We start from the raw sequence: 56907 nt of genomic DNA, 5'->3' as shown, positions 1-56907 counted from the left end.
AAAAAGTCATCGAGATTTAATTATCATTGGGTTTTCTTAAATTAATATAAATTTTTACTCTCCTATTCAGAATTTCTCAAATTAATAGAATATGAGTTATGATAAATACTATTATTATTTATTTAAAATCAATGCTTTAGATTTTATTAAAAAGCCCAGTCTTACTGATCGGGCTTTTTTAATGATTTATCATATTTCGCACGGACTATCTGCTTATTGTTCCGTGTCTGGGATTAAGCAAATGAAAAAGGTGCTTATTTTCCTAAAATCATTTCCAGTACAAACTTGGAACCAATAAAACCAATCGCCAGCAGCATAAAACCAATCAAGGTAAAGCGAATGGCTTTTTGACCACGCCAGCCAAGTTTGTAATGACCAATCAGCAGCGAGCCATAAACAAACCAGGAAATAATACTAAAGGCAGTTTTATGCGCTAAGTGCTGGGCGAAGAAGTCCTCAATGGTGAAGAAACCAAAACCGAGCGCCAAAGTCAGTAGCATAAAACCAGTAATGATTAAATCAAACAGCAAAGATTCCATGGCTTGGAATGATGGGAGTAGGTTGACCCAAATTCTTTTTTGCTTGTTTTTTAATTCACGATTTTGGAACCACAGAATCACCGCTTGTATGGTGGCCATCAGTAGAACCGCATAGGCCGATAAAGACAAAATAATATGAATGTCCAAGCCTAAAGAGTGTGCTTCAATCACCTGATTTGATTTACTTAAGGCAAAACCTAAAATCAGGCCGATCGCAGCAACAGGAACACCCAGTAAATTGAGCGCCAAAATGGGGCGGTAAGTACTAAAGATTAAACTCAACAATAACATCAGACCCGATGTAAATGACAGTAACAGAAATACGTCATAATTTACACCTAAGGGTGTCACCATATCGTTATATAAAACAACAGTATGTAGCAATACCCCTAAACCGAGTACAAGCCCTATAAACCAATGGTTCGGATCACGCTTTGACATTAAGTGAATAAACAAATACCAGAAAGATGTGGTATAAGAAATTAATGCTAAGATCGTGTAAACCAAGGGGAGACTGATCATGTCAAACCTTTTTCAGGATGTTGAATATTCATTTATATAAATTCTACGTGAACTACAGTATCCTATAGCATCTTATGCATAAATTTTCTATTTTAAGAAAGATTTTTTTGCAACTGGCAATTTTAAGCGGATTTTGCAATGTTTGATACCTTAACAGAACGACTCACGCAGAGTTTAAGAAATGTTACTGGCTCAGGGCAGCTAACCGAAGACAATATTAAAGATACGTTACGTGAAGTACGTATGGCACTTCTTGAAGCCGATGTTGCGTTACCTGTAACTCGTGAATTCATCGCGAAAGTTAAGGAAGAGGCATTGGGCCAAGAAGTGATGACTCAGTTATCACCGGGCCAAGCATTCGTAAAAATCGTCCATGACGAACTGACAAAAATGATGGGCGAGGCCAATGAAAGCCTCGACCTCGCAGCAAAACCACCCGTGGTGATACTGCTTGCAGGTTTGCAAGGTGCGGGTAAAACCACCACTGCTGCAAAACTTGCACGTTTCTTACAAGAACGCCAAAAGAAAAAAGTAGCCATGGTTTCTGCTGACGTTTACCGTCCAGCAGCAATCAAACAGCTACAAACGGTTGCAGGCGAAGTAGGCGCAATTTTCTTTGAATCGAGCGCTGACGAAAACCCAATTACCATTGCCAATCGTGCCATTGAGCAAGCAAAAATCCAGTTTGCTGATGTCCTGATTGTCGATACCGCAGGTCGTTTACATGTCGATGACGACATGATGGACGAAATTAAAGCGCTTCACGCAGCCATTAAGCCAACTGAAACCCTATTTGTGGTTGATGCCATGACCGGTCAGGATGCGGCGAATACTGCAAAAGCCTTTAATGATGCATTGCCTTTAACCGGTGTGATCCTGACCAAAACGGATGGCGATGCACGCGGTGGTGCGGCACTTTCGGTTCGCGCCATTACGGGTAAACCAATCAAATTCCTGGGTATGGGTGAAAAACTCGATGCCCTAGAGCCATTCCATCCTGAGCGTATTGCACAACGTATCTTGGGTATGGGTGACGTGCTTTCTTTGGTCGAAGAAGTTGAACGCAAGATCGACAAAGAAAAAGCCGAAAAAATGGCGAAAAAATTGCAAAAAGGCGGTAGCTTCAACTTTGAAGATATGCTGATGCAATTTGAGCAAATGAATAAAATGGGCGGCATGATGGGCTTCTTGGACAAGTTGCCTGGCATGAGCAATTCAGGGATTCAAGATGCGATTGCGCAAGCGAACCCTGAAAAGCAAGTGAAAAAAATGGAAGCGATTATCCAGTCGATGACCATTAAAGAACGCCGTAATCCAGACCTGATGAACCCGAGCCGTAAAAAACGTATTGCAGCGGGTTGTGGTATGGAAGTTGTTGAAGTCAATAAACTGATTAAACAACATGCGCAAATGGCGAAAATGATGAAGAAATTTGCCAATCCGTCAGGCATGGCAAAAATGATGAAATCATTGAGTGGTATGCAAAATAAATTCGGCGGTGGTGGCGGTATGGGACCATTGTTCGGTGGAAACGACAAGAAGTAAGATTATATTTTTTCGTAAAAAAAGGCGCTCTATGCGCCTTTTTTGTTTTTATCAGATCATTTAGGAATTTTAAAACTTAGAAATAATTTTTTGTGAAGTTGTAGGTTAAATAAAATTAAAATGAGAAATACAAAACAACTCTACCTATTGTTATGAAATGAGATAAAAATGAAACCATAATAAAATTGTCCATAACAAGAAGAAAAGATATGTCAGCATTACAAAATCAAAAGAAAGTTTATATCGTGCATGGTGATCAGGAATCACAGAATGATCACTGGTTTCCATGGCTCAGCCAACAGGTTCAACATTCAGGTCATCTTGCAAGACGTCTGATACTACCCGATGCAAACGCGCCTAATTTTCAAATATGGCAACAATCGTTGCAGATGCAAATGCCAAAATTAGATCCAGAAAGTATTATTGTTGCGCATAGTCTGGGCTGTCTTGCGAGCTTGCATTTTTTAACTCAGGCACTCAGCCAGACTCAAATTAAAGGGCTGATTTTGGTTGCCGGTTTTAAAGATAAATTAACTGCATTGCCCGAATTGGACGGTTTTATTCGGCAGGCAAAATTAGACATGGCCATTTTGCAAAAATAGATTGCGACCCGGTTTTTACTGTTTTCCTGCAATGATCCTTATGTGTCTCCACCTAAAGCTGTCCTGTTAGGGCACTTTATTAATGCCCAAATGCAAGAGGTGAAGCATGCGGGGCATTTTATGCGAAGCGATGGTTTTGAAGAATTTAAACAAGTTTGGGATATTCTGAAACCTTTGCTATAGCTAAATTTCAAATAAATTGGCACAGTAATCTTTAAACAATAGATCAATATCTTTAACCCTGTCAGTGACATTTTATTGATTCAGAAGGATGTATGGAACTGCCAGAGGTCTGGCAGACAATTCAACCTTATCTCATTTCAGCATAATACTGAATATAGCGCTGTAGACCTTTCAACAATAAATCGGTTTCTATAATCGGATGGTATTGTTGTAAAAAATTGGCGAATAAAGGCGCGTCACCGCCTGTTAAAATCAGTTGTCGAGGTGATTGCTCTAGCACCTTTTCAATGCTACTCACCAGCCCTAATAAAATGCCATGATGTACCGCATCTATGGTATTGCGTCCCGGTGTCAATGCATCAAAGGCTGCATCAGGAATCTTAATGCCCTTGGTGTTTTGAATCAGGGAATCTCGCTGTAAATACAGGTTCGGTAAAATATAACCGCCCAAATGCTGTAAGCCATCCACAAGATCAATGGTCAAAGCCGTCCCGCAGCTAATCACACAATAATTTTGCTCTGGATCACGTGCGACAGCCAAAACCTGTAACCAGCGATCAATACCGAGTTGGCTGGTATTATCATAACCACAACTTAAACCGGCATATTCAGCCTGCACTTGAGCAAACACCACTCGAATACCAAGACTTTTTAAGATGTATTGAATACGGTCGTTGTTTTTCTTGTCTTGTACCGAAGAGACACCCACATTATTCAGGTTCAAACTTTTAAAGTGCTGAATCAGACCTAAAAGTAGATCGGCAGGCGACTGTAGATGCATTTCTGCAGTATGTTCGATGACTTGATTATTATCGGTAATCCAATATTTTAGACGGGTATTCCCAATATCTAACCATAAATTCTTCATTGCATTTCTCTAAAGAGAGGTTTCTAAGCGGCGTAAGCGCCCTTGATAAAATTGTTTTAAGCCTTCGCTGGTTTCAATGTTGACCGCACCATCATCCTGAATCCCTAAAAAGGTACCTGAACATAGCCCCGAATGATGCTCAAATTCAACCGCCTGATTTTTGAAAGCCGCATAGTGATTGAAACGGGCAGCAAGGTTATAACAATGATGATCAAACCATTCACTGGCCTGTTGAATCGCCATATATAACTCTGCAACAAGCTGAATACGAGAAATATGGGTCAAGCCCAATTCACTGAGTGAAGTTGCATGTTGGTCAATATTTTCTTTGGGAATGGGTTCAAGATTGATCCCTACACCGACAATCACCTGATGCGGGGAAAGCGGTTCAACCAGAATTCCGCCCCATTTGCCCTGGGTGCTATAAAGATCATTCGGCCATTTCACTTGTAAATCCAAGTTCTTCAGACTCGGCATTTGTAAAATATTTAATGCAATTTCAAGGGCAAGCCGACCATCAATGGGTGTTCGCGTATTCAGCAATGTGCTTAAATAGATGTTCCCTTCAGGGGAGACCCATTGTCGTTGACGTTGTCCACGACCTTGAGTTTGTCTGGTACTACAGACTAAAACGTTCTGAACGCCTTTGAGTGCAATTTCCCGTACATCATCATTGGTTGAAGTCGTGACTGGTTTCAGTATTAAAACTTCAGGGAGCTGATGAGCTTCGTCGAGGATTTTTTGCAGTTGTCGAGTCTCTAAATCCATTTAAATCTAAGCAACAGTGGAATGTGAATAATGGAGTTAATCATATATTTATTGATTGGTGCAATGGCTGGTTTTGCCGCTGGACTGTTTGGTGTCGGTGGCGGCCTGATTATTGTGCCAATTTTATATATTGTGTTCACGCAGCTGCAGTATGATCCTTCAGTCATTATGCATTTGGCCGTCGGTACCTCATTGGCGACCATTATTGTGACCTCAATAAGCTCTGTCTCAGCGCATCATAAACGCGGTGCGGTAATGTGGAATGTATTCCGTAATTTAGCTCCAGGTCTGGCTTTAGGCTCATTTTTAGGTGCTGGTATTGCTGACTATATGTCGGGTCAAGGCTTACAGTTACTGATTGGATTCTTTGCGGTCTGGGTCGCATATGGCATGTTTAACGGTGCAAGTAAACCCGTTGATCCGTCGCATCATTTACCGTCTAAAGGCATGCAACTGCTTGCAGGTGGAGGCATCGGGATTGCATCGGCTATTTTCGGCATCGGTGGGGGCAGTCTTACCGTCCCGTATTTAATCCGTCATGGTGTGGTGATCCAAAAAGCGGTAGCAACCTCTGCAGCAGGTGGCTTACCCATTGCGATTGCCGGGGCACTAGGTTTTATGTGGTTTGGCTCGAATACCTCGGTTGAAGTACCGCATAGTATTGGTTATGTGCATATTTATGCCTTTATCGGCATTAGTGTAATGAGCTTCATTACTGCAAAACTTGGGGCAAAAGTGGCGCATAAGTTGTCTCCAGCGATGCTGAAAAGATGTTTTGCCTGCCTTTTAACTACGGTAGGTATATATTTTATCTATCAGGGTTTTTCGACTTATTTCTAATTTTTTAAAATAAGTGATCAAAACAGATTTTAAAGGTGCGCTACGGTTAAACTGTTCGCATCTTTTTATATTTAAATATAAAAATAAAATGATTATTGATGTAATGTAAGGTTAATCAATAGATAAGATTGAATGTTTAATCCAGTTGAGCCATGTTAAAAAAATTAAATTGGCCTTAAAGACTTAATAATTGTCTGACAATGTCATTTTTTAAATTGATTAAACGCAGTAAAAATAACAGGGTCAATCTAGACGTGTGAAAATTTTTCGATTGCATCTTATAAAAACAAGATAGGACGAGTATGCAACAACAGGAAAAAGACAGTTTGTCCGAACAAATTGCGAAGCATATTAGTGAGCAAATTATTCGTGGTGAATTGGTTGAAGGTGAACGCATTCAAGAGTTGCGGATTTCGGCTGAACTCGATGTCAGTCGTGGCTCCGTGCGTGAAGCATTATTGCTGTTGGAACGCACGCAACTGATTGAAATTTACCCGCGCCGTGGTGCAGTTGTGTCAGAAATGTCTGCGCAACAAGTTCGTGCTTTATTTGATATGAGCGCGTTGCTATTGGGACAAATTGTGCATCGGGTGGCGGAAACCTGGCGCAGCCATGAAGCTGAAAGAATTCAGGCATTATTGCAGCAATTGCATGAAGAGACACGTCAGGGACATACTGAAAAATTCTATGATTTAATCTTTCAAGGTATGGCGCGTCAGCACGAAATGGTAAGCAATCCTTATTTGATGAAGTTCTATCGAGAGCTGTTACCCTCAATGCGCCGCAGCTATTTTTTAACCTTAAATATCTCTCGTCGCGAGCTAGAGGAATCATTTGAACTGTTTAAATTGGTGACTGATGCAGTTTTGATCCGAAAATCACAACAAGCTACTTTATTTATGGATGATTTTTGTCGACACTTGCGCAACCTTGTGTTGGAATCTCTAACACGGATGAAACAAATCGAACTTGCATGGGCAAGACGTTCACGACGTTGATCAGGACATTATGCGTTTAAGCAGCTTAAAACTTTCCGGCTTTAAATCTTTTGCCGATAGTACGACTTTACATTTCAAGGCGAATCGTACCGCTGTTGTTGGGCCAAATGGTTGTGGTAAATCTAATGTGATTGATGCCATCCGTTGGGTGATGGGGGAATCAAGTGCACGCCAACTGCGTGGTGGCAGCATGCAAGATGTCATTTTTACCGGTACGGCTAAACGTAAACCTGTAGGCGTAGCCAGTGTTGAACTGCGTTTTGACAATACCTATGGCAAGCTCGGTGGTGCATACAATGCCTATAATGAATTGGCGGTGCGTCGTCAGGTCAACCGTGATGGCAAGTCTGAATATTTCTTAAATGGTACCAAGTGCCGTCGTCGTGATATCACCGATATTTTCTTGGGCACTGGTCTTGGGCCACGTTCATACGCGATTATTGAACAGGGCATGATTAACCGTCTGGTCGATGCCAAACCTGAAGAAATGCGGGTGTATATTGAAGAAGCTGCGGGTGTTTCGCGTTATCAGGCACGTCGTCGTGAAACCTTGTTGCATCTCGATCACACCACACAAAATTTATCGCGGCTTGAAGATATTGCTTCAGAGCTGAAGTCACAGCTGAAAACCCTGAAACGTCAGTCTGAAAGCGCGATTCAATATAAAGAACTGGAAACCCAGATTCGCACCATCAAAGTTGAAGTGTTGTCTTTTCAATGTGAACAAAGTAGCCGCTTGCAGCAAGAATATACCCTGCAAATGAATGAGTTGGGCGATACTTTTAAGCTGGTTCGTTCGGAATTAAGCACTCTGGAACATGATTTAACGGCGACCAGTGAACTGTTCCAGCGCCTGATTCAGCAGTCCACACCACTGCAAAATGAGTGGCAACAGGCTGAGAAAAAACTGTCTGAATTGAAAATGACCCTGGAACAGAAACAGTCTTTGTTCCAGAAAAATAGTTCGACTTTAACTCAGCTCGAACAACAAAAGCTACAAACCAAAGAACGACTACAATTAATTGAATTGCAAATCGAAACTTTGCAATCGCAACATGAACAGCAGGCAGAGCAATTACAACAGCAAGAAAGTCAGAACCAAGACCAGAGCCAAAGTTTTGCTGATTTAAAGGCACAGCAGCAGCAAGTGCAGCAACAGTTTGAACTGGTCAAAACCCAAGTTGAGAAGCAGCAACAGCAAAAAATGCAGATGCTGGCGCAAAGTGAGCAGTTGGCGAAAAATATTGCCCGGATCGAACAGCAAAAGCAGACTCTGCAACAGCAAACAGCACAGCTTCAACACCAAGATCAGCAAGATGATATTGCACAGCTTGAAAGTGAAAAATCTCAGCTTGGTCAGCAGATTGAGCAATTAGAACAAGCGACTCAAACCCAGAAACAAACATTAGAGTCAGTGCAAGCGCAGTATGCACAGCAGAAAAATGATGTTTCAAGTTTGAAATCTGCGATTCAGGTGTTGCAATCAGAACAGAAAAATCTCAATCAGTTGCTGATTAAGAATAGTCCGAAAGTTCAGAATAATGCTGTGCAGTTGATGCAAGTATTGAAGCTGAAAGATCAGGCCAAAGCACATGCCAATCTGATTGAAAAGTTTTTGGCAAAATGGCTTTCTGCACAGGTATTAGATGCGGATGCTGATTTCGCTGAAAGTATTGCCCGTCAGTTGAAAAGCAATAGTTCGCAAGATCACATTCAATTGGCTGGGTTGCCTTGTTTGGCTGACTGGATTGAGTCGCCACAACATTCCATTTGGCAGCAGGTTGCGGTTGCGGACAGTCTCAAACAGGCCTTGTCTTTACAATCACAATTAAGCACCGGTCAGTCCATCTTAAGTCTGGATGGCTATCATGTGGGTGCGGATTGGGTGATTGGTTTATTTTATGATGAGGCAAGCCAAGCCGGGCAAGGGGCACTCAGCCATCGTATCCGTTTAGATGAAATTGAAACGGCACTTGCACAGCAGTTGCCGCAGCTTGAAGCTGCGGAACAACAATTGCCGGAAATCTTCCAACAGATTCAAACGCTGCAAAAAAACATTCAAGATCAGCAAGACCAGTTAAAGCAACAGCAAAAGGCCTTGCAACAGCTTGATGTCAATATTGCGAAAGTACAAAGTACGGCTCAGGCATTTTCAGTACAGAAACAACAATTGCAAAATCAGTTACAGCAACTCGATGCGCAGCTTGAAGAAGATGCCATGCAAAAAGATGATCTGGAAATTGATTTGCATGCCTTGAATTTAAAACTTGAGCAGGCTTTACCGAATTATAAGACTCTGCAATTTCAGGTTGAAGAACTCACCGAACAGCTGGAAAATAACCAGCACACGTGGCAGCAAGCGCAACAGGAATTGGAGCTGCTACGTCGTCAGGCTACACAAACTGGGCAACAAGTTGAATTGCTGGAAAAAGATGCTTCCTTCTCAAAAGCACAATATCAGCAGATTATTGCGCAAATGGAACAGGCGAAAAAATTTGTCGATCCGGTCCAGCTAGAACTGCCAGCACTTGAATCACAATTTAATCAACAATCACAAGTCACAGAGAAGTTGCAAAAGACCTGGAATGAATGGCAAGTTGAACTGAATAATATTCAAGAAAAACAGCAACAGTTGACCGAACAACGTCATCAGCATCAACAGCAGGACGAGAAATTACGCGGTCAACTGGAAGAAAAGCGTCTGGCCTGGCAAGTGGCCAAATCGGATTTTCAACATTATTCAGAACAACTGAATGCATTGAATAGTGAAGTCATTAGCGGTTTAAATATTGACCTGGTTTCACATCAACAACAACTGGAAAAAGCCCAACAACGCTTTGAAAAATTGGGTGCAGTTAATTTGGCTGCTTCTGAAGAATACGAAGAAGTATCCAAGCGCTTTGAAGAGCTGAGCCATCAAATTGAAGACTTGGAAAAAACGGTTGATCAATTACAAGGGGCCATGAAAAGTATTGATCAGGAAACCCGCAAGTTGTTTATGACCACCTTTGATCAGGTCAATCTCGAGCTACAGGATTTGTTCCCTAAAGTATTTAATGGTGGAGAAGCGAGTTTAAGTCTTGAAGATGACTGGCAATCGGGTGTAAAACTAATGGCTCGACCACCGGGTAAACGTAATAGCTCTTTGGCACTCTTGTCTGGTGGTGAAAAAGCGTTAACAGCATTGGCATTGGTGTTTGCAATCTTCCGTTTAAATCCGGCACCGTTCTGTGTTCTGGATGAGGTAGATGCCCCTTTGGATGATGCAAACGTGGGACGGTTTTGTAATTTGGTAAAAGAACTTTCTGAACAAGTTCAATTCATTTACATTACCCATAATAAAGTTGCAATGACGATGGCAACCGATTTGTTAGGTGTTACCATGCCAGAACCTGGTACATCAAAATTAGTCACTGTCGATTTGGAACAGGCAAAAGAATACGGTTTAGTCGCGGAGTCATAGTATGGAAATCACCACCGTCGTTGGTATTATTATCGCCGTTATCATTATGTTATTCGGTTTAAGAATACTTTTTAAAAAACCTGCTAATGCAGCACCTTCATTAGATTCAGAACTTCATGTAGACACAGATAGCCAGCAACCCGTGATTCCTCGCCATGTCCGTGATCAATTACAAAGTGCCAATGAGCCATCAAGTATAGAACGTGTTGAACCCAAGTTAGCGGAATCGGCTGTTGAGCTGGCTCAAGATGCAAAAAAAGCAGAAACAAAATCTGAAAATGCTGAAGTTAAAGCGCCAGTAGTCGCTGCAGCAGAAACAACCAATCAAGTTGAATCAAAAACAGATGCTGTAAAAGAGCAAACGATTCAAGCTGAACAAACGGTAACAAAAGATTCAGCAGAACATAGCGTAAATGCGAATATCGAAAAAGCTGAAATTTCAGAGTTTGAAGATGAAAGCAGTATTTTGGATGAACATTTGCATGAACAGCAACGCGTTGATGAAGAAAGTGCCTTATCAACTGCGGTTGAGTTTATTGCGTTAAATGTTTACCCGGAACGCCGCGTACTTTCAGGTGAAAAAACTTTAAAAGTATTGCTTAAGTATGGTCTACGTTTTGGTGAAATGGCGTGTTTCCATCGCTACAATCAAGACGACAGCAAATTACTGTTTTCAGTCTTGCAAATTACCGATGAAGGTGCAGCCGGTTTTGACCTTGAAACCTTGTCCACTGAACAAGTGAAAGGTTTGGCATTCTTCCTGGCCTTGCCACATAGTGATGTGCAAAATGCCTTTGATACCATGGACAGTCTTTCACGTCTGATTGCGCGTGAAATTGATGGCACCGTCTATGATCAGAACAATCAGGAATTCACACCTCAGTTGCGTGAGCAATGGCGTCATCATGCAATCGACTATCGTGCAGGACAAACTGTAGAAGTTTAGTTTGAAACTGACGGACTCGATTTCTATAATAGCGAGTAGATAAAATATTTTTAAGGGCGGAAATCAACCGCCCTTTTTTATGGTGAGTGTATGACCCAGGATTCAACTATCAAAGCGCAAATGCGTCAATTGATTCAAATTTTAGCCAAGCATAACCACGCCTATTATGTGATGGATCAACCAAGCATTGAAGATAGTGAATATGATCAACTCTTTCATCAGCTCAAGGCTTTAGAAGAGCAATATCCAGAATGTGTACAAGCCGATACCCCGACCAATAAAGTCGGTGGCAAAGCACTCTCTAAATTTGCAAGCGTGACCCATAAGGTACCAATGCTGTCATTGGGGAATGTATTTAACCAAGAAGACCTGTTTGCTTTTGCGCGCCGTGTAGAAGAGCGTTTGCCGAATCAAAAAATTCAATACGATGTCGAATTGAAGTTCGATGGCTTGGCGATTTCCCTATGGTATGAAAATGGGGTGCTGGTTCGTGGGGTGACACGAGGAGATGGCGAAACGGGCGAAGATATTACCCATAATGTCAAAACCATTCGTAACTTGCCAAAAGTGCTTTCGTCTGCTCAAGGTCCAGTTCCAGCGCTATTAGAAGTGCGTGGTGAAGTGCTCATCCCTAAAGCGGGCTTTGAAAAACTCAATGCTGAAAATGAAGCCAAAGGTGAAAAAACCTTTGCTAATCCGCGTAATGCAGCTGCAGGCAGTCTGCGTCAGCTAGATCCAGGAATTGCGGCATCACGACCTTTGGCATTTTATGCCTATGGTATTGCGCAGTGCGAACCCCATCATGGTCAGACCACCATGTTTGCCAGCCTGGAATGGCTCACTCAATTTGGTTTTGCGGTAGGTGAATGTCATTTTATTTGTGACAGCATTCAGGAAGTGCAGCAATGCTATGAAGAAATTAATGCGAAACGTGCGAATTTGAGTGTTGAAATTGATGGCCTGGTTATTAAAGTGGACAGCTTAAAGCAGCAAAAACAATTGGGTTTCTTAAGTCGTGAACCACGTTGGGCAACGGCGTATAAGTTCCCCGCAGTTGCTGCTTTAACTACGGTTGAAAATATTGACTGGCAAGTGGGTCGTACAGGAATTTTAACACCGGTTGCACGTTTAAATCCTGTGGCTGTAGGGGGGGTAACAGTATCCAATGTCACCTTGCATAATATTGGAGAAATCCACCGTTTAGATGTGCGTATTGGCGATACCGTCAGTGTCTACCGCAGTGGCGATGTGATTCCGAAGGTGGAAAAAGTCTGGCCAGAATTCCGCCCAGTGGAGGCCCAAGAGATCCATCTTCCAGCGCAATGTCCAGTCTGTGATTCGCCAGTAGTGATGCCAGAAGGTGAAGCTTTGGCGCGCTGTTCAGGCGGTTTGTACTGTGCGGCACAGCGTATAGAAGCGATTCGCCATTTTGTTTCACGTAAAGCGCTAGATATTGAAGGCTTGGGTGATCGTTGGGTGGAATCTTTATTACACCTCGATTTGTTGAAAAATGTCGCTGATATTTATTGCTTGCATGAACATCGGGAACAGTTGCTGACGATTGAAAAAATGGGTGAAAAGTCGGTACAGAACCTGTTTGATGCTATTGAAAATAGCAAGAAAACCACACTGGCTTCCTTCATTTATGCCTTGGGTATTCGCGGTGTGGGGGAAACCACGGCACGTATGCTTGCCAATACCTTTCAGACTTTTGATGCCCTTAAAGCTGCGGATCTTGAAGCCTTAAAGAAAACGCCAGATGTCGGTGATATTACCGCTGAATGGATTATCGATTTTTTCCAAGCTGAACATAACTTGGAAGTGGTAAATCGTTTGCTTGAAGCCGGTATTCACTGGGATGCACCGATTGCACCTACACGTCAGCCTCTTAATGGTGAGAGCTGGGTGGTTACTGGTACGCTCAGCAGTATGGGACGTGATGAAGCGACACAGTTACTCCAAGCCTTAGGCGCGCGTGTTAGCGGTAGCGTTTCGAGTAAAACCAAATGCGTGGTTGCAGGTGAAAAAGCTGGGTCGAAACTCGAAAAAGCCGAAAAGCTGGGAGTACAAGTAATGAATGAAACCGACTTTTTAAACTTGATGGCTGAATACGGACAAGTACAAGGTTAATAAGCTTAAAGTTTGAATCAGCGCAGTTAAAACCACATGTTAGATGCATGTGGTTTTTTTAGACGTTAAGGAATGTATTTTTTCACCACCCCGTCATCCAGTAACTGCTGGAAATGCTCAATCAGACTGGTTTCAATGTTGCGGTATTGTATGCCGAGTTCTTGCTGACTTTTATGGGCATTAAAGTAGATTGGATAACCCATATTCAGTTCAACAAATGACTTGGAGAAACCTGCCAAAGGACCAAGCAGTTTGAAAGCCGCTTTCGGGAGTTTATTACGTGGGAAGGGGAACTTAGGACCAAAGTTCTGACGTAAAATTTTCCCCATTTCCAATAAGCTCAAAGTGCCACCACTAATAATATAGCGCCCTTCGGCATCAGGATTAAATGCAGCTTGAACGTGTGCCTCTGCAACATCACGGACATCGACGATCCCATTCCACATAGGCGGTACACCGAGCAAGGTCATGCCGTTAGCAAATTGTTGTAGAACTTCCACACTGCCTGACTGGGTATTTGCGGTTAATGATGGACCGAGAACCAGCGCCGGGTTAATGCACACCAAGTCCCAACGTTGTTGTGCTTTTTGCATCTCCCATGCTTTACGTTCCGCGATGACTTTGGAGTAGGGATAGGGTTGATGTGTTTCTGAACTGGTGGTATTCCAATGCGATTCATCAAATTCATTCTTTGCGGTGTGTTGAATATCAATGGCATCGCCATAAGTTGCAGCAATACTCGAGGTCACGATCACACGTTTCACTGACTCGGTTTTATTGACACTGTTCAGCACATTTTCAGTGCCTAAAATAGCAGGTTCAATAATGTCTTTTAGCGCATCTTTAAAGTTGCTCACCACAAAAGGAGATGCCATATGCAACACGGTTTCACAGCCTTGCATGGCTTCATCAAATGAATGGGGTTCAAGTAGATTGGCTTTAAAAAGTTTAAGTGTGCCCGTGGTTTCTGCTGCAATTTTATCTAAATGTGCAAAGCTTGGCTTTTTGTTGAGATCACGAACAGTGGCATGTACGGTATGACCTTGCTCCAGTAAATTTTTAATCACCCAACTGGCAATGTAGCCTGTCGCACCTGTCACAAGAATAGGTGCGGTATGTTGTGGATTTGTCATAGCTAAACCATTGTTGTTTTTTAAATTTGCGTCTATCTTAGAGTGAAATCGCAGGGTTGTCTTTGACCGATTGATGCTTAGTTCAGCTAAAATTTGTATGTGGCAGCATTCTATTTGTTATTACTCACAGCTGAACTTGTATTTAATTCGTTTAGATGAGATGCAATTGTGACCGAATGATGTGCTAAGACATGCATCACAAGGTTAAAGTCATTTATTCGTTGAGGGAATAAGAACCATTTGTAACCGTTACAAATCTTAAAAATATACTTTTATAGTTTAAATCAGCCTTGGTGAAATTGCTTCAATTACGCAAAGGCTTATTTTTTATATGGAAAGTTTGGTTAAATACACTGCAAATGCGTATGTTTCTCATTTTAATTTTATAAAAATCATAAACTTACATAATTTTTCTTTTGCATTGATGGTGGCTTTTGTCCATAATGTTAGAAAAAGGGTATGGAGTAATTGAAATGCGTGGCAATCCAGAAGTCGTAGACTATCTAAATATGTTGATCGGTGGCGAACTGGCTGCTCGTGATCAATACCTTATTCATTCTCGTATGTATGAAGATTGGGGTTTAACGAAGATTTTTGAACGTATTGACCATGAAATGCAAGAAGAAGCATCGCATGCCGATTCGCTTATTCGCCGTGTATTGTTTTTAGAAGGTACACCGAATATGAACCGTGATGACATCGAAACCGGTGAAGATGTTGTAACGTGTTTAAAAGCAGATTTAAAACTCGAATATCATGTACGTGAAAAATTGGCGCAAGGTGTAAAACTTTGCGAAGAAAAAGGCGATTACGTGACCCGCGAGATGCTTCGTCAGCAAATGTCTGATACTGAAGAAGATCATACCTACTGGCTGGAAAAACAAATTCGTTTGATTGAATTGATTGGTTTGCAAAACTATATTCAATCGCAAATGTAAGATTGCAGATTTAGATCGAGAAAGCCTGACAAGAGTTGGGCTTTTTTATGTCTTAAATTTTATCATTTGAACCCGGTTTATCATTTGAATCGAATCATACGGTCTAGATTTTGAATAATCGAAGATCTATTTTGAAAACTTTTGAATATCTGCCAAGACCTGAGCCGCATGCGATTGTGTATCTACACTGTTGTAGTGATAAACAATGGTTCCTTTGGGGTCAATCAAAAAGCTTTCTCGCTTGGCAATTTTGGTAATGCCGAGGTTACGGACAATCCCGAATTGATCTGCCAGTTGATGATGATTGTCTGCCAAGATGGGAAAAGGTAAACCTAACTTTTTTGAAAATTTTTGATGAGATTTAACATCGTCTAAACTCAAGCCCAACACTACAGCATTATTTTTTAAAAATTGTGGGTAGAGTGCCTTAAACTGATTGGCTTCTTGAGTGCAACCCGGTGAATTGTCTTTGGGATAAAAATATAAAACGATCCATTTACCTTTATATTGGCTTAAAGAATGCCATTTGCTGTTTTGATCCTGTAATTTAAACGCAGGTGCAGATTTTCCGACCCATTGTTTTTGAGAAGTTTCAGACTTTGAAAAAATGGAACTTTCAGCAGATGCAAATTGAGTAAGACTTAAGCTTACACTTATACAGAGCAAAGTGATTTTGCATATTTTAGAAGCATTCATAATATTCTGCATCTTCTTTTTGTTAGGATCTCTCCAAATACTAACAAAATAATATTCATCAAACGTAGATTATTTTTGATGGATTTTGTGCAGTTTAAAATCAATAAAATTTTATATACTGCAGTCAGTCACAGCATAGATTTAAGGATTAACATTGCAGCAACGTATTTTACTCATCACTGGCTGGGGCGGGGGCACCAAACTCCTTAGTCCTTTAAAACAGGCCTTGCAACAACAAGGTGGTCAAGTTGAATTGATCAATATCTTTAATGCCTTTGATGAGCAGATATTGCAACAACACGTTGAACTGGCTAAACAGTTTGATGTCATTGTGGGTTGGTCTTTAGGTGGGCAGTTGGCTGCTTTGCTGGTGGATCAAATTGAACAGCAATATGCAGCAAGAAAAGTCCTGATCACACTCGCTTCTAATCCTTGTTTTGTTGCTAATGACGCATGGCAAACAGCAATGGCTCACCTTAGCTTTCAGCAGTTTAAACAGTCCTTTGAACAGGATGCAATTGCGACATTAAAGAAATTTGGCTATATGGTTTGTCAGGGTGTGAAAAGTACCAAGGCAGATTTCATCACATTGCAAAGTTTAATTCAGCCACAGCAAATTCAGCTATTAAAGCAAGGTTTAAATTTACTGGAGCAATTAAATGTTGCAGATATATTAAAAAACTATCAGGGGCAGAAATATTATTTGCTTGCACAGCAGGATGCTTTAGTTAGTTGCAAAGTTATCGAAAATCTTCAAAATTTAAATACAAAGTTTTTAGATGTTGATCTAATTTCTGGCTCCCATGGTTTCCCTGTCTTCCATGCGGAAGAAACAAGTGACAAAATCTTCCAGTATTTAAAGAAAATAAAACAAACATCTTGAGAAATGGCTTATATCGCAATTCCTTTTTATTCGGTGTCAGTTTAAGATCTAAAAATTAGGATTTTTATGTACTGTTAGAGGTAAGGATGACCGAGTTAACTGATCTAGAATTTGATCTTGAACATATCTGGCATCCTTATACTTCCATGACCAATCCATTGCCGACTTTTAAAGTCAAAAAGGCCTATGGTGCAATCATCGAACTGGAAGATGGGCGTCAACTGATTGACGGCATGTCATCTTGGTGGTGCGCCATTCATGGTTATAACCATCCTGAACTGAACAAGGCAGTAACTGATCAATTACAAAATATGTCGCACATCATGTTTGGTGGATTTACCCATGATCCAGCGATTGAGCTCGGCAAACTTCTGTTAAAAATTACCCCTCCGAGCCTGGATAAAATCTTTTATGCAGACTCAGGGTCGGTGGCTGTTGAAGTAGCGTTAAAGATGGCGGTACAGTTTTGGACTTCACAGGGAAAAAGTCAGAAGACCAATTTTGTGACGCCACGTTCTGGCTATCATGGTGATACTTGGAATGCGATGTCGGTCTGCGATCCCGTGACAGGGATGCATCAAATTTTTGGTTCCAGTCTACCGAATCGTTTATTTGTTCCGGCACCGCAAGTCGGTTTTTATGATGAATGGAATCAAGCAGATATTGCTGAATTAGAACAAGTCTTAAACCAGCATCACCACACTATTGCCGGTTTAATTCTGGAACCCATCGTGCAAGGTGCAGGCGGGATGCGGTTTTATCATCCTGAATATTTACGCCAAGCCAAATTGCTCTGTGAAAAATACCAGGTGCTGTTGATTTTTGATGAAATTGCCACCGGTTTTGGGCGTACCGGCAAGCTGTTTGCGTGGGAACATGCCCAGGTTGAACCTGACATCATGTGCATCGGCAAAGGTTTGACCGGGGGCTATATGACGCTTTCGGCAACCTTAACCAGCAAGCATGTGGCGGAAACCATCAGTCAGGGCGAGGCAGGGGTGTTTATGCATGGTCCAACCTTTATGGCAAATCCACTGGCATGTGCTGTTGCGTTGAAAAGCACAGAAGTTTTATTGGCACAGGATTGGCAAGCGAATATTCAGCGTATCGAAAAACAGTTAGTACAACATTTACAACCCTTGTCAGAGCTGGATTATGTACAGGATGTGCGGGTACTGGGTGCAATTGGCGTAGTTGAACTGAGCTTTAATGTTGATATGAAAACCTTGCAACAACAGTTTGTTCAACGCGGGGTCTGGATACGTCCATTTGGCAAATTGGTCTATGTGATGCCACCCTATGTGATTAGTGAGCAACAACTCAATACCTTGTTGCAACAACTGGTTGAGGTGGTTGAGCGGATGCAAGAGGTTTCAGTATGAACATGTTGAATGACACGCTGCTAAATGACTATGCAATGAAGCTGGATGAATTAAAGCAGCAGGGTAATCTGCGTCAATTTACTTCAAATGTTCAGCAAGGTCGGATGATCGAAATTAATAGTCAGACGATGCTCAACCTTTCATCCAATGATTATTTGGGTTTGGCATCAGATTTAACTTTGCGTGAACAGTTTTTTGATGAAACCCCAAATGAACTGCGGATCATGAGTTCATCATCTTCACGTTTGCTGACCGGGAATTTTCCTGAATATGAACAACTGGAAGTCAGCTTAAGTCAGGCTTTTCAGGGGCGTGCTGCATTGTTATTTAACAGCGGCTATCACATGAATATCGGGATTTTACCTGCCTTAAGTGACAGTAAAACCTTAATTCTTGCAGATAAACTGGTGCATGCCAGCATGATTGATGGCATCCGTTTATCCACTGCCAAATATGTGCGTTATCGACATAACGACCTGAATCATCTGACTCAACTTTTGCAAAAGTACCATGCCGATGAATCATTTGATCGCATTATTGTGGTGACTGAATCCATTTTTAGTATGGATGGTGATGAGACCGATTTGGCTGAACTGGTTCGGGTTAAAAAGCAATTTGCTAAAGTCATGCTGTATGTCGATGAAGCGCATGCCATTGGCGTTCGAGGTGAGCAGGGCTTGGGTTGTGCTGAACAATATGGCGTGATTGATGATATTGATTTACTGGTAGGAACTTTCGGTAAAGCACTGGCATCGGTCGGCGGTTATCTGATTTGCCATCCGATCATTCGTGAATATCTGATTAATAGCATGCGACCGCTGATTTTTAGTACCGCACAACCACCGATCTGTATGGCATGGACTGATTTTATTTTCCAAAAAGTTTTAACTTTAAAAAATGAGCGACAGCATTTAAACAATATTAGTCGTAATCTACAGCAAGCCATTATACGTAAAGGTTTTGATTGTCCTTCAACATCGCATATTGTGCCAGTGGTTATCGGTGCGTCGCAAAAGACCGTGGCTAAAGCAATGCAGCTACAGCAGGTTGGTTTTTATATCATGCCGGTTCGTCCGCCAACTGTACCCAAGCATAGTTCAAGATTGCGTATTTCACTGACCACGCAAGTGAGCCAAACTGATCTCGATCAGCTTGTGGCATTGTTGTGAGTTTGCATGGTGAATATTGATAAATCACAAGTCGCGCAGCGCTTTGAAAAAGCCGCGCAAAGTTATACAGAACATGCGGTGGTACAAAAACAGATTTGCCAGAATTTAATTGGGTTGATGCAAGAACACTTATGCAAAAACAGTTTAGATCGTGTTTTTGAAATCGGTTGTGGTTCGGGGAATTTAAGCCATTTGCTGATGCAGCATTTTGCAGTTAAACAACTGTTTTTAAATGACCTGTATCCTGAAGTTCAGCAGCATTTTTCTGAATCTAAAAAAATAGAATGGCTGATCGGAGATATTGAACAACTGGATTTTCCACAATGCCTTGACCTGATTGCATCCAGTTCAGCTTTGCAATGGATCTTTGATTTAGAGGCGATTTTTAAAAAATGTTCTGATGCTTTAACACAGCAAGGCTATTTGTGTTTTTCGACCTTTGGTCAGCAGAATCTAAAAGAAATTAAGGCATTGACTGGACAGGGTTTGGATTATCTAAGCATTGAATCTATTCAGCAAAAGTTGATGCAGCAGGATTTTGAAATCCTGCATCTTTCAGAAAATATTGAAACTTTAACTTTTCAACAGCCTAAACAAGTACTGCAACATTTAAAAGCTACCGGTGTGACTGCAACAGCATCGCAGCATCGTTGGAGCAAACAGTCTTTACAGCAATTTTATCAAGATTATCAGCAATTTTCAGAGCTTGATCAGCATGGTCAGCGCCATTATCAGCTGAGTTACCATCCTATCTATTGCATTGCACGGAGCAAGCCATGACCGCAGCGGTTTATTTTATTAGTGGTATTGATACCGGAATTGGCAAGACCTATACCACCGGTTATCTGGCAAAGTTATGGAACGCGCAGGGCAAGAAAACCATTACCCAAAAGTTGGTACAAACTGGCAATACCGATATTTCTGAAGATATCGAACAGCATCGTAAAATGATGCAGATGGGCTGGTTTCCTGAAGATGAAACTAAACTGACCATGCCTGAGATTTTTACTTATCCAGCTTCGCCACATTTAGCGACCAAAATTGATGGTCGTGAAATTGATTTTCAAAAAATTGCAGATGCGACTCAGCAATTGGCTAATAAATATGAGGTGGTTTTACTGGAAGGTGCGGGCGGTTTGATGGTGCCTTTAACCACAGAATTGCTGACGATTGATTATCTGGCTGAAAAGAAATTTCCTGTGATTTTGGTCAGTTCAGGTCGTTTAGGCAGTATTAATCATACGTTGCTGAGCTTGGAAGCTTTAAAAAGTCGTGGTTTGGAACTTTATGCTTTGGCGTATAACTTGAATGATGAATCGCAAGATCAGCTTATCTCTAAAGACACTTCGGATTATTTAAAAGCGTATTTGGCAAAACATTTTCCAGATGCACAGTGGATGGATATTCCTGTGCTTTAAAACTTTCTCTCCTTTTGAAAAACGATAAGAAAAGCCACTCAAATGAGTGGCTTTTCTTTTAAAGGTATTTAAGCATTAAAATTTCTTAAAGCCTTTATTCAAACCAAAGGGTTTGCGTTGTGCAAATTTATCTGTACCACGGTTTTGGTTTTCAAACGTATTGCCATTACGCTCAGTAGGCGCACGGTTGCCACGATCATCACCACGTTGTTCTGAACGATCATTGCGATTGTTAAAACGGTTGTCGGTATTGCCTTCTGTACGAACAGGACGATTGTTGAAGCGGTTGTCAGAACGGCCATTTTCGGGGCTGGCTTGACGTTGGTCACGACGCTGTTCCGGTTGAGCTTCACCTTCATTATCACGACGTTGCTGACGTAAATAACCACCACGACGGGCAGCCATTGGTTTTTCTTGCATACGTTCGTTACGACGTTTTGCCATACCAAACAAGCCAGTACCTTGACGCGGTTTTAACTCAACAGATTTGGTCAAGTTGTCGATATCGCCTTTATCAAGCTCCATCCAGCGACCCGTACGAAGTTCGCGCGGTAAAATCACAGTACCGTAACGGGTACGAAGCAAGCGGCTAACTTTAAGACCTTGAGATTCAAAAATACGACGAACTTCGCGGTTACGACCTTCTTTTACCACCACTTGATACCAGCGGTTAATCCCTTCACCGCCAATTTCAGAGAATGATTCAAATTTTGCTGGACCGTCATCCAGAACAACACCATTGATCATATTGTTTTTAAGTTGTGGTGTTACTTCACCCATCACACGCACAGCATATTCACGTTCAATTTCGTTTGAAGGGTGCATTAGGCGATTCGCCAATTCACCATCGTTCGTGAACAATAACAGACCAGTCGAGTTAATATCCAGACGACCCACCATCACCCAGCGATCACCTGGAATTGCTGGAAGCTGTTCGAATACGGTCGGACGTGATTCAGGGTCATTGCGTGAACAAATTTCACCTTCTGGTTTGTAGTAAATCAGAACACGACGACGAATTTCGTCTTCAATCTGGAATTGGACTTTACGACCATCGATGCGAAGCTCATCACCTGGTTCAATACGTTCACCCACTTGGGCAACACGTCCATTGATACTTACACGACCAGCGGCAATGACTTCTTCCATATAACGGCGAGAACCCAAACCAACGCGTGCAAGCACCTTTTGTAATTTTTCACTCATGACAGCATAACCTTAGAAATTATCATCAACAGTTCACCTATCTATGACTTCGGTGCGTGAGCATCGAGGACCATAAAAGCTTCCTTGGCATCCTGCAGGGGAGGCAATTGACCCAGTGAAGACAGGCCAAATGCATTTAAAAATTGTGGCGTTGTAACTAACAACGCGGGTCTTCCAGGGAGTTCTCTGAATCCGGACTCTTTAATCCAGTTCCAGTCAAACAAAGATCTGAGTATTTGACTATTGTTTGAAACCCCACGAATCTGTTCAATATCTGCTCGCGTTACTGGTTGATGGTAAGCAATCACAGCAATGGTTTCGAGCAGGGTTGGGGATAAGCGAGTTGGTCGCTCTGGCCAAACCTGAGTAATGATATTGCGATATTTAGCACGAACCTGAAAACGGAAACCTTGTGCGGTTTCCACCAGTTCGATCGATCTGCCATGTTGTAGCATGGCAAGCTGTTGTAAGAATTGACGCAATTCTGGTTTGGTATATTGATTTTGGAACGCTTCTTTTAAACGTGCAAGTGAAACAGCTGCTTCACTGGCAAAAATAATCGCTTCCAGTTGCATCAAAACTTCATGTTGGTTATCAGCAACAGATAGGGGTGTCGCTTGATCATTTATCATGCTTGTACTCCTTGAATCGCCAGTGGCGCTTCAATACCTGTCGCAATAATATTCACTTTTTGTTGGCGTGTAAGTTCTAAAATGGCCATAAAGGTGACCACCATACCCATACGTCCTTGACTCGGTTTCAGCAAGGCCTCGAAATGCAGGATTTCACCTGACTGTAAGCGGCTTTCAATAAAAGCAATGCGTTCTTCTAGCAGTACGGGTTCTTGTTGAATTTGATGGGTAACCGGTTCTGGTCGATTGAACACGCAAAATAAGGCATCACGTAAAAGAGCAATATCATAGCCTTCGTTATTTTGTGCAATATGACCCAAACTTACATTTGTTGGGAAGGTATCGCGTTCTAGAACTGGCATTTGACCCAAACGTTCAGCTGCCTGTTTTACACGTAAATAAGTTTCTAGACGGTCAATCAGTTGTTGTTTTGGATCTTTTTCAATAACAATGGATGTACTTGCTTTTGGTAGTAGTAAACGTGATTTGAGATCGGCCAATAAAGCCGCCATCACCATATAATCTGCTGTTAATTCAATATTGAGTGACTTCATTGCATCCATATACGATAAATACTGGGCTGCAATCGGGGCAATATCAAGTTGTAATAAGTCAAAACCGCTTTTTTGAATCAGGTAAATCAGGAAGTCGAGTGGTCCTTCGAAATGCTCTAAAAGAATTTCAAATGCAGCAGGAGGAATATACAAATCCTCTGGAATTGATTCTTGCCACTCATCCATAACGCGGATGGGTGAAGCTTGCTCCATAGGATTATGGATCGGTTGATTCATTACAGTTATAGGCCACGCGAATTTTCAAAGGCATGAAGATGCTATTTCAGATCAGCGGTCAGTATAGGTGCTGGGTGATGAGAAAAAGCACATAATTAATCTGCGTAGTCTAAAGGAAAATGGACTCCAAATAAATTACAAAAGCTAACAAATGACAAAAAAACCTAAAATAAATAGGGAATTTTTATCTAACTGAAAACAACGTACATGATGTCATTGTTAGATATATATTTTTTACTGGCGAAAAGGAGATTTTTTGCGCAATATAAAATCAAGAAAACACGTTGTGATCAGCGATGAAAAATTATCAGAAAGTACAAGAAAATGAATATGGTCAAATCATCGGAATGCCAGTATCTAATCCCTTGGCCGTGCATCTTTTGGCAGAAAATCTATATGGAAACAGGGTCACATTACATGATTTGTCTGTAACCACACTGAGTGAGGAGCATTTTAAGCAAATTTGGCACTGTGTAAAAACCGAAGTAGATCGCAGTTGTTGGACCTATTTACCTTATTCCGGTTTTGAAACTGAAGATGAATTACGAAGTGCTTTAAAGAATCATTTTGGTTTTAAGGGAACAACGCATTATTTAATTGAAGTGAACCAGATTATGGTGGGGTGGGTGGGCTTAATTAATCAATGTCCTGCGGATCATGTCATAGAAATTGGAAATGTTTATTTTTCTCATAAAATAAAGCAGTCTACAGCATCAACTGAAGTGATTTATTTATTATTGAAAGCGTGTTTTGAGCAAGGTTTCCGTCGTGTGGAATGGAAATGTGATGAATTGAATCAACCTTCAAAACGTGCAGCTTTACGTTTTGGATTTCAGTATGAAGGAACCTTTCGTCAACATCGTATAGCTAAAGGTCGAAACCGCAATACCGCATGGTTTTCAATTTTAGATGAGGAATGGCCTGAATTAGAAAAGGCATATCTGGCTTGGCTAAAAGCAGATAATTTTGATATTGATGGTAAGCAGAAAAAGAAATTAAAAGATATCATCGCGTTAACTGTTAACAGCTAAAATTGATTCTAAATGCACAGTATTGTTCAGCACTTATCTACTTTTTCTAGATGATGAGGGTTGCTGGAAAGATTAAATGTTAAATAGCCAAATTTAAAAGTTATGCAATTTTTTATGTGCGCTGATCAAGCGCAAATTCTACGATATGCTGACAGACCGTGCGCAAACATAAATTTTGGCTTTCAAACTGAGCCCATAATTCATCGACTAAATAAATATCGAGGAAATACGCATACACTTTATTTTCAATGTGAATAGTGGAGGTAGCCTTATCCTTTATATAGATGACTTGGGCTTCAGATTCCAGTGTCCAAGGGTGCTCGACATAGATGGTTTTATCTTCGGAGAACTGATCGATATTGAGTAATACATGAAATAAGTCCATTTCATCTTTCTCAATATCTTTATTTATTTTTTTTCATGGAAGTTTAAAAAAGCGCTTATTCAAAAGCGCTTACATCTCCAACACCACGACGAATCACTTCCGGATGCTCACCGGATAAATCCACAATACTGGTGGTGTTTAAAATCCCTAGACCTCCATCAATAAACACATCAATGCGTTTTTCCAACTCCATTTCAATATCATAAGGATCATCTAAAGGCTCTGTATGATTGGGGAGAATCAGCGTACTGGTTAAAAGGGGTTCACCCAATTCCTTTAGGAGCATTCGACAAATCGGGTTACTCGGAATACGCAGTCCAATGGTTTTCTTTTTAGGATGCATCAAGCGTTTAGGCACTTCGCTGGTCGCAGGTAAAATGAAGGTGGTCACTGAGGGAGTATTATTTTTAAGCAGCCGATACATGGCATTATCTACTTTGGCATAAGTAGCAATATCAGATAAATCGGAACAGAGAATCGCATATTGGTGCTTGGGCCCTAGGCCACGGATTTGTGAAATACGCTCCATGGCATTTTTATTTCCGATTTGGCAACCAATTGCATACGCAGCATCGGTCGGGTAGACCACCACATCACCGGCACGAATACGCTCTACCGCCTGACTGATCAAACGCGGTTGAGGATTATCAGGATGTATTCTTAAATGAAGCATATTTATTCTCTCCCGATTTATTTTTAGATATTATCTGTTGAGTTTACAAAGTCTTGCAATCAGGCTTTGATGAGTTTGTGTAATTCAGTCTAACATTTCACGTTGAAACTCATCACTTTGTAATGTTTTGCCACTTCGCGTGCAGGCACAGATACACTGAATAAAGTGTGCTGCATCGCGAGGAAGTTTGGCTTCGCCATTAAAATATTGCTGAACTTGAGCATAAACATTGTCTTTAAAAGTTGCACCATCACCGCCATCGCCCGTTAAGTTATCCAAAGATACGCGGAATTTTCGAGCAAATGCTTTAGAGAATAACCATTCAATGGCTTGCGGTTTAATTTCAACCTGTTCAAATAATGCCTGTTGCTCAGCAGTTCGACCATCCGGTGCATACCAGTAACCTAAATCTGCCAATAAGCGTCTTTTGTCGCCAGCAATGCTCCAGTGGCTGATCTCATGCAACGCGCTATTAAAGAAACCATGCGCAAACTGGATGCGGGCAGGGCTATCTTGAGTCGCTGGAAAATATTCAGGTTCAAAATCACCACGAACAAGCGTCACATTTAGGTGGGAAAACCAGTGATTAAAGTGTAGTATAAGCCAATCTACTTGTTGAACTTCTGTTTGCAAATTAGCCCAAGGTGAGAGTTGCACATGGTCTACATACACAGCAGAATTTGAGGTTGAATGAGTGGTTAACCGTAATGAAGTGGTGACTTCAGGTTGCGGCTGCAACTGATGCATGACTTGTATTACCCAAATGATCTGTCTAAATAAGTACAAAATTGTATCTTAATCTTTGACAGAGTACCGATGAATTTGTAGAATTGCCGCCTTAATTATGTCAGCAAATACCTTTCCGGCACAGATTGAGCCGTTTAAATGGGCTGAACAGGGCTTTACATGGTCAGGTACCCTGCCATTGTCTCGCTTTGTTCGCATTTCCCGTGAAGCTGTTGGATCAATTGATAATCAATTGATTAACATAGACTGTAAGCTATCAATGGATGCGTATCATCGTATCGTATGGTTAGATGGTCATGTTGAAACGAAAGTTCCAATGGAATGTCAACGTTGTCTGAATACCGTTGAAATTCCTCTCGTTTCAGACTTTCATTTAGCGCTTGTGGATGATGAATCACTGATAGAGCGCTTGGATGAGGATGCTGATTTCATCGTCTTAGGTGAAAGTGAAGCAACGACTAAAGGTAGCTTTGATGCACCTGCGTCGGCTGATTTACTCGCGCTGATAGAAGATGAATTGTTATTGTTGATGCCGTTGTCTCCCAAGCATGATGTTTGTGTGCATAAGCATCAACCCGCCGATGAAGACATTGTCGAAGAAAAACGGGATAATCCGTTTGATGTTTTGGCAAGTTTGAAGGGTAAACTTAACTAATTTTTGTGTTATACTGTAAAGTATAAGACAACTGAATTTGTTCTGATCCATTTTTTCGATCTTTGTAAGGAGCCATCATGGCCGTTCAGCAAAACCGTAAAAGTCGCTCTCGCCGTGACATGCGCCGTTCACATGACGCTTTAACCGAGAATGCATTAACTGTAGACCAAACATCTGGTGAGGTTCACCGTCGTCACCACGTGACTAAAGATGGTATCTACCGTGGTCGTCAATTATTCGCTAAAGCAGCTGCTGAATAATTGGTGATGTATTAAGCGTCAAGCTTAGTAGAAAAAATGGGAGCGAAAGCTCCCTTTTTTTGTTGCCGATTTTTGTTGTATTTGGCAATTACCAAAATAAAAATTAAGTGTTAAATTTCGCTTCGTAAACGAGCTTAGACTCATGAAAGGATTTTTATATGTCTGCTAAACGACTCGATCAAGCAGCTCAAGCGACAAAAACTGCATTTGTTTTTCCTGGTCAAGGTTCACAAAAAGTTGGCATGTTGGCTGAACTTGCAGAACAGTTTAGTGGTGTGCAAGAAACTTTTGCTGAAGCTTCAGAAGCGATTGGTTTTGATTTATGGCACATTGCTCAAAGTGGTGAAGGGTTAAACCAAACAGAATTTACACAGCCTGTATTACTGACTGCAAGTATCGCGTTATGGCGTGTGTGGTTGGAATTGGGCGGTGTTGCACCAAAATATCTCGCCGGTCACTCATTAGGTGAATACAGCGCATTGGTTGCTGCAGGGGCGATGAGCCTTGGCGATGCAGTGAAACTTGTGAATTTGCGTGGCAAGCTCATGCAAGATGCTGTTCCTCAAGGACAGGGTGCAATGGCGGCTATTTTAGGTCTTGATGATGCCAAAGTGATTGAGCTTTGTGAGCAAGTCAATGCACAAGCGAACGGTTCAGTAGAAGCCGCAAATTATAATGCACAAGGTCAAGTGGTTATTGCCGGTGATAAAGAAGCTGTAGAAGCTGTAATGGCTGCAGCAAAAGAACAATCAGGTAAAGCGATTGCATTGCCGGTCTCTGTTCCATCGCATTGTTCACTGATGAAACCAGCTGCGGAAAAGTTTGCAGCAGCTTTGGAACAAACTGCCATTGAGCTACCAGGTCTTCCTGTAATACAAAATGTCAACGCGGAAATCGCAACTGATGTGGCAGGAGTTCGTCAGGCATTGACTGCACAATTGTATCAATCTGTGCAATGGACCAAAACCATGCAATACCTGCAAGATCAAGGGGTGGAGTATGTGGTTGAGTGTGGTCCGGGTAATGTCCTTGCCAATCTTGCTAAGCGTTTACCAAAAATCGAAAAAGCATTCCCACTGGACAGTAACAGTCGTCTTGAGGAAGCATTAAATGCCATTTTAGTGGCTGAAGGGAAAATTGCATGACACAAGAACGTAAAGTCGCCTTGGTAACAGGTGCGAGCAGAGGGATTGGAGCAGCCATCGCTCAGCAACTCATTCAAGACGGTTATTTTGTCGTTGGTACGGCAACTTCCGAAGCAGGCGCAGAAAAATTATCTGCAAACTTTGCTGAAAATGGCGCAGGTCTAGTACTTGATGTACGTGATGCGACTGCCATTGATGCTTTAGTTACAGAGATTGAACAAAAATATGGTCCTGTTCTTGCACTTGTGAACAATGCTGGAATTACCAAAGATAATTTGTTACTACGTATGTCTGAAGATGATTGGGACGATATCCTGAATATTCATCTGAAAGCCGTATACCGTCTATCTAAGCGTGTTTTAAAAGGCATGACCAAAGCACGTTTTGGACGCATTATTAACATCAGTTCTGTCGTTGCTCACTTTGCAAATCCGGGACAAGCCAACTATTCTGCCGCTAAAGCAGGTATAGAAGCGTTTGGTCGTAGCCTTGCAAAAGAAATGGGTAGTCGCCAAATCACTGTGAATGCTGTTGCACCAGGTTTTATTGCAACAGAAATGACAGAACAGTTAAGTGAAGAAATTCGCAAGAAAATGAGTGAACAAGTGGCATTGAACCGTTTAGGGGATCCACAAGATATCGCAAATGCAGTGAGCTTTCTGGCTAGCGAGAAAGCGAGTTACATTACTGGTACTGTTTTACATGTAAATGGTGGTCTGTACATGAGCTAATTAGCTGATGTATAAACTTTCAAAAAATTAGATATTCAATTAAACTAACGGCATTAAAAACGCCACAAGCAATGAGGAGAATTCCTGTGAGCGATATCGAACTACGTATCAAACAAGCGGTTGCAGAACAACTTGGTCTTAAAGCTGAAGAGATTAAAAACGAAGCATCTTTTATGGATGACTTAGGTGCTGACTCTTTAGACTTAGTTGAGCTTGTTATGTCTTTCGAAAATGATTTTGACATCACTATCCCTGATGAAGATTCTAACGAAATCACAACTGTTCAATCAGCTATTGACTATGTTTCTAAGAAACTAGGTTAATTGTTGTTTCAGCTTTGCTGAAAATGAAAGCCACCTTTTAGGTGGCTTTTTTAATGAAAAATCAAAACTGTTTTAAACAACTTTCATTACAGATCGTTACGTTAGGTTCACCAAAGACAACCTTTCTTTTATATAAATTTTAGGTATAAAAATAGGGCACTATTTTTTAAATAGCCTGAATAACAATATGGAGAAATAAAATGGGTCTTTTTGATTTTGTAAAAGGTATTGGTAAAAAAAATACAGCACCAGCAGAACCACAGCCAGCTCCGGCCACATCAACCACTCCAGCAGAACTTTCTGCACAAGAAATCGCAAACAAGCTTCTGGGACATATAAAAGCATTAGGCTTGCCTGTAACAGGACTATCTGTAAGTTATAACGGAAACAGCGATCTGGCGACCATTAAAGGGCAAGTACAAAGTCAGGCAGACCGTGAAAAAATTGTTTTGGCCGTAGGCAATGTCGATCATGTCGCGAAAGTGGATGATCAGATGACAGTGGCAACTCCCGCACCAGAAAGTAAATTCTATACGGTTAAATCTGGCGATAGTCTGTCTAAAATTTCAAAAGAATATTATGGCGATGCCAATCAATATAACAAAATATTTGAGGCTAACCGCCCATTGTTAAAAGATGCAGATGATATTTTTCCTGGTCAAGTGTTACGAATTCCCGCTTAAGTTGGACTATATGGAAAAGGCGCTTTGAGCGCCTTTTTTATCGAAGTTTGTGTTGTAGTTTAAGTCTGGCAAGTTGTTTTCTATCTAAAAAATTTTTAGGGTCTAAATAATAGTGTTGCACCAAAGCCTTAATCAGCTGTCTGCGGTTATCTTTATTAAACATATTCAGATCAATATGTGCCATTTTATATTGTTTGCGAAACTCCGGTTTTAAAATAAAGCCGATACTACTCGTTTTCCATTTTTGCTCCTGGCTTAAGATTTGTGTTTTGGGTAGCTTAATGGCACGATATTTTAAGAGATGAGAGCAGTACAGCTGGGTCTTTAACAGCCTATCGCGCTGCACCAGATTCCTGAGCTTTATTCCAAAACTCTGTATAGAAATGGTTTGACTGGTGACTACAAATCTAATGTTTAAAGCCATAAATGCCAGCATCACGATGAACATGACCATTAACCAGCCCGACATAGATTGATGCAATAAATACTGACTCAGGCTACTGAAATCTTGAACTCGAGAGAAGGTACTGAGTGAGTGCTGCGCTAAAACAATAAATATGGCAGGAATAAAGATCAGCCCGATTAAATAGCGGGGCAGATAACGACATTGAAATAGTGGATATTCAGTTGCTATGTCCATGAATCATCACCTTTCAAGAAAAGTATAGATAGGGCATGAATGCTATTTTTATCGCCATGGCTGTTCCATGGTGGGACAGGTATTACCAAGGAGAGTTATGAATTTGCCTCCGGTTATTAATAATATTTGAATTTTTTAATGCTTTTTTAGCATCCTGTTTTCTTTTAACACTCTATCTATTTTAAGTTTTTGAGTTTATAAGGATTTATCTATTTTGTTATAGATTTGAATAGGAAGGTAAATGCTGTTATTGATTGTTTAAATAGCTACTCTTTACGGTTTTCTATGATATTTCAATCTCTATATTTAAGGGCAATATGAATTTGATGGGTTATATCGCTACTTAGACTAAATTTATGAAAATTTTCAGGCACAAATTTTGCTGGTTGTTATTCAAAATATTTGAATGAACGGTAAAAAATGAGCTATCAAATTCATCCTTGTAAAGAAAATTCAGCAGCAGATTTTATAATTTTGTCATCCGGTCTGGGCGGACATGCCAGTTTCTGGAAACCTCAAATTGAAGCATTCACTCAATATTTTCATGTTTTAACGTATGATCAGGAAGGCTGTCATGCCGATTCCTCCATTTTGCCAGATCAGTATACAATTACCGATATGGCAGCACAGTTGCTGGACATTCTAAAACGGGAAAAAATTCAGTGCTTTCATTTTATGGGACATGCAATTGGCGGATTTATTGGAGCTGAATTAGCGGTAGTAATGTCATCGGAAATGCGCTTATTGAGTTTAACCTCTATCAATTCCTGGGATGAAATCGATCCGCATACCCAAAAATGCTTTGAAGCTCGGCTTCATTTATTAAAGTCAGCAGGTGCCGAAGCGTATGTCCGAGCACAGGGACTATTTCTATATCCACCGGCATGGATTTCAACACATCATCAACATTTAACAACTTTAGAAAATATTCAACTCGAGGATTTTCCACCTTCAGAAAATGTACTCAAGCGAATTCAGGCAGCACAGCAATTTAAAATCAATGATCAGCATAGGCAGGCATTAGAGTACAGCCAGCTACATTTCATTGCCAATCAGGATGATTTTTTGGTTCCTGTACACAAGTCGAGTAATTTAAAGCAGCGACTTGGTCATGGACAACTGAGCATTTTGGCTTCAGGTGCACATGCTTCCACAGTCACAGAGCCTGAAGTGCTCAATAAAACCATGCTGCAATTTTTTCAAAAGCATTTTTTAAAAGTAGCTTCACTGTCGAATTAAGCAGGCCTATTTATAGCAATAACCGGTAAATTTTTTACTAAACCGTGATTTTAAGATCACGGTTTTTTTATTGATTTTTACCTAAAAAAGTCCAGTATTGCTAAAAAATGAGTGTGTGATTTTTTATCAAATAATGCATTTTTTTGGAGCCAAAACAACTATAACGGTGCACTGCTTTAAAATTTAATTTTACTATTTGATAAAATAAATAAATTATAAATATTTGATAAATAATGATTAAAAAAATTGGCATAGAATATGCTAAATATTTCTTATAAAAATTCAAGTTGATTGATTGAAGCGAACTTATAACCAAATGGTAAAAAGAGGGATTGAAAATGAAAATAGGCGTCTTTTGTCCAATCGGAAATAATGGCTGGTTGCTGTCTGAAAATGCACCGCAATATAAACCAAGTTTTGAAATGAACAAGCAAATTGTACAGCGTGCAGAATATTATGGATTTGACTTTGCACTTTCGATGATCAAGTTGCGTGGTTTTGGTGGAAAAACTGAATTTTGGGATCATAACCTTGAAACATTTACTTTAATGGCAGGTCTTGCTGCGGTCACCAGTAAAATTAAAATTTATGCCACTGCGGCAACTTTGGTGATGCCGCCTGCGATTGTGGCCCGTATGGCATCCACCATTGACTCCATTTCAAATGGACGTTTCGGTCTGAATGTGGTGACTGGCTGGCAAGCTCCTGAATATAAGCAGATGGGTATGTGGCCGGGCGATGAATACTTCGCGAAACGTTATGACTATTTGTCTGAATATGTCGAAATTTTACGTGAGCTTTGGGCAACCGGAAAATCGGACTTTAAAGGTGAGCATTTCCAAATGGATGATTGTCGGGTCAGTCCGTTACCACAAGCAGACATGAAAATCATCTGCGCAGGACAATCCGATACAGGGCTGGAGTTCTCGGCCAAATATGCAGATTACAACTTTGTTTTTGGTAAAGGCTTAAATACTCCGAAGGCTTATGCAGACATCAATGATCGCTTAAAGGCACATACCGATAAAACCGGACGCGATGTTCAAACCTATGTGCTGTTTATGGTGATTGCTGCAGAAACTGATGAAGAAGCTTTTGCAAAATGGCAAAGCTATAACGATGGGGCAGATGTTGAAGCGATTAACTGGTTGATGAACCAGGGTAGTAAAGATACCAAATCTGGTGCCGATACCAACATTCGTCAAATGGCATCCAGTGTATCTCCAGTCAATATCAACATGGGGACCATTGTCGGTTCTTTTGAAAATGTTGCAAAAATGCTGGATGAAATTGGTGAAATCGACGGAACTGAAGGCATTCTTTTAACTTTCGATGATTTTATTCAGGGTGTAGAGGATTTCGGTCAAAAAATTCAACCGTTAATGAAATGTCGTGAGCATATTGTCATTGAAGCTGATGCAACTCAAATCTCAACTTTGGAGAAATCAGCATGAATACAAATGAATCCTTGGAGAATGTAGTTTGTGCAGGTTTTACCCAGACAGCAGGTACTGGAAAAGTTCTAAAGGCAGAACCTGAAGCAATTCAGCTTGCGCCCGAGCAAACTGCACTGATTGTAATCGACATGCAGAATGCCTATACCTCTAAAGGTGGTTATTTAGACTTGGCGGGTTTTGATGTTTCAAAAACTAAACCGGTGGTGGAGAACATCAAAAAAGCAGTCGATGCCGCGCATGCATCAAACATTCAGGTGATCTATTTTAAAAATGGCTGGGATGATCAGTATGTAGAAGCAGGGGGAGTTAATTCTCCCAATTTCCATAAATCCAATGCCTTAAAAACCATGCGTAAGCATCCTGAACTGCAAGGCAAATTACTCGCTAAAGGCGGCTGGGACTTTGAACTGATTGACGAACTCAAACCTTTAGTGCAAGACATCGTGATTGAAAAACCACGTTATAGCGGTTTCTTTAATACGGCTTTAGATAGCATGCTACGTAGCAAAGGTATTCGGAATCTGGTGTTTGTTGGTATAGCCACCAATGTCTGTGTCGAGTCGACCTTAAGAGATGGATTTTTCCTGGAATATTTTGGCGTAGCACTGGATGACGCCTGTTATCAGGCAGGACCGGTGGAGGCGCATGCAGCCAGTCTGTACAACATTAAAACCTTCTTTGGCTGGGTATCTGATACGCAGAACTTTATCGAAACATTTCACTCCAAATCACACATCTTAGAAAAATCAGCTTAAGCCTTTATAGGGGAAAACACATGCCTAAAGAAATTATTTTACCCGCAGGAACAGGAAAACCATTGGCACCGTACGTACCTGCAACCAAAGCGGACAATATTGTGTACGTTTCAGGTACTTTGGCTTTTGACGAAAATAACAATGTCGTGCATGTCGGGGATGCGGCTGCGCAAACCCGTCACATTCTGGAAACCATTAAAAAAGTGATTGAAACAGCAGGCGGCAGCATGGATGACGTGACCTTTAATCATGTCTTTGTCAAAGACTGGGCCGATTATGCTGCGATCAATACTGTCTATGCCGAGTATTTCCCGGGCGATAAACCGGCACGCTATTGCGTACAAACCGGCTTGGTGAAACCGGATGCTTTAGTTGAAATTGCATCTATTGCCCATGTTTAAATGAAGAAAATTTTCAAGAAAAACAGATCTAACCATATATCAATAAAGGACAAAACTGAAATTCAGTTTGAACGATCAAGAGTCGAATTTCAGTGATGGAGGTGGTGATGAACAGCAAAATCATGACAGTTCAATCTGCAAAAGATTTACTACAGCATGCACAAAATTTCCAAATGACTGCTAATGAAGCACATACAGAAATTGCCCCGTCTACTTTTAGACAAGGGATGTCCAATTTAGGTGCAGCCGTCAATGTGATTACCACAGATGGTGCAGCGGGTCAGGCAGGTTTTACCGCTTCCGCTGTATGTAGTGTTACCGATTCACCGCCAACCTTGCTGGTGTGTTTAAACCGTTCGGCATCGGTATTTGAAACCTTTAAATGTAACCAGGTACTATGTGTAAATACTCTTGCTGCACATCACACTGAATTATCAAATGTTTTTGGTGGGAAAACGCCAATGTCGGAACGATTCTTGCGTGGAAAATGGTCAACACTGATCACACAAGCACCCGTTTTAGATGATGCATTGGTGTCGTTTGATTGTGAAATAGTGCAAATCATGTCGGTCGGCAGTCACGATATACTGATTTGTCAGGTCAAAGCCATGAGACAAAATGAAGCTAAGAATGCATTGATGTATTTCAACCGTGCTTATTGTGAGCCGAAACCCATGAACTAATCCAATATTCCTAATTTAGGGGGAGGGGAAACCCATGCAAAAAAAAGAATCGTGGTTTCCGAAATTTAAGCCTTACCAAGGCAATTTAGATACAACACCAGTCCAAATGGATGAATATTTACCTGCGGGGAAAAGTATAGTTTTAGGCTTGCAACATGCTTTTGCCATGTTTGGGGCGACGGTGCTTGCACCTTTGTTGATGGGTTTCGATCCGAACTTAACCATTTTAATTACCGGGATTGGGACCATTTTATTTTTCCTGATTACCGGCGGCCGCATGCCGAGTTATCTGGGATCGAGCTTTGCTTTTATTGGTGCAGTTGCTGCAGCAACCGGTTATGCCGGTGCAGGGTCTAACCCCAATATTGCCTTGGCGCTAGGCGGAACCATTGTTTGTGGTCTGATTTATGCGGGTATTGGTTTGATTGTCATGAAAACCGGTACCAGCTGGATTGAAAAGCTGATGCCACCGATTGTTACGGGTGCCATTGTGATGATTATCGGGTTGAATCTTGCACCCGTGACCATTAAAAGTGTGTCTGCAAGTTCATTCGATACGTGGATGGCGGTCGTTACCATTATCTGTATTAGCGTAGTGGCCGTGTTTACCCGTGGAATGGTGCGCCGTTTATTGCTTTTACTCGGTATTGTTGCTGCCTATTTTTTTTATTTCCTGATGACCAATGTCATGGGTTTGGGTACACCCATTAATTTTAGCGTCATTTCTGAAGCAGCCTGGATTGGTTTACCGACTTTGCATAGCCCTGTTTTTAATGCTAATGCCATTTTATTGATTGCACCGGTTGCGCTGATTTTGGTGGCAGAAAACTTGGGTCACTTTAAGGCAGTTTCGGGCATGACTGGCAAAAATCTTGATCCATATATGGGGCGTGCATTCTTTGCAGATGGGATATGTACTTCAATGTCTGCATCGGTCGGTGGTACAGGGATGACCACTTATGCTGAAAATATTGGCGTAATGGCAGTCACTAAAGTCTATTCAACTACGGTGTTTGTAATTGCCGGAGTATTTGCGATTTTACTCGGTCTTTCACCAAAATTTGGTGCCGTGATCAGTACCATTCCAGTGGCTTTATTGGGCGGTGCATCGATCATGGTGTTTGGTTTAATCACTGTAGCCGGTGCAAAAATCTGGATTGATAACAAAGTCGATTTCACTAAAAACAGCACTTTAATTATTGCTGCTGTCAGCCTGATTATGGGTGCAGGTAACTTCAGTTTAAAAATTGGGATCTTCGATTTAGGCGGTATTGGAACCGCAACTCTAGCGGCGATTGTGCTGAACCTATTTTTGAATCGTGGTGAAGAAAAAACCAGTTCCAGCAGTGAAAATACAGAAACCTCGGCTACCCCTGTAGCTAATCCATAGGAGTTCATTTTGAGTCAGACAATTGCATTTATTGGACTCGGGACAATGGGATGGCATATGGCCTCCCATCTTCCTAAACTTGGACATGAAGTTTGGGTCTGGAACAGAACTCAGTCTAAAGCAGATCATCATTCGATTAGCTTTAAAACGCAATCTGTCGATGATATAGAAAAGGCCGTACAAGCAGATTATATATTTTCATGTTTACCGACCAGTGCGGATGTAGAGCAATTGATTGCAACACATCCACCCAAGTCAGGCAGTATCTGGATTGATTGCACCAGTGGTGTTCCACAATCCGCACAACAGTTAAATCAAGCCTTAAAAAAAATAGGGGTTGAATATCTGGATGCACCGGTTTCAGGTCAAACCATCGGCGCTGAAAAAGGTACTTTAACCGTAATGATTGGTGGCGATGCAGATGCTTTTGATAAAGCCAAACCGATCATTGCTGCATTTTCAGGTCTCATTGAATATGTCGGCGAAAGTGGTTCTGGCTTTGCGGTGAAAGCGATTAATAATACCTTGATGGCCACCCATTTGTGAGCTTTGGCAGAAGGTCTAACGGTATTGAAATCTAAGGGTGTGGATTTATCGGCGGCTTTGAGCTGTATTAATCATTCTAGTGGTAAAAGCAGCATGTCTGAAAATATTATGGCGCAGCGGGTACTCAGTCGAAGTTTTGATAAAACCTTTGCGCTAGATCTATTGCAAAAAGATATTGGTATTGCAGTCGATTTGATTCAGGAGGAATCGTTGAATCTTCCAAGTATGCATTTGATTCAGGAGCAATTTGCTTTAATTGAAAAAGAATCCGCGCGTCAACTGGATTTTTCTGCTGCTGTACAGGGTTTGGAAAAAATCAATCAAATCGAGTTGCGATAAATATATAGCGCCTCAGATTAAATTATTCATTAAAAACCCGGATTGAAAAGTCCGGGTTTTTGTTTGAAGTGCTTTTATAATGAAGTTGTTTAGTTGGACTATCTTATAAAATAGTTCAGGAGCGTTTATAAGTACTGGCATATTGAGTCTTGTTCGAATCCATTGGATTGTTGATATTTGTTTTAAAATTAAATAATTAAACCTATAATTTAAAAGCGAATATAAATAAAACTAAGGGTATTTATGAAAGGGCAGATATTGGATTTTTCCATTCAGAGCAATTCGGGAGTGATCAGTGGTGATGATCAAAACCGTTATCAGTTTTCTGGAGCGAGTTGGCGTGGGCAAGTTCCACCTGCACGGGGGCAGAAAGTTGATTTTACCGTCGATGGAACAGGTCAGGCCAATGATATTTATATCCTCAGTTCAGCTTTAGTATTTCCAACTCAAGTGGGCGATAAAAACAGGATTATTGCAGCAATCTTGGCTTTTTTCCTCGGCGGCTTCGGTATTCATAAATTTTATTTGGGGCAAATCGGCTGGGGAATTGTTTATCTGATTTTCTGCTGGACCTTTATTCCTGCTTTGGTCGCTTTCATCGAGTTCATTATTTATTTGTGTACATCGGATGAGGATTTTGCTCGTAAGTATGGTTGATTAAAGAAATAAAAAAAGGGCATAAGCCCTTTTTTTTGTCTGCTTTATTTAGCAGGTTGTCCCCATTGGTTGTTTTCTCGCTTGGTGTCTGAAGCCCACCAGATAATCAGTGGGATAATTCCAATAATAGTCAGAATAAGAAGTTGCCACCAACCTGATCGATTTGTGTCATGTAAACGACGAGCACCTGCTGCTAAAGTCGGTATTAATAATGCGAGGTTAAGAACACCGTTAAATAATGGTTCAGTATCGAGTACGGCATCTATAATTTGAGTAATAACACCTAAAATAATGCATGCTAAATAAAAGAACCAGAATTCTTTACGGCGTGCACGTCCCTCAAATACGACATAGTTTTTTAGGCATTTTACAAACCAATCAATCATGTTGAATTGTTCTTCAGCTTTATTCTGATCAGAAAGTTTGTCTAATTGATTGGAAATATTTTGCACTGGATTGCTGTGACCTAATGCTGTAAAGATTTGAATGGCACTGCCAGCATTATCGACATCAAAATCCACCCGATCGCCACGAGCAGGTGGACGTTGTCCACGCCATTCTGCGCCGGTAAAATTGTAGCGGTTTTGGTCATCGCCACTGATAATGCCTGTGTTGGTCTGGATTGAAAAATCCAAAATACTTCCTTTCATTTTAGCCTCTGTGATTTTATGGGTATTAAGTTGTAAATTTAGTGTTGTTATTCACTTTCATAATAGCAGAACAGTTTGAAATTTAAACTAATTATTTATTCTTAAGTTGCTGTATTTCTATTGTTTTTTATATGAATTTTATCTTCTGATAAAAAATCCCGCTACATGAGCGGGATTTTTACATCTTTAAATTACCAGCTTAACGCGCCACCAGTTTGGTAGTCTGTTACGCGAGTTTCAAAGAAGTTTTTCTCTTTACGCAAGTCCATCATTTCTGACATCCACTGGAATGGGTTGTTCACACCAGCGAATTGTTCAGGCAAGCCAAGTTGCGCTAAACGACGGTTTGCAATGAACTTCAAGTATTCTTCCATCATTGCAGCATTCATGCCGAGTACACCGCGTGGCATCGTGTCACGTGCGTATTCAATTTCAAGCATCGTACCTTCAAGAATCATTTGAATGATTTCTTCTTGGAATTCAGCTGTCCAAAGACCCGGGTTTTCATTCTTGATTTGGTTAATCATGTCGATACCAAAGTTCAAGTGCATAGATTCATCACGCAGGATGTACTGGAATTGCTCAGCAACACCATTCATCTTGTTACGGCGACCCATAGACAGGATTTGGCTGAAACCACAGTAGAAGAAGATGCCTTCAAGTACACAGTAGAACGCGATCAAGTTGCGAAGCAAGATTTGGTCGTTTTCAGGTGTACCCGTTTTGAAAGTAGGATCACTTAAAGATTGGGTATATTTCAAGCCCCAAGCCGCTTTACGCGCTACTGACGGTACTTCACGGTACATGTTGAAGACTTCGCCTTCATCCATACCCAAAGATTCGATACAGTATTGGTAAGCATGTGTATGAATTGCTTCTTCAAATGCTTGACGCAAAATGTACTGACGGCATTCAGGGTTGGTAATATGACGGTAAATCGCCAATACCAAATTGTTTGCAACCAATGAATCGGCAGTCGAGAAGAAACCAAGTGAACGCATAACAATAGTTCGCTCATCTTCGGTTAAGCCGTTTTCAGACTTCCAAAGTGCGATGTCATGGTTCATGTTCACTTCTTGCGGCATCCAGTGGTTGGCACAACCGTCTAGATATTTTTGCCAAGCCCATTCGTATTTGAATGGAACAAGCTGGTTCAAGTCAGCACGACAGTTGATCATGGCTTTATCGTCAACTTGTACGCGCTGTGCGCCCATTTCAAGCTCTTCCAAGCCTGGCGCAACATCAAGTGTTTCTAAGGCAGCAGATGCTCTTGCCAATGAATCGGCTGAATGTTTTGTTCGACCTTGACTGGTTCTAGCGGGTTGTGCAGCACCCAAATCCGGCGCTGATGGTTGTGCATCAGATACCACTTGTGTATGAGTCGCTTTTTGCGGCTCGACGGGCGCAGACTTGTGTTCAGGTGCAGCCGGTTTCTGTGAATCATCTTCGAAATCGTCCCAACTTAGGATAGACATATCAATTCTCTCTTCGATGCTTATATCTGTTATCTGACATCTCACAAACGAAGATGTCTACTATACGCTTAAATTGTGTAAGCAAAATTAAGTTTTGCCGATCACTGTTCTAATCTTGTTCGATAGGACAGATATCCTCACGACTTATTTTGCTTGCTCGCTTTATGTGCCTTGAGCCAGAAATAGCCAATCGGGACATAAAAAGTCAGAACAAAGGAAACGACCAGTGCAACAAGTCCTAACATGTAGTTGTGAGTCATATGGAGCATGGTCTTTTCCTATAATTATTTAAAATGTAAATCCTAGCCGAAACTAAGATTTACATTCACAAAATCATTTTTTAGATGATTTTGTAGGTTTAACGGTTTCAGTCACTGTCGTTTTAGGATGCTTTTGTGCATACTTTTCAGTAACAAAGCGACCAGTACCAGCATCACGGGAAACTTTTTTAGTAGCCATAGAGTTATCTCCATATCAAATCAAAATGACTCATACTGGCTCGAGAAAGAATTCAGTGCTACAATTCATCTCGCATTTGCTAATGCCAGCCTCGTCGTGACCATTTTGGTATCACTTCGAGATTGAAAAGCCCTTTAGTTAGTTTTGACGGACGCTATAGGGCTTTTTTATTGCCTAAATTTTGGAATCCCCCTAAATCCCCATTTTGCAAAGGGGGACTTGCATCCCGCCATTTGCTTCGAGGAATCCCCCTCCTTTTAGGAGGGGTTAGGGGAGGTCATGCAAGCTTACTGACATTCTATTGATGTTTAAAATGTATACATTGAAAAAAATCCTTTATTTACATTTAGATAATTGATTATCTGAAACAAAAATAGTGAAAAAATGTATACATTTTTCATGCCAATAAGTAAAGACACTATCTTTAAGTAAGAAGAATCTTTTACTAACAAGTTTCAGTATCTTTTTTGGACCAACATAGTGGATCCATTACATGCATTATATAGATCACATCATATGGTGTATAGGGTCTTGAAAAAAACTATATATTGTGGTTGGTCGATGAATTACACTTTGAGAAAACAATTAAATAACTTGGGCAATGTAGATTTTTAAACAACTTTCATATAGTAAGAAAGACACGGTGCTCAAATTGTGTCATCTCAAATAATGTATATGAATTGAAAAAACAATAAAAAATGAAAATATTGTAAAAATAACGATGGAAGAAATAGTCATAAATTATTGTGTTCAAAAATTCTCTTTTAGTGAGAGATGAAAATTCTCATAATAAATGTTGGAAAATACAAGAAAACACATAGTATTGAGAAAATTATAATTTTTGGAGGGGATCGAGTATGTGGAGCGATAATGAAACAACACGAGATTATTTAAATTTTGGAGTAGTCGCTAAAACAGTAGCAGAAATTGTCGACCAATCTCAGTCAAGACCTATATCAATTGGAGTCTCTGGGGCATGGGGGGTTGGCAAATCTTCCATGATAAAATTAATCCAAAATGAATTGATCGCAAAGAAATCAGGTATTACTCAAACCCCTTCTAAGTATATTTTTGTTGAGTTTAATGCTTGGTTATATCAAGGATATGACGATGCTAGAGCAGCATTAATTGATGTTGTTGCTGCAAAGATTGCAGAAGAAGCTGCTGAGAGGGAAGGCTTAACAGATAAAGTAAGTGAACTTTTTGAAAGGGTAAAGTGGTTTCGATTGATGGCTATGACTGCTGTGACAGCGGCCTCTGTTTATACAGGAATACCCCTAAATGGATTTGTTGGAAAAGCTTATAAGTTTTTCACTGATACAGATGATGAATCAAAACCAGAAGCTCTTAATCCAGAAGAAATACAGGAAGAAAGTAAAAAATATATTAAACCGCAAAAAGATAAATCTCCTCCAAAACAGATTCAAGCTTTAAGAGATTCTTTTGCAGAAATTTTATCTGCAATGGGAGTAACCTTAGTTGTACTCATTGATGATCTAGACCGTTGTTTACCAGAAACAACCATCTCTAAACTACTAGGTTTTAAACTGTAAGTTCCGGGTAAGTCCAATACTCGTATTGCATCACCAGAAGGTAATTTAAAAGAACCTTCTTTTCTTTCTACGGTAACCCCAGCATAGTTGGCAACTTTTTGTCGCGTACCAGTAAGCGTATTAAATAAAGAGGTTTTTCCGCAATTTGGATTACCGACTAATGCAATGTTCTTAATCTTCATTGGATACTAACTCTACAAAAATTCTTTCAGCTTCATTCTTTCTTAATGCGAATCTTGAAGTTTCAATTTGAACTAAAACAGGATCTCCGCCAAAAACACCTTTAGCGAGTACTTGTAGAGTTTCACCCTCTCTAAAACCTAATAGTTGGAGCCGTTCCAATACGGGATCAGTGGTATGACTGTATTGATTACCTTTTTTGAGATCTCTAATTTTGACGATCTGATTTTGTTTAACTTGAAATAGATTCATTTTCGATACTCTTACTTCAAAGCCAAAATCTTTCGAGCACCATTAAGCACGAATAAAGAAACCAGGATGCCAATGATTAAGTCTGGGTAAGCTGATCCCGTCCACGCCACGAGTACACCGGCAAATATAACGCCCATATTTACGACAACGTCATTCGCCGAGAAAATCCAACTGGCTTTCATATGTGCGCCATCTTCTCGATGACCAGAAATAAGATATAAGCATGTCACGTTAGCTATAAGTGCGAGCAGGCCAATAACAATCATGAGCGTTGATTCTGGCTCGCTTCCAAACATGAATCGTCTAATGACATCAATAATCACGATGACAGCAAGTAATAACTGAATCCAACCTGCGAAATGGGCTGCTTTCACTTGATATTTCGCAGCTTTTCCGACGGCATATAGCGCAATACCATAAACGGCTGCATCGGCAAACATATCTAGAGAATCAGCAATCAATCCTGTAGACGCAGCAATAATTCCGCTGATGAATTCTATAAAGAAAAGTAGAGCATTAATGCCTAATAACAGTTTAAGTACTTTAGCTTGTCTCACAGGATCAGGTTCATTAGGTATATCGCCTGAAGAAAGCTGTGTTTCATCAAGTTTCGCCCCAAAACCCAGTCCTTCAAGTTTGGCCGTAATTTGCTGACTCCCTTCATTATGGAAGACTTTCAGTTTTCGATTGGGAAGATCAAAAGTAAGACCTTTAACTGCTTCAATATCTGCAAGAGCCATACGGACCATTTGCTCTTCAGCAGAGCAATCCATTTTAGGAATGGTATAGGTACTTGTTTGCTTAGCCTGTTGATTGCTTATATAAGTTTCAGTCTTCACAAGCTTTGCACCAAAACCCAAAGCTTCAAGTTTGGTAGTTATATTTTCATCTTTTTGATTATGTAGAACCTTTAAAGACCGGTTAGGTAAATCAAAGATGAGTTTTTGAACACCATCAATTGAAGATAGCGCCATACGAACCATCTGTTCTTCCGCAGAACAATCCATTTTGGGAACTAAGTATTCACTCATGTAGTGCGAATCTTTTAAAACGTCTTCAGTGCTTAAATTTTCTTTGGGATCAGAACCACAACAGGATTGAGCGGTATCTTCACAACTGTTTGAAGTGTTACAGCAAGGAGATGAAGATTTTTCTTCTTCCTCTTCACCACAACAGCTAAGCGTATTATTACAATTCTTTGAATTGTTTGCTTCTGCAATTGATGGATGATTTTCTTGTTGAGATTTCTTATCTTTGCATGGTGTTTCTTTACTACATCCACAACCACTCATAATTATACCCATTAAAAAAATTTATAAACTTTGAATATTAGAATCCCTATAGTTACTATAGAGTCAAGATTTTTTGGAAATACCAACTCAATGCATTTAAAAATTGGTGAACTCTCTAAAAAAACCTCATGTTCAGTATTAACAATTAGGTTTTATGAAAAGGAAGGTTTAATTCCGGAACCGGAAAGAACGGAAGGAAATTACCGCCTTTACGATGTAGGCTATGTTGAGCGAATTAAGTTTATTTTAAATTGCCGAACTTTAAATATGAGTTTGAATGAAATTCGTCAATTACTCACCTATAAAGATAATCCCAAGAAAAATTGTTCAGATGTGAATGAATTAATTGACTTACATGTCAGTGCTATCAGGGAAAATATAATCAAGCAACAAAAGCTTATTGAACAATTATCTGATTTAAGAGGTACTTGTGATGGTTTATGTACAATTGACCAATGTGGAGTTCTAAAAAATCTAGCTTGATTATCTAGACCTATGCTTTTTTCAAAAACTCTGTATATCTTTACTTAAGGCTGCAAAAAGTTTAAGGTTACTCAAATTCTGTGATCAGATCTTTGATAGATCTGGACAGCTTCTTATTGGTGTTTTAAATACAGATTTGTGTATGAAGAGAAAAACATTTCTAATCCAGATATTGGTACTCTTATTCACATTCCAGAATATTTGGAGTGTGGCAGAGGCTGCTTGTCTGCATGAAATGCCAAACATACCCAATTCAATACTCTCTAATCCAATCGATTTAGACGAAAAGAGTGATAGTCCTAGTCAAGCACTTTATTCCCTAGAAAACTATAAAGAAATCTATGACTATTGTCAGAAGGTTTGTTTTAACGAAAAGTGCAGTCATTTCTCAAATACAATCGTGATTCAGATTGACCCACCCGATGATCTGAAGCTTAAAGCTAATTTTGAGACCGGCATTACCCCAACTTATTTGGGAATAACTTTTTATAAATCCCCTTATCTGAATCAATTAACCCCGCCTCCCGATTTGCCCCTACTATTGGTGGGGTAGTCTTATAAAAGCCCACCACTCCTAATTTCATTATGCGTGGGGCATTTTCATGTCAAAAAACAAATTACATCAGGATACCTCCATCCTGAATTTATCCTGGTCAGCCTTAGGTAGCGGTATCTTGCTATCTGCAATGATCAGCTTCAGTACTTCCGTAGTCGCCAGTACTCAAGATTTAACGCTGCAGCAAGCTATTGAGCAGGTTAACCAATATCAAGCGTCCCAAAATTTCTGGGAAACGCAAAATAGTATTAATGCCACGAATCTTCAGCAAAGTAAGCTGTTTAAAAATCCTGAATTGTCAGTTGAACAAACGGGCTTTGGTTCAAATAATGAAAAAGAGCTTGCCATCGGTATATCACAACCTTTGGATATTTTTGGTGAGCGAAGAGCAAACCAAAAATTAGCCAGTCTCTCAATAGATAAAACAGCGCTGAAACAGAAGATTTATCAAGCACAAATTGAGCTTGCAGTGAAATATGTATGGTCGCAACTGGCCATTGCCGAACTTGAAAAAAACATTGTCAATGAACAACTTCGGGTGAGCCAAGAAAACCTTCAAGCAATCGAAAAGCGCTTTAATGCAGGCAGTATTGCCCAAGTAGATGTGAATCGCGCACGTTTAAGTCATGCTGAAAATATCCGTCTTTTTAGACAGGCCGACTTACAGGTACAAGTGGCAACCCAACAATTATCAAATTTATGGGGAACCTCTGATAAGTCATTGAAGGTAAACCTCTCTTCGCAAAAGCTTTGGCCAAAATCGACTCATGGGCAGGTTCAAGAATATTTAGCTGATAACTACATTGAGAAATATCGGGTTTTACAGCTGTTAGAGTCTCAAGCAACGGTTGATCAGCTGAAAGCAAAGTCACGTCCTAATCCCACCTTAAACCTGGGTGTTAACCGCACCCAATCCTTGGAAAACTCCACACAAAATCAACTGGTGGTTGGAGTCAGTGTACCGCTCAATATTTTCGATCGTCAGCAAAATGGCATAAAAATCGCGCAAGAAAAAATGAACTTATTAGAGCGTCAGAAAGACTTTTATCTAAAGCAAAATGCGCTGCAAATAGGCACGATCTTAACCGAGTTGCAGGGTTTAGAGCTTCAATTCAAAGTCGTTGACGAGACTCAAATTCCTTTGGCGACTCAAGTTCAAAGTAAAACTTTACAAGGTTTTCTGGCAGGAAAGTTTGCTTTAACCGATGTTCAGCAAGCCACGCTTCAATTACAAGACATCCGTCTACGTAAAGTCCAGTTGTTACGGGAGGGCTGGCAAAAGGCCATCGAAGCAGAAAGTTTAAGCTTAGGCATTAGCCCAAGTGAAGTCATGTCGAAAGATGCTATTGCACAAATCAATCAAAATTTATGGCAAGACATACAGGCCATGCCTGTCATTGGTGGGGGAAATTAACATGTTCGATCTTAAAAACAGCTTAAAAAAACAGAGCGGAAAAATCTCTCAACCCCTACTGATTAGTTTGGTCATCGGCGCTACCGTACTCCTCAGTATTTTCTTGATCTTAACGGGTAAGAATAAATCTGAAACATCAGATGAACATGCCGAGGAAGAAGGGGGAGAAGAACATGGTGGTGAAACCGAAGAGCATGCAGAAGGTGTGAGCCTGACTGCCAAGCAACTGGTGGAACAGGGCATACAATTATCAGCGGTCGATCAAGGCCCGGTGGTTAAATTAAGTTCTTATCCTGCCAAACTGAATGTGAATACTGACCAGCAAGCGCACGTCTCACCGAGTTTTAGTGGTCATGTAGAAAATGTCTATGTAGAACTCGGTCAAAAAGTTCAGAAAGGACAGCCTTTGGCTGCGTTGCTTGTTCCTGATCTAGTTGATCAGCAGGCCAATCTTAAAATTGAACAAACCAACCTTGAACTGGCGAAACAAGACTATGATCGTGAGCGTCAGCTTTGGTCACAGGGCATTTCAGCAAAACAGGACTATCAACGTGCTTATAACAGCTATAAACGGGCACAAATTCAGGTTCAAGCGGCCCAATCACGTTTAAGTGCATTTGGTGCAGTGAATGCCAGTAACGGACGCTATATTTTGAAAGCTCCCATTTCTGGCGTGATCAGTAAAAAGGATTTGGTTCTCGGGGAAAATGTTCAGTTAGCCGATCAACTCTTTACGATAGACCGGTTAGATCAACTCTGGCTTGAGTTTATTGTTCCAAATTCTGAAATTATGGGCTTAGCCCCGAATCAAAAGATCGAATTTAAATCCTTGCAAACGGAAAAGGTCTATCAGGCTGTTATTCAGACTTTAAATACTGAAGCGGATATTCAAACAGGCCGTCTTCAGGTGCGAGCAAAAGTTGAATCGAATGCAACCGAATTACGTCCAAACTTGATGGTAAACGTACAGTTGCAACAACGCAGTGAAAGTACCGCATTACGGGTACTTAAGTCCGCAGTTCAGAATGTCGATGGAAAAGATGTGGTTTTTGTCGCCACTCAGCATGGACAGAAAGTTGAATTCAGTCCGCAACCGGTGAAATTAGGGCAATCGTCTGGGGATAGCCAGTGGATTGAAGTGGTAAATGGGCTTAATCAGGGACAAAAATATGCCGCTCAAGGCAGTTTCTTACTGAAATCTGAGATGGAAAAAGGAGAGGCTTCACATGAGCACTAAAAGCCCTCACATTCCAGACCACGAATCGGTAAAACCTGAAGGGCTGTTTGATCGGCTGATCCAATTTTCTATCCATAACGCCATTTGGATTATGCTGTTTATTGCAGCCTGGATTGCTATTGGTATTTATAGTTATCAAAAGTTACCGATTGATGCTGTACCGGATATTACCAATACTCAGGTGCAGATTAACACTTCAGCCAATGGCTTTACGGCTTTGGAAATGGAACAGCGGATTACCTATCCAATCGAGAATGCCATGTCAGGCATGCCGAAAATGGAACAAACCCGTTCGATTTCACGCTACGGCTTATCGCAAGTGACCATCATTTTTGAAGATGGCACGGATATTTACTGGGCCAGACAGCTTATCAACCAGCGCTTGCAAGAAGCAATGGGAGAAATGCCTGAAGATGTGCAACCTAACATGTCGCCTATTTCGACAGGTTTAGGTGAAATCTATCAATGGGTGATTAAAGCCGAACCAAATGCTAAAAAGCCGGATGGAACCCCTTATTCGGCGATGGATTTACGTGAAATTCAGGATTGGATTGTAAGACCGCAATTACAGCGCGTAAAAGGCGTTGCGGAGATCAACAGTATCGGTGGCTTTAATAAAACCTATGTGGTTGCCCCTGATCTGAACCGATTGCAACAATTGCAAATTCCTTTGTCTGATTTACAAACTGCCTTAACAGAGAATAATGAAAACCGTGGTGCTGGCTATATTGAGAAAAATGGACAACAGCTAACGGTTCGTGTTCCCGGCACTTTAAACACGATTGAAGATATCCAGAACATCAGTATTGCCAATAAAAACGGCTATCCGATTCGGGTGGCAGATGTCGCCAATGTCTCAATTGGTCATGACTTAAGAACAGGGGCTGCAACCTATAATGGTGAAGAAACGGTATTGGGTATTGCCATGATGATGATGGGAGAAAATAGCCGTACCGTTGCTCAAGCCATTGATGAAAAGGTGCAATCGATCCAGCAATCGCTACCTAAAGGTGTGGTGATTGAGACTGTGTATGACCGTACGCATTTGGTTGATCGGGCGATCAAAACCGTTCAGAAAAATTTGATTGAGGGTGCAATCCTCGTCATTGTTATTTTATTTCTCTTTCTAGGTAATTTCCGTGCTGCGCTGATCACGGCTTGCGTTATTCCACTGTCAATGCTGTTTACCTTGACGGGAATGGCAGAGCAGAAGATTAGTGCAAATCTGATGAGTTTAGGGGCACTGGACTTCGGTATTATTATTGATGGTGCAGTGGTTATTGTAGAAAACTGTATCCGTCGGCTAGCAGAAGCTCAGAAGCTGAAAGGTGGTTTACTTAGCCGTTCTGAAAGATTTAAAGAAGTCTTCTTGGCTGCAAAACAGGCGCGTCGTCCTCTCATCTTTGGACAGTTAATTATTTTGGTGGTTTATCTACCTATCTTTACCCTGACGGGTGTAGAAGCCAAACTTTTCCATCCTATGGCAATGACGGTTGTACTGGCCTTAATTGGGGCCATGATTTTATCTGTCACTTTTGTGCCAGCCGCAGTTGCCCTATTTGTCACTGGAGAAGTCAAGGAAACCGAAAGTCGCTGGATGCATTGGCTTAAAACCAAATATGAACTGCTTTTAGATAAAGCCTATGAGCTTCGTTTATTTGTGACTATTGTGGCTGCCTGTATTTTAGTGCTTACGGGTGTGCTAGCTACTCAAACAGGTAGCGAGTTTGCACCTCAACTGGGTGAAGGTGATTTTGCTGTTCAGCAAATGCGTTCCCCAAGTACAGGGTTAGAACAGTCACTGAGAATGCAGGAAAATACTGAAAAGTTACTGTTGAAAGAATTTCCTGAAATTAAAGCAATCTTTGCCCGTACCGGTACAGCAGAAGTGGCCACAGATGTCATGCCACCCAACATTTCAGATGGCGTGGTACTGTTAAAACCTCATGATGAATGGCCTGATCCAAAACAAACGATTGATGAGCTTCGCCAAAGAATGATTACTTTCTTAGCGACATTGCCGGGAAATAACAGTGAGTTCTCGCAACCCATTGAACTGCGCTTTAACGAGTTAATTTCAGGGGTGCGAAGTGATGTGGGGGTCAAATTATTTGGCGATGATATGGAAATTCTGAATCGTGAAGCGAATAAGATTTCTCAGAAAATTAACTCAATTTCAGGCGCGACAGCCGTTAATGTAGAGCAAACCAGCGGCTTACCCTTGTTGAATGTAGAAGTTGATAAGTCCAGAGCAGCACAATACGGCTTGTCGGTAAGAGCAATTCAGGATCTGGTGGCGACAAGTGTCGGTGGTCAGAATGTTGGAACCATTTTACAGGGAGACAAGCGTTTTGATTTTGTGATTCGTCTAGATGACTCGCAACGTAGTCCTGAACAGTTAGCAGTACTCCCTATTCAATTGCCGAATGGAGGTTTAGTTCAACTGCAAGATGTTGCACGCGTTGAAAATATCCTGGGTATTAATCAGGTCAGCCGTGAAAATGGTAAACGTCGAGTGGTTATTACTGCAAATGTAGAAGGACGTGATTTAGGCTCATTCGTAACAGAGCTTCAGAGCACGTTATCCAAACAGGAATTACCAAGCGGTTATTGGATAGATTATGGCGGTCAATTTCAAAATCTGATGTCTGCAAAAGCGCGTATGCAATTGGTGGTTCCGCTCGCATTGTTGACGATCTTTATTTTATTGATGGCTGTATTCCATAATATCAAAGAAAGCTTACTGGTCTTTAGTGGTGTACCGTTTGCCTTATGTGGAGGCTTAATCGCGTTGTGGTTGCGTGACATTCCATTATCGATGTCAGCAGGGGTTGGCTTCATTGCACTATCGGGGGTGGCTGTACTGAATGGTTTAGTCATGCTTACCTTTATCAAAGAGCTGCGACAACAATATGACCTTTATTATGCAACGTGGCAGGGTGCAATTTTGCGTTTAAGACCTGTGTTAATGACCGCTTGTGTTGCTTCCCTTGGGTTTGTTCCGATGGCTTTGGCAACCGGGACTGGGGCAGAAGTACAGAGACCTTTAGCGACTGTAGTAATTGGAGGAATTATCTCCTCTACCCTGCTTACATTGGTTTTATTGCCTGTACTGTACCGCTGGATGAATGAAAAGAAAGCTTCTTAATCCATTAGATTAAGCAATTTTTAGCAGAGATATTGGGTCTGTCTCAAGTATCTCTGCTAATCATGGATTGAATAAGGAAAATTTTATGTCAGAACATCATGATCATAGCCATGCGGTTGTTACTGAAGGAAATAGTAAGAAATTAATGTTTGCTTTGGGTTTAACGACTACTTTTTTAATAGTAGAAGTTGTCGCTGCTTTTATTACCCAAAGTTTAGCATTACTGTCTGATGCCGCTCACATGTTTACTGATGTAGCCGCATTAGCTATTGCTCTTGCTGCTATCAAAATTGGTAAAAAAGCCGCAGATGATAAAAGAACTTTTGGCTATCAGCGATTCGAAATTTTAGCGGCTCTGTTTAATGCAGTGATGCTTTTTGTGGTGGCGATATATATTGTCTATGAAGCTTACCAACGTTTTACGAATCCTGCTGAAATTCAAAGTATTGGAATGATGATTGTCGCAGTCATTGGTTTGGTCATAAATTTGATTTCAATGAAAATCCTTTCTGCGAGTGCTGAAGGAAGTCTAAATGTGAAAGGCGCATATTTAGAAGTTCTTAGTGATGCACTGGGATCGATAGGCGTGATTATCGGAGGAGTGGTCATTTATTTTACCCAGTGGATGTGGGTAGATACCTTAATCGCTGTGTTAATTGGCTTCTGGGTCTTACCTCGAACTTGGGTTTTATTAAAACAAAGTATCCATATTTTGCTTGAAGGGGTTCCTGATGAGATTGATATTGAGTCGTTAAGAAATGATTTATTGATGCTAGAGGGTGTTGAAGGGATTCATCAGTTGAAAGTCTGGGCTATATCTTCAAAAAACATTCATTTAACTGCTCATTTAGTTGCTCCTAATAGCGATCCAGATCAGCTCTATCAAAAGGCCTTAGACGTTCTAAAACATAATCATAGTATTACTGAAATTACGTTACAAATAGAAAGTACGGAATGTAATACATTGGAACAGCATAAACATTAAAGTGCTGCTCTTTCTACATAATGGACAGATGACTAGGCTGATAAACCTTACCATTTTCCTGTATTACACTTCTATTTATCACACGCACTTTAAACACCATCCTGAGACATTTTAAAATTACAAGAATGTAATTTATGAGTCCTCTGGGTGTTAATTCTTTAAAGTTAGAATATCTAACAAGTATTAAATGAGAGTAAATAAACATGCTATTCAAAAATAAATTTTGTACTAAATTACTGTTAATTAGTGCATTCTTTAGTATCGCAAGTTTTAGTTATGCAGATGGCGGATTGTTATTTCTTGAAAAAAATTTAAAAGCTTCTAAAGTTGAAAATTCTAAACAAAAACAAGTTAAAAATAATGAATCAAATGAATCAAATGAATCAAATGAATCAAATGAATAGTTGGGTTGCATAAATAAATCAATTAGACTTATTCATTCAGCAATATAATTCCTGAATGAATAAGTTTATAACTAAAACCTATCACACCATTAGTTGAACTACATATAATCATAATATTAAAAATAAAGTATTTTTTTTAATCCCATTTCAATGGGTCATCTTTATATATCTCAATTTATGTTGTAAACATACAATAGACTTCTTTCATAAATCATTTTTTACTCAGCTCCAAGTTATAAATTCCAGCAATTAGATTGAATCTCAAACCGAGTCTTTTCGCTCTATTGCGATAACGTTCCGCAAGGATCTTGAAAGTTTTTAGACTGCCAAATACATGCTCAATTGCTATTCTTCTTTTATTGATTTCCTGATTATAGATTTTTAGTTCAGGATCCAATTTACAGTGTCTTTTGGCTTTTAAGGGCAACAGGCTATTGGGATACAAAGTATAAATCCCTTGATAACCTTTATCCGCAAGAACAAAGGCTCCTAAAGGAATCTGGTTTAAATTGCGTTTGAACAACTCGAAATCATGCACTGCACCGCGACTGCTACATAAACTCAGAATTTGCTGAGTCTTGTAGTGAATCATGGCCTGTACTTTAAAGGTATGGATCTTTTTCTTGCCGCTATAGCTTTTCTTCTGTTTTTTTAGGCCTTTGGATTGGAATTTCTGTGGCATCCACGATCACAACATTCCAGTCGATGCCTTCGCCCTCGGGTAAATCTTTGGGTAAATTAAACAGATTGGACCGAATCAGGCAGTCTTCAACGTGACGGACAATTCTTGAGGCTGTGGGCTCTGAAACCCCGTAACTCGTCGCAACGTGAAATAAGGTTCGGTATTCCCGCCAATAGCTCAGACAGAGCAGAACCTGATCCTCCAGGCTTAACTTGGGCGGTCTGCCTTTGGCAGGGACATGCATTTTCAATTGCTCAACCATTAAATAGAAGGTTGACCATGATATGCCGGTGTATCGCTTGAACTGAGGATCAGAAAGCTTGTTTGAATCGATGTATTTCATCCGCAGATTATGCACGAATGCTAAGAAATCCGGAGTGCAAATATTAACCAAAAAGAAGATCATTTTTTGATTTATGAAAGAGGTCTAATGTAATTTCTAAATAAAAATATCCAATTTTTTTAAATCACTTCAGGATATAAAGCTTTAGCTATGCCAAAGCCAATTAAACCTGCTATGGCTAAATATAGGGCTTTCATGTACCACATGCCCCAAAGTACAGTTATTTTAATTGCTGAAAACTCATGTACTGGCTGACCTAAAAAATTGGTTGTTTGGTTAAATGACTTTTCAGATGCTTCAAGAGCATAATAATTTAATGCGGGGAACTCCCTTTTTTATTGATGATTCTTTAATTCTTTCAAAAAACCAGAGAGTGGTTTTTAGTACCAATAAATATTATTGAAGAAATAATTAACCATTTGAAATAAGGAACAATTTCAGATGTGATATACAATTCTAGTTTAGGAAAATTGGTTTCAAAATAAAAATCTTGAATAGTACTTCCAACTGCGGTACTGATGAAAAATGTTAAAATTTAGGGCAATAATTCCTTGATATCTATTTCTAATGCAGTCGAGATTTCATACAGTTTTTCAACGGTAAGATTTACTTCACCACGTTCAATTCGACCGATATAACTGCGATCTATATTGCATAATAGGGCTAATTTCTCTTGTGAGATAGCCTTCATTTTTCGAAAAAATTTGATATTTTTTCCAATTTTGATAGCTAGTTCCGACATAACTTATAATAGGTATAAAAATCAGAACTATTGCTAATTGATGACTATAATGCCACGGACTATAATCCTCTTTTTAATTATTAAAGGCTTTTCTAATGTCGGAATTGAACATACCCTTATCCGAATATTTTCTAGACATTATAAGAAATTACGAAATTTATGATTGGGAAGCAAAACAATTTTGGTTAATTATTAGGCAATTTAACTCAGCAAATTTGAAAGCTTTACGAGAGGATATGTATGCAGCAATTAAAATTTTATCTAAAAAAGGTTACTTAGTTGCAAAGAAATCACCATTTAATAAAAATGCATATTTATATAGTGAAAGTCAAAAAATAAAAGAACTCAGAGATTGGTTAATAAAGGGGGAAGTAAAGAATCCATTAATTATTAAAAGAAATTCTATAATTAAAGAGTTAGAAATATTTAAAAGAGAAATAGAGTTTGTTGATCAATTAATGGTGTCTTATCCAGAATTTGATGATCAAATAAAGAGATATAGAAAAAAAGTAAATTATGAAATCGAAAATTGTGAAATTAAAATCAGAGTAATAGATAATATAATAAAAGGGGATTACCGAGCTGATCTTGCATATAATTTTCCTATTTAAATTCATAAAGAAAAGTCAGTTAGATACCTGGCTATCAGTAGTAATTTTTAGTTGAATATGTTGGTATAGGCCTATTCAGCTCATCTTCTGTAATTCCTTTATTAGCAGCATTTGTAGCCCAAACAACAAGCTTTTCGTTCAGCATATTGTTATCGTTTTCTAACCTTTGTATGGTATTTTCTAATTTCTCAATTTTTTCTAAAGCTACTTGTAGCCCTTGATGACCGAAATTATCTTTATCATCCCTGTCAGGGTTTTCACTCCATCTTCTTTTATCCCAACTAGCTTTGAACCTCGAATGTCTAAGTAAAGCAGCTTTTGTGTACTTATGACCTAGGTCTACTTCAAGCATAGCTAAAAAGCGAGGCCAAGTTAGTTTCCCTGTCCATCCATCAAGTAACTTTAAAGCAATATCAATTCTTTCTTTAGTTAAACGAGGTGCAGTAGCCATACGATATTTTGATCCTAGATGAAGATTTTAAAATTTGGATTTTAATTTTGCTCGAACTTTCTTACAGCAAATGCTAAACCAACTTTAGTTTGATGATAGTCGGATGAGTCTGCTAGGGTGAACATAGTATTATTTGGTATACTATCATCCTCCAAAAAAGCTTTAATTTTCTGCCAACGTTCTAGTTTAGGCTCATTGACTTCAATCCATCTTTTTGCACCCGTATGTCCATCTTGTTCAGCTTCTTTTGCATCAAGTAATGCTTTTTCTAGCAGTTGTACTTGATAAGATGCCTCTATTCTATGTTTTTCATTACCTTTCATAACGGAAAATTCACCGCAATTTCCACAGTCTTTATCTTTAGGGCAAGGGGTGAGGGAATAGTCATGCCGACAAATACCATATTGAGTTATATGAATTGACCCTAATTCTATTTTGAGGGCTTCCTCATAATGAATAGCGTTTATTTTAGCTATAGCTTGTACTTTTTTTTCTAGACTACCTGTTTGCTTAATCGCCTCAACCTGATTTTCAAGTTCTGTAAAAGCTTCAATAATTGATTCTTGTGATAAATGATTGTAAACATCATTTTGCTTAACACTTTTTCTTCCTGACCAAAATGCAATCAGCTCCTGAGAGAGTGCTTTTGCTTGTGCTAGAGTATTAAGCAAGTGTCTAAATTGATGTGAAGTAACACACATTGGTTTTTTATTCTGAAACTTCTTGTTATTTCTACTGAAAATTGTATTACCGTCGGGATTGCTTCCCAATTGCTTATTAATCCTATCAATATCCATGGGTTCAGGTACATACAGGAGTGAATCAGCAGTAGGATTTAAGATGTTCTTGGGAAAAATAAATAATGAATCATGCCAATATTGCTCTGATCTGCCATCGAATATCGGGAATGTTTGAGGTAGTTTGCCAATTATAAAGTGTTCTAATTCTTCAAAATTATAAAGAGCTACCCAATGACTTTTTTCCAACATTCTACTTTTATCAGTTGTTCTTCCAATTGGTTTAGAGAAGCCATATCTAAAAGCATGGCATCCTTTAATAGAATTTTCCTTTCCCAGGATTTGAGCAACTTCCCATAAAGTAATTGGCTGATTTCTTAAATGTTCAAGATGAGGGGGGAGGTACAAGGTATTTGGATTGTTTTTATACCATTGAGCAGCATCACGAGCAGGTTTACCAATTTCAATTAAGTAATTCACAGCATCAGTAGCTAATTCCTCATATTCTTGAGTTACAGCAAATTTAGTTAATGGGGCACCACCTTTTAATGGACGCCATTTTATGCCCATAATTTCTACATCTCCTTGAGGGGCTTTTGTGATGCAATCTATAGGTAGAGATAATATTTCCGAGCCTCTACTTGGTGCAAACATTGCTAATGCAACAAAGCAAGTGACTAATTTATCTGGGATATGGCTACTTAAATGATGTATGTCAGCGAGTGCTAAAATTTCTTCCAAGTGTGGTATTTTCGATTTACTACCTTCTATATGATCGTTCTGTGTGCGATCATTTCTAATTGGTGCTGTATACATAATGGTTGTAGACCAATTATAGATTTTTTTATTTATTTGCTTTTT

Annotated in this window: 59 protein-coding genes and 3 pseudogenes (2 of these 62 only partly in view); 37 read left to right on the top strand and 25 right to left on the bottom strand. The window is 40.1% G+C overall.

The annotated features are described in order from the left end of the window. Together HLH18_RS03645 and HLH18_RS03640 are read right to left on the bottom strand one after the other, a co-directional pair. Positions 1 to 10, bottom strand: the start of a protein-coding gene (locus tag HLH18_RS03645) for a YkvA family protein (protein WP_250852364.1). 413 nt of this gene lie to the left of the window's left edge; only the first 10 of its 423 coding nucleotides appear in the window; its start codon is at positions 8 to 10; its stop codon lies off the left edge, out of view. A gap of 244 nt (positions 11 to 254) precedes the next feature. After that, positions 255 to 1061, bottom strand: coding sequence for a cytochrome C assembly family protein (locus HLH18_RS03640; RefSeq protein ID WP_131289469.1), 807 nt, complete (start codon positions 1059 to 1061; stop codon positions 255 to 257). A gap of 138 nt (positions 1062 to 1199) precedes the next feature. Here HLH18_RS03640 and ffh point away from each other — a divergent pair, with 138 nt between their 5' ends. Continuing rightward, positions 1200 to 2606, top strand: a complete 1407-nt coding sequence (gene ffh / locus HLH18_RS03635) for a signal recognition particle protein (RefSeq protein WP_131289467.1) — start codon at positions 1200 to 1202, stop codon at positions 2604 to 2606. Positions 2607 to 2815: 209 nt separating this feature from the next. Beyond that, positions 2816 to 3391 (top strand): annotated as a pseudogene (locus tag HLH18_RS03630) (RBBP9/YdeN family alpha/beta hydrolase). A gap of 127 nt (positions 3392 to 3518) precedes the next feature. Here HLH18_RS03630 and HLH18_RS03625 read toward each other — a convergent pair. Together HLH18_RS03625 and HLH18_RS03620 are read right to left on the bottom strand one after the other, a co-directional pair. Next, complete coding sequence (locus tag HLH18_RS03625) at positions 3519 to 4259, bottom strand: type III pantothenate kinase (RefSeq protein WP_131289465.1); 741 nt, start codon at positions 4257 to 4259, stop codon at positions 3519 to 3521. A 9-nt stretch (positions 4260 to 4268) separates the two neighbouring features. Beyond that, a complete protein-coding gene (locus HLH18_RS03620) occupies positions 4269 to 5027 on the bottom strand; it encodes a biotin--[acetyl-CoA-carboxylase] ligase (RefSeq protein WP_131289463.1) in 759 nt (252 codons plus the stop codon). A 30-nt stretch (positions 5028 to 5057) separates the two neighbouring features. Here HLH18_RS03620 and HLH18_RS03615 point away from each other — a divergent pair, with 30 nt between their 5' ends. From HLH18_RS03615 to ligA, 5 genes are all read left to right on the top strand, one after another. After that, entirely contained in the window at positions 5058 to 5867 is an 810-nt protein-coding gene (locus HLH18_RS03615; protein ID WP_131289461.1) for a sulfite exporter TauE/SafE family protein, read from the top strand. A gap of 302 nt (positions 5868 to 6169) precedes the next feature. After that, positions 6170 to 6865 carry a GntR family transcriptional regulator gene (locus HLH18_RS03610; RefSeq protein ID WP_131289459.1) on the top strand — a complete coding sequence of 232 codons (696 nt, stop codon included), beginning with the start codon at positions 6170 to 6172 and terminating at the stop codon, positions 6863 to 6865. A 10-nt stretch (positions 6866 to 6875) separates the two neighbouring features. Next, positions 6876 to 10328 carry a chromosome segregation protein SMC gene (gene smc, locus HLH18_RS03605; protein WP_131289475.1) on the top strand — a complete coding sequence of 1151 codons (3453 nt, stop codon included), beginning with the start codon at positions 6876 to 6878 and terminating at the stop codon, positions 10326 to 10328. Position 10329: 1 nt separating this feature from the next. Next, positions 10330 to 11274, top strand: coding sequence for a cell division protein ZipA C-terminal FtsZ-binding domain-containing protein (locus HLH18_RS03600; RefSeq protein WP_131289457.1), 945 nt, complete (start codon positions 10330 to 10332; stop codon positions 11272 to 11274). 90 nt (positions 11275 to 11364) lie between these two features. Beyond that, positions 11365 to 13404 carry an NAD-dependent DNA ligase LigA gene (gene ligA / locus HLH18_RS03595; protein ID WP_131289455.1) on the top strand — a complete coding sequence of 680 codons (2040 nt, stop codon included), beginning with the start codon at positions 11365 to 11367 and terminating at the stop codon, positions 13402 to 13404. A 65-nt stretch (positions 13405 to 13469) separates the two neighbouring features. On the opposite strand, the gene HLH18_RS03590 is transcribed toward ligA, so the two are convergent. Continuing rightward, a complete protein-coding gene (locus tag HLH18_RS03590; RefSeq protein WP_131289453.1) occupies positions 13470 to 14537 on the bottom strand; it encodes an SDR family oxidoreductase in 1068 nt (355 codons plus the stop codon). A 473-nt stretch (positions 14538 to 15010) separates the two neighbouring features. On the opposite strand from HLH18_RS03590, the gene ftn reads away from it, so the two are divergent. After that, positions 15011 to 15475, top strand: a complete 465-nt coding sequence (ftn, locus tag HLH18_RS03585; RefSeq protein WP_067726514.1) for a heteropolymeric bacterioferritin subunit Ftn — start codon at positions 15011 to 15013, stop codon at positions 15473 to 15475. Positions 15476 to 15601: 126 nt separating this feature from the next. On the opposite strand, the gene HLH18_RS03580 is transcribed toward ftn, so the two are convergent. Further along, entirely contained in the window at positions 15602 to 16171 is a 570-nt protein-coding gene (locus tag HLH18_RS03580; protein WP_171545789.1) for a peroxiredoxin, read from the bottom strand. Between the two features lie 154 nt (positions 16172 to 16325). On the opposite strand from HLH18_RS03580, the gene HLH18_RS03575 reads away from it, so the two are divergent. From HLH18_RS03575 to bioD, 5 genes are all read left to right on the top strand, one after another. Further along, entirely contained in the window at positions 16326 to 17054 is a 729-nt protein-coding gene (locus HLH18_RS03575; RefSeq protein WP_131289448.1) for an alpha/beta hydrolase family protein, read from the top strand. An 86-nt stretch (positions 17055 to 17140) separates the two neighbouring features. After that, positions 17141 to 18436: an adenosylmethionine--8-amino-7-oxononanoate transaminase gene (gene bioA, locus HLH18_RS03570; protein WP_131289446.1), complete on the top strand. Its 1296-nt coding sequence runs from the start codon at positions 17141 to 17143 to the stop codon at positions 18434 to 18436. A gap of 2 nt (positions 18437 to 18438) precedes the next feature. Next, a complete protein-coding gene (locus HLH18_RS03565) occupies positions 18439 to 19605 on the top strand; it encodes an 8-amino-7-oxononanoate synthase (protein WP_502699805.1) in 1167 nt (388 codons plus the stop codon). Between the two features lie 6 nt (positions 19606 to 19611). After that, complete coding sequence (gene bioC, locus HLH18_RS03560; RefSeq protein ID WP_131289442.1) at positions 19612 to 20385, top strand: malonyl-ACP O-methyltransferase BioC; 774 nt, start codon at positions 19612 to 19614, stop codon at positions 20383 to 20385. Continuing rightward, complete coding sequence (gene bioD / locus HLH18_RS03555) at positions 20382 to 21023, top strand: dethiobiotin synthase (RefSeq protein WP_131289440.1); 642 nt, start codon at positions 20382 to 20384, stop codon at positions 21021 to 21023. The genes bioC and bioD overlap by 4 nt, the downstream gene beginning before the upstream one ends. Positions 21024 to 21098: 75 nt before the next feature. Here bioD and rluB read toward each other — a convergent pair whose 3' ends face one another. The 3 genes from rluB to HLH18_RS03540 are packed head-to-tail and all read right to left on the bottom strand — an operon-like array spanning position 21099 to position 23652. Further along, positions 21099 to 22229 carry a 23S rRNA pseudouridine(2605) synthase RluB gene (gene rluB / locus HLH18_RS03550; protein WP_131289438.1) on the bottom strand — a complete coding sequence of 377 codons (1131 nt, stop codon included), beginning with the start codon at positions 22227 to 22229 and terminating at the stop codon, positions 21099 to 21101. A 41-nt stretch (positions 22230 to 22270) separates the two neighbouring features. Next, entirely contained in the window at positions 22271 to 22861 is a 591-nt protein-coding gene (gene scpB / locus HLH18_RS03545; RefSeq protein WP_171529857.1) for an SMC-Scp complex subunit ScpB, read from the bottom strand. Continuing rightward, positions 22858 to 23652: a segregation and condensation protein A gene (locus tag HLH18_RS03540; protein ID WP_131289434.1), complete on the bottom strand. Its 795-nt coding sequence runs from the start codon at positions 23650 to 23652 to the stop codon at positions 22858 to 22860. Before HLH18_RS03540 ends, scpB begins: the two co-directional genes overlap by 4 nt. Positions 23653 to 23948: 296 nt before the next feature. Between HLH18_RS03540 and HLH18_RS03535 the strand changes: the two genes are divergently transcribed. Beyond that, positions 23949 to 24683, top strand: a complete 735-nt coding sequence (locus HLH18_RS03535) for a GNAT family N-acetyltransferase (RefSeq protein ID WP_131289432.1) — start codon at positions 23949 to 23951, stop codon at positions 24681 to 24683. A 112-nt stretch (positions 24684 to 24795) separates the two neighbouring features. On the opposite strand, the gene HLH18_RS03530 is transcribed toward HLH18_RS03535, so the two are convergent. From HLH18_RS03530 to HLH18_RS03520, 3 genes are all read right to left on the bottom strand, one after another. After that, positions 24796 to 25068, bottom strand: a complete 273-nt coding sequence (locus HLH18_RS03530) for a hypothetical protein (protein WP_131289430.1) — start codon at positions 25066 to 25068, stop codon at positions 24796 to 24798. A gap of 55 nt (positions 25069 to 25123) precedes the next feature. Then, positions 25124 to 25741: an L-threonylcarbamoyladenylate synthase gene (locus tag HLH18_RS03525; RefSeq protein ID WP_131289428.1), complete on the bottom strand. Its 618-nt coding sequence runs from the start codon at positions 25739 to 25741 to the stop codon at positions 25124 to 25126. Between the two features lie 84 nt (positions 25742 to 25825). After that, positions 25826 to 26488, bottom strand: a complete 663-nt coding sequence (locus HLH18_RS03520; RefSeq protein WP_131289426.1) for an elongation factor P hydroxylase — start codon at positions 26486 to 26488, stop codon at positions 25826 to 25828. 97 nt (positions 26489 to 26585) lie between these two features. Between HLH18_RS03520 and HLH18_RS03515 the strand changes: the two genes are divergently transcribed. The 6 genes from HLH18_RS03515 (at position 26586) to lysM (ending at position 30285) form a co-directional block, all read left to right on the top strand. Next, positions 26586 to 27143: a YceD family protein gene (locus tag HLH18_RS03515; RefSeq protein ID WP_131289424.1), complete on the top strand. Its 558-nt coding sequence runs from the start codon at positions 26586 to 26588 to the stop codon at positions 27141 to 27143. 77 nt (positions 27144 to 27220) lie between these two features. Next, positions 27221 to 27403 (top strand): 50S ribosomal protein L32, encoded by a 183-nt coding sequence (rpmF, locus tag HLH18_RS03510; RefSeq protein WP_131289422.1) that lies wholly within the window; start codon positions 27221 to 27223, stop codon positions 27401 to 27403. 158 nt (positions 27404 to 27561) lie between these two features. Further along, on the top strand, positions 27562 to 28548 hold the full coding sequence (fabD, locus tag HLH18_RS03505) for an ACP S-malonyltransferase (protein WP_131289420.1): 987 nt from the start codon (positions 27562 to 27564) through the stop codon (positions 28546 to 28548). Beyond that, positions 28545 to 29279 carry a 3-oxoacyl-ACP reductase FabG gene (gene fabG, locus HLH18_RS03500; protein ID WP_131289418.1) on the top strand — a complete coding sequence of 245 codons (735 nt, stop codon included), beginning with the start codon at positions 28545 to 28547 and terminating at the stop codon, positions 29277 to 29279. Before fabD ends, fabG begins: the two co-directional genes overlap by 4 nt. 86 nt (positions 29280 to 29365) lie before the next feature. Further along, positions 29366 to 29602 carry an acyl carrier protein gene (acpP, locus tag HLH18_RS03495; RefSeq protein WP_004651013.1) on the top strand — a complete coding sequence of 79 codons (237 nt, stop codon included), beginning with the start codon at positions 29366 to 29368 and terminating at the stop codon, positions 29600 to 29602. Between the two features lie 200 nt (positions 29603 to 29802). Next, complete coding sequence (lysM, locus tag HLH18_RS03490; RefSeq protein WP_131289416.1) at positions 29803 to 30285, top strand: peptidoglycan-binding protein LysM; 483 nt, start codon at positions 29803 to 29805, stop codon at positions 30283 to 30285. Between the two features lie 37 nt (positions 30286 to 30322). Here the strand turns inward: lysM and HLH18_RS03485 are convergent, their stop codons facing one another. After that, the gene (locus HLH18_RS03485; RefSeq protein WP_131289414.1) at positions 30323 to 30925 is read right to left on the bottom strand and encodes a hypothetical protein; all 603 of its coding nucleotides are present in this window, start codon (positions 30923 to 30925) and stop codon (positions 30323 to 30325) included. 420 nt (positions 30926 to 31345) lie between these two features. Between HLH18_RS03485 and rutD the strand changes: the two genes are divergently transcribed. From rutD to HLH18_RS03445, 8 genes and pseudogenes are all read left to right on the top strand, one after another. After that, positions 31346 to 32164 (top strand): pyrimidine utilization protein D, encoded by an 819-nt coding sequence (rutD, locus tag HLH18_RS03480; protein WP_131289412.1) that lies wholly within the window; start codon positions 31346 to 31348, stop codon positions 32162 to 32164. A gap of 338 nt (positions 32165 to 32502) precedes the next feature. Then, positions 32503 to 33618: a pyrimidine utilization protein A gene (gene rutA / locus HLH18_RS03475; protein WP_131289410.1), complete on the top strand. Its 1116-nt coding sequence runs from the start codon at positions 32503 to 32505 to the stop codon at positions 33616 to 33618. Then, positions 33615 to 34376 carry a pyrimidine utilization protein B gene (rutB, locus tag HLH18_RS03470; protein ID WP_131289408.1) on the top strand — a complete coding sequence of 254 codons (762 nt, stop codon included), beginning with the start codon at positions 33615 to 33617 and terminating at the stop codon, positions 34374 to 34376. Before rutA ends, rutB begins: the two co-directional genes overlap by 4 nt. Before the next feature lie 20 nt (positions 34377 to 34396). Then, on the top strand, positions 34397 to 34777 hold the full coding sequence (rutC, locus tag HLH18_RS03465) for a pyrimidine utilization protein C (protein ID WP_131289406.1): 381 nt from the start codon (positions 34397 to 34399) through the stop codon (positions 34775 to 34777). A 173-nt stretch (positions 34778 to 34950) separates the two neighbouring features. Beyond that, positions 34951 to 35460, top strand: coding sequence for an NADH-dependent FMN reductase RutF (gene rutF / locus HLH18_RS03460; protein WP_502699804.1), 510 nt, complete (start codon positions 34951 to 34953; stop codon positions 35458 to 35460). 34 nt (positions 35461 to 35494) lie between these two features. Further along, complete coding sequence (gene rutG / locus HLH18_RS03455) at positions 35495 to 36850, top strand: pyrimidine utilization transport protein G (RefSeq protein ID WP_131289404.1); 1356 nt, start codon at positions 35495 to 35497, stop codon at positions 36848 to 36850. A 9-nt stretch (positions 36851 to 36859) separates the two neighbouring features. After that, positions 36860 to 37735, top strand: a pseudogene (locus HLH18_RS03450) (NAD(P)-dependent oxidoreductase). Positions 37736 to 37978: 243 nt separating this feature from the next. Further along, the gene (locus tag HLH18_RS03445) at positions 37979 to 38392 is read left to right on the top strand and encodes a TM2 domain-containing protein (RefSeq protein ID WP_131289402.1); all 414 of its coding nucleotides are present in this window, start codon (positions 37979 to 37981) and stop codon (positions 38390 to 38392) included. A gap of 44 nt (positions 38393 to 38436) precedes the next feature. Here HLH18_RS03445 and HLH18_RS03440 read toward each other — a convergent pair whose 3' ends face one another. The 4 genes from HLH18_RS03440 to HLH18_RS16195 all read right to left on the bottom strand — a co-directional run bounded on the left by HLH18_RS03440 (position 38437) and on the right by HLH18_RS16195 (position 40976). Next, positions 38437 to 39042, bottom strand: coding sequence for a DUF805 domain-containing protein (locus HLH18_RS03440; protein WP_131289401.1), 606 nt, complete (start codon positions 39040 to 39042; stop codon positions 38437 to 38439). A 191-nt stretch (positions 39043 to 39233) separates the two neighbouring features. Continuing rightward, a complete protein-coding gene (locus HLH18_RS03435) occupies positions 39234 to 40517 on the bottom strand; it encodes a ribonucleotide-diphosphate reductase subunit beta (RefSeq protein ID WP_131289399.1) in 1284 nt (427 codons plus the stop codon). 137 nt (positions 40518 to 40654) lie between these two features. Further along, on the bottom strand, positions 40655 to 40786 hold the full coding sequence (locus tag HLH18_RS16200) for a hypothetical protein (RefSeq protein ID WP_284729605.1): 132 nt from the start codon (positions 40784 to 40786) through the stop codon (positions 40655 to 40657). Between the two features lie 64 nt (positions 40787 to 40850). After that, positions 40851 to 40976, bottom strand: coding sequence for a hypothetical protein (locus HLH18_RS16195; RefSeq protein WP_284702734.1), 126 nt, complete (start codon positions 40974 to 40976; stop codon positions 40851 to 40853). Between the two features lie 857 nt (positions 40977 to 41833). On the opposite strand from HLH18_RS16195, the gene HLH18_RS03430 reads away from it, so the two are divergent. After that, positions 41834 to 42529, top strand: a complete 696-nt coding sequence (locus HLH18_RS03430) for a KAP family P-loop NTPase fold protein (protein WP_171545788.1) — start codon at positions 41834 to 41836, stop codon at positions 42527 to 42529. Here the strand turns inward: HLH18_RS03430 and HLH18_RS03425 are convergent. The 3 genes and pseudogenes from HLH18_RS03425 to HLH18_RS03415 all read right to left on the bottom strand — a co-directional run. Beyond that, positions 42490 to 42711: pseudogene (locus HLH18_RS03425) on the bottom strand (FeoB small GTPase domain-containing protein); the annotation flags it as partial. The gene HLH18_RS03430 and the pseudogene HLH18_RS03425 overlap by 40 nt on opposite strands. After that, a complete protein-coding gene (locus HLH18_RS03420; protein ID WP_004665962.1) occupies positions 42701 to 42961 on the bottom strand; it encodes a FeoA family protein in 261 nt (86 codons plus the stop codon). The gene HLH18_RS03420 and the pseudogene HLH18_RS03425, both read right to left, overlap by 11 nt. Positions 42962 to 42972: 11 nt before the next feature. Then, positions 42973 to 44253 carry a cation efflux transmembrane domain-containing protein gene (locus HLH18_RS03415; protein WP_171545787.1) on the bottom strand — a complete coding sequence of 427 codons (1281 nt, stop codon included), beginning with the start codon at positions 44251 to 44253 and terminating at the stop codon, positions 42973 to 42975. A 90-nt stretch (positions 44254 to 44343) separates the two neighbouring features. Here HLH18_RS03415 and cadR point away from each other — a divergent pair, with 90 nt between their 5' ends. From cadR to HLH18_RS03380, 7 genes are all read left to right on the top strand, one after another. Continuing rightward, the gene (cadR, locus tag HLH18_RS03410) at positions 44344 to 44736 is read left to right on the top strand and encodes a Cd(II)/Pb(II)-responsive transcriptional regulator (protein WP_004992253.1); all 393 of its coding nucleotides are present in this window, start codon (positions 44344 to 44346) and stop codon (positions 44734 to 44736) included. Positions 44737 to 44878: 142 nt separating this feature from the next. Further along, positions 44879 to 45289 carry a hypothetical protein gene (locus HLH18_RS03405; RefSeq protein WP_159516819.1) on the top strand — a complete coding sequence of 137 codons (411 nt, stop codon included), beginning with the start codon at positions 44879 to 44881 and terminating at the stop codon, positions 45287 to 45289. A 49-nt stretch (positions 45290 to 45338) separates the two neighbouring features. Continuing rightward, positions 45339 to 46706, top strand: a complete 1368-nt coding sequence (locus HLH18_RS03400) for a TolC family protein (protein ID WP_171545786.1) — start codon at positions 45339 to 45341, stop codon at positions 46704 to 46706. A gap of 1 nt (position 46707) precedes the next feature. Further along, positions 46708 to 47943, top strand: a complete 1236-nt coding sequence (locus tag HLH18_RS03395) for an efflux RND transporter periplasmic adaptor subunit (protein ID WP_016165561.1) — start codon at positions 46708 to 46710, stop codon at positions 47941 to 47943. Then, positions 47933 to 51091: an efflux RND transporter permease subunit gene (locus tag HLH18_RS03390; protein ID WP_171545785.1), complete on the top strand. Its 3159-nt coding sequence runs from the start codon at positions 47933 to 47935 to the stop codon at positions 51089 to 51091. Before HLH18_RS03395 ends, HLH18_RS03390 begins: the two co-directional genes overlap by 11 nt. Before the next feature lie 85 nt (positions 51092 to 51176). Then, a complete protein-coding gene (locus HLH18_RS03385) occupies positions 51177 to 52076 on the top strand; it encodes a cation diffusion facilitator family transporter (RefSeq protein WP_016165559.1) in 900 nt (299 codons plus the stop codon). 203 nt (positions 52077 to 52279) lie between these two features. Next, positions 52280 to 52480, top strand: coding sequence for a hypothetical protein (locus tag HLH18_RS03380; RefSeq protein WP_004665980.1), 201 nt, complete (start codon positions 52280 to 52282; stop codon positions 52478 to 52480). A 211-nt stretch (positions 52481 to 52691) separates the two neighbouring features. Here HLH18_RS03380 and HLH18_RS15825 read toward each other — a convergent pair whose 3' ends face one another. The 3 genes from HLH18_RS15825 to HLH18_RS03370 all read right to left on the bottom strand — a co-directional run bounded on the left by HLH18_RS15825 (position 52692) and on the right by HLH18_RS03370 (position 54247). Then, positions 52692 to 53162 carry a transposase family protein gene (locus tag HLH18_RS15825; protein WP_214647252.1) on the bottom strand — a complete coding sequence of 157 codons (471 nt, stop codon included), beginning with the start codon at positions 53160 to 53162 and terminating at the stop codon, positions 52692 to 52694. Then, on the bottom strand, positions 53110 to 53520 hold the full coding sequence (locus HLH18_RS15820) for a transposase family protein (protein ID WP_214647251.1): 411 nt from the start codon (positions 53518 to 53520) through the stop codon (positions 53110 to 53112). The genes HLH18_RS15825 and HLH18_RS15820 overlap by 53 nt, the downstream gene beginning before the upstream one ends. A gap of 520 nt (positions 53521 to 54040) precedes the next feature. Further along, the gene (locus HLH18_RS03370) at positions 54041 to 54247 is read right to left on the bottom strand and encodes a helix-turn-helix domain-containing protein (protein ID WP_171545783.1); all 207 of its coding nucleotides are present in this window, start codon (positions 54245 to 54247) and stop codon (positions 54041 to 54043) included. A 95-nt stretch (positions 54248 to 54342) separates the two neighbouring features. On the opposite strand from HLH18_RS03370, the gene HLH18_RS03365 reads away from it, so the two are divergent. Continuing rightward, a complete protein-coding gene (locus HLH18_RS03365) occupies positions 54343 to 54858 on the top strand; it encodes a hypothetical protein (protein WP_171545782.1) in 516 nt (171 codons plus the stop codon). A gap of 34 nt (positions 54859 to 54892) precedes the next feature. Here HLH18_RS03365 and HLH18_RS03360 read toward each other — a convergent pair whose 3' ends face one another. Further along, a complete protein-coding gene (locus tag HLH18_RS03360; RefSeq protein WP_171545781.1) occupies positions 54893 to 55309 on the bottom strand; it encodes a hypothetical protein in 417 nt (138 codons plus the stop codon). Positions 55310 to 55350: 41 nt separating this feature from the next. After that, positions 55351 to 56907, bottom strand: the 3' portion of a protein-coding gene (locus tag HLH18_RS03355) for a hypothetical protein (RefSeq protein ID WP_171545780.1). It continues 492 nt past the right edge of the window; only the last 1557 of its 2049 coding nucleotides appear in the window; its start codon lies beyond the right edge, outside the window; the stop codon is at positions 55351 to 55353.

The sequence above is a fragment of the Acinetobacter sp. ANC 5414 genome, assembly GCF_013004295.1.
In the GTDB taxonomy this organism is placed as follows: Bacteria; Pseudomonadota; Gammaproteobacteria; order Pseudomonadales; family Moraxellaceae; genus Acinetobacter.
Note: the sequence above shows the minus strand (reverse complement) of the source record. Positions and strands in the feature narration are given on the sequence as shown.

Bases quoted from the DNA above. Each gene is read 5' to 3' on its own strand.
- HLH18_RS03640 (WP_131289469.1), bottom strand. From the start codon at position 1,061: ATGATCAGTCTCCCCTTGGTTTACACGATCTTAGCATTAATTTCTTAT.
- ffh (WP_131289467.1), top strand. From the start codon at position 1,200: ATGTTTGATACCTTAACAGAACGACTCACGCAGAGTTTAAGAAATGTT.
- HLH18_RS03625 (WP_131289465.1), bottom strand. From the start codon at position 4,259: ATGAAGAATTTATGGTTAGATATTGGGAATACCCGTCTAAAATATTGG.
- HLH18_RS03620 (WP_131289463.1), bottom strand. From the start codon at position 5,027: ATGGATTTAGAGACTCGACAACTGCAAAAAATCCTCGACGAAGCTCAT.
- HLH18_RS03615 (WP_131289461.1), top strand. From the start codon at position 5,058: ATGGAGTTAATCATATATTTATTGATTGGTGCAATGGCTGGTTTTGCC.
- HLH18_RS03610 (WP_131289459.1), top strand. From the start codon at position 6,170: ATGCAACAACAGGAAAAAGACAGTTTGTCCGAACAAATTGCGAAGCAT.
- smc (WP_131289475.1), top strand. From the start codon at position 6,876: ATGCGTTTAAGCAGCTTAAAACTTTCCGGCTTTAAATCTTTTGCCGAT.
- HLH18_RS03600 (WP_131289457.1), top strand. From the start codon at position 10,330: ATGGAAATCACCACCGTCGTTGGTATTATTATCGCCGTTATCATTATG.
- ligA (WP_131289455.1), top strand. From the start codon at position 11,365: ATGACCCAGGATTCAACTATCAAAGCGCAAATGCGTCAATTGATTCAA.
- HLH18_RS03590 (WP_131289453.1), bottom strand. From the start codon at position 14,537: ATGACAAATCCACAACATACCGCACCTATTCTTGTGACAGGTGCGACA.
- ftn (WP_067726514.1), top strand. From the start codon at position 15,011: ATGCGTGGCAATCCAGAAGTCGTAGACTATCTAAATATGTTGATCGGT.
- HLH18_RS03580 (WP_171545789.1), bottom strand. From the start codon at position 16,171: ATGAATGCTTCTAAAATATGCAAAATCACTTTGCTCTGTATAAGTGTA.
- bioA (WP_131289446.1), top strand. From the start codon at position 17,141: ATGACCGAGTTAACTGATCTAGAATTTGATCTTGAACATATCTGGCAT.
- HLH18_RS03565 (WP_502699805.1), top strand. From the start codon at position 18,439: ATGTTGAATGACACGCTGCTAAATGACTATGCAATGAAGCTGGATGAA.
- bioC (WP_131289442.1), top strand. From the start codon at position 19,612: ATGGTGAATATTGATAAATCACAAGTCGCGCAGCGCTTTGAAAAAGCC.
- bioD (WP_131289440.1), top strand. From the start codon at position 20,382: ATGACCGCAGCGGTTTATTTTATTAGTGGTATTGATACCGGAATTGGC.
- rluB (WP_131289438.1), bottom strand. From the start codon at position 22,229: ATGAGTGAAAAATTACAAAAGGTGCTTGCACGCGTTGGTTTGGGTTCT.
- scpB (WP_171529857.1), bottom strand. From the start codon at position 22,861: ATGATAAATGATCAAGCGACACCCCTATCTGTTGCTGATAACCAACAT.
- HLH18_RS03540 (WP_131289434.1), bottom strand. From the start codon at position 23,652: ATGAATCAACCGATCCATAATCCTATGGAGCAAGCTTCACCCATCCGC.
- HLH18_RS03535 (WP_131289432.1), top strand. From the start codon at position 23,949: ATGAAAAATTATCAGAAAGTACAAGAAAATGAATATGGTCAAATCATC.
- HLH18_RS03530 (WP_131289430.1), bottom strand. From the start codon at position 25,068: ATGGACTTATTTCATGTATTACTCAATATCGATCAGTTCTCCGAAGAT.
- HLH18_RS03525 (WP_131289428.1), bottom strand. From the start codon at position 25,741: ATGCTTCATTTAAGAATACATCCTGATAATCCTCAACCGCGTTTGATC.
- HLH18_RS03520 (WP_131289426.1), bottom strand. From the start codon at position 26,488: ATGCATCAGTTGCAGCCGCAACCTGAAGTCACCACTTCATTACGGTTA.
- HLH18_RS03515 (WP_131289424.1), top strand. From the start codon at position 26,586: ATGTCAGCAAATACCTTTCCGGCACAGATTGAGCCGTTTAAATGGGCT.
- rpmF (WP_131289422.1), top strand. From the start codon at position 27,221: ATGGCCGTTCAGCAAAACCGTAAAAGTCGCTCTCGCCGTGACATGCGC.
- fabD (WP_131289420.1), top strand. From the start codon at position 27,562: ATGTCTGCTAAACGACTCGATCAAGCAGCTCAAGCGACAAAAACTGCA.
- fabG (WP_131289418.1), top strand. From the start codon at position 28,545: ATGACACAAGAACGTAAAGTCGCCTTGGTAACAGGTGCGAGCAGAGGG.
- lysM (WP_131289416.1), top strand. From the start codon at position 29,803: ATGGGTCTTTTTGATTTTGTAAAAGGTATTGGTAAAAAAAATACAGCA.
- HLH18_RS03485 (WP_131289414.1), bottom strand. From the start codon at position 30,925: ATGGACATAGCAACTGAATATCCACTATTTCAATGTCGTTATCTGCCC.
- rutD (WP_131289412.1), top strand. From the start codon at position 31,346: ATGAGCTATCAAATTCATCCTTGTAAAGAAAATTCAGCAGCAGATTTT.
- rutA (WP_131289410.1), top strand. From the start codon at position 32,503: ATGAAAATAGGCGTCTTTTGTCCAATCGGAAATAATGGCTGGTTGCTG.
- rutB (WP_131289408.1), top strand. From the start codon at position 33,615: ATGAATACAAATGAATCCTTGGAGAATGTAGTTTGTGCAGGTTTTACC.
- rutC (WP_131289406.1), top strand. From the start codon at position 34,397: ATGCCTAAAGAAATTATTTTACCCGCAGGAACAGGAAAACCATTGGCA.
- rutF (WP_502699804.1), top strand. From the start codon at position 34,951: ATGACTGCTAATGAAGCACATACAGAAATTGCCCCGTCTACTTTTAGA.
- rutG (WP_131289404.1), top strand. From the start codon at position 35,495: ATGCAAAAAAAAGAATCGTGGTTTCCGAAATTTAAGCCTTACCAAGGC.
- HLH18_RS03445 (WP_131289402.1), top strand. From the start codon at position 37,979: ATGAAAGGGCAGATATTGGATTTTTCCATTCAGAGCAATTCGGGAGTG.
- HLH18_RS03440 (WP_131289401.1), bottom strand. From the start codon at position 39,042: ATGAAAGGAAGTATTTTGGATTTTTCAATCCAGACCAACACAGGCATT.
- HLH18_RS03435 (WP_131289399.1), bottom strand. From the start codon at position 40,517: ATGTCTATCCTAAGTTGGGACGATTTCGAAGATGATTCACAGAAACCG.
- HLH18_RS16200 (WP_284729605.1), bottom strand. From the start codon at position 40,786: ATGCTCCATATGACTCACAACTACATGTTAGGACTTGTTGCACTGGTC.
- HLH18_RS16195 (WP_284702734.1), bottom strand. From the start codon at position 40,976: ATGGCTACTAAAAAAGTTTCCCGTGATGCTGGTACTGGTCGCTTTGTT.
- HLH18_RS03430 (WP_171545788.1), top strand. From the start codon at position 41,834: ATGTGGAGCGATAATGAAACAACACGAGATTATTTAAATTTTGGAGTA.
- HLH18_RS03420 (WP_004665962.1), bottom strand. From the start codon at position 42,961: ATGAATCTATTTCAAGTTAAACAAAATCAGATCGTCAAAATTAGAGAT.
- HLH18_RS03415 (WP_171545787.1), bottom strand. From the start codon at position 44,253: ATGAGTGGTTGTGGATGTAGTAAAGAAACACCATGCAAAGATAAGAAA.
- cadR (WP_004992253.1), top strand. From the start codon at position 44,344: ATGCATTTAAAAATTGGTGAACTCTCTAAAAAAACCTCATGTTCAGTA.
- HLH18_RS03405 (WP_159516819.1), top strand. From the start codon at position 44,879: ATGAAGAGAAAAACATTTCTAATCCAGATATTGGTACTCTTATTCACA.
- HLH18_RS03400 (WP_171545786.1), top strand. From the start codon at position 45,339: ATGTCAAAAAACAAATTACATCAGGATACCTCCATCCTGAATTTATCC.
- HLH18_RS03395 (WP_016165561.1), top strand. From the start codon at position 46,708: ATGTTCGATCTTAAAAACAGCTTAAAAAAACAGAGCGGAAAAATCTCT.
- HLH18_RS03390 (WP_171545785.1), top strand. From the start codon at position 47,933: ATGAGCACTAAAAGCCCTCACATTCCAGACCACGAATCGGTAAAACCT.
- HLH18_RS03385 (WP_016165559.1), top strand. From the start codon at position 51,177: ATGTCAGAACATCATGATCATAGCCATGCGGTTGTTACTGAAGGAAAT.
- HLH18_RS03380 (WP_004665980.1), top strand. From the start codon at position 52,280: ATGCTATTCAAAAATAAATTTTGTACTAAATTACTGTTAATTAGTGCA.
- HLH18_RS15825 (WP_214647252.1), bottom strand. From the start codon at position 53,162: ATGCCACAGAAATTCCAATCCAAAGGCCTAAAAAAACAGAAGAAAAGC.
- HLH18_RS03370 (WP_171545783.1), bottom strand. From the start codon at position 54,247: ATGTCGGAACTAGCTATCAAAATTGGAAAAAATATCAAATTTTTTCGA.
- HLH18_RS03365 (WP_171545782.1), top strand. From the start codon at position 54,343: ATGTCGGAATTGAACATACCCTTATCCGAATATTTTCTAGACATTATA.
- HLH18_RS03360 (WP_171545781.1), bottom strand. From the start codon at position 55,309: ATGGCTACTGCACCTCGTTTAACTAAAGAAAGAATTGATATTGCTTTA.